Raw genomic sequence first — 57,671 nt, forward strand, 5'->3', positions numbered from 1 at the left:
TCCCATCTCGCAGACAAGTCCGTGCCTGCCGCCACACAAGAACCACTCCAGCAATATATTGTCAATAAAATTGTCAAAAAGTCCGCCTAGCCGTACTTGGTGGCGGGACTATTCAATAGATCAATATCTCATATAAGTATCAATATACTTCTATATAATCAGATCATCCGTAGAAAAATAGCCTTGTGGAGCGTGTTTACCATGTAAAATCCCTCAGGCCTATTCAAGTTTATGTGTTGTTGTGATTTACGTCATGGCGCTGTTGATCAAATACTAAGAGGATATTGTCGGGAGGAAACGCGTTTCGCTTACAGCGGATTATTTCAGGCTTATCACATTGATTGTGACGAAATTGACATTGTCAGCGCGCTGCTTGCTGTGCAGCTCCACTCTGTCAGCCGGTGGATATCGCCCGGCCATCTTCGCGGAGATGAAATGCCCAAACTGATCTTATCTCAGCCGAGCGCCGACATGGACATGATGGCCGCTTTCGTCAAGGCTGGGTGGAGCGACGTGATGCTCGATCTTGAGCATTCGCTGCACGGCGAAGCGGATGTCAAACGGGCGCTGGTCGCCGTTGAGCACGCTGGCGGTACTTTGCATGTCAAGATGGCGGACCGGGATCCTGACGCATGCGGCCGTCTATTCTTTCAGGGCGTGCGCAGTTTCATCATCCCGCAGGTCGAAGATGCGGCCACGATCAACGCTGTCCATGACGAGTTGACCCGGTACGATTTCCTCGACACCGCTGAGATCCAGCTCAGCGCGCTCGTCGAAAGCGGCGCGGCGGTAGAACGAATCCCGGACATATGTGCGGTCCAGGGTCTGACCGCGGTGCATGTGGGCTTGATCGACCTCGCGCTCGACCTTGGATTCGAATATCGCGGCCGGGCGCATTTCGAAACGCTAGGACCACGGCTTGCCCCGCACTTGCTGGATGCGCTCGACACGATCCGCGCTTGCGGGAAGGCGGCGGGTTGCGCGCTGTTGCCCGGCTGGTTTGCCACTTTCCCTCTCGAACGGCTCGATCAGGTCACCGTCCCGCTCGGCGACCTTCTCGGGTTTGCCCATGCAGCAGCAGTCAAAGGACGATTCACCCAATGATCCACCTAGCAGCATTCCTCTTCACTCCGAGTGGCATGTACGATGGCTGGCGGCATTCGGCGGCCCAAGCGTCAGCCGACATGGATTTCGATCTGATAGTCGACGTCACCCGCGCGGCTGAGCGCGGCAAGTTCGATGCGATTTTCTTCGCCGACACCGTAGCGATGGTCGGGAACGCCAATCCCGAAACAATGGCGACCGGCCAGTCGCGCCAGGCGCGGCTTTGCTACCTGGAACCTGCGTCGCTGATCACCGCGCTGGCACCGATGACCAGCAACATCGGCCTGATCGCCACGATGACGACAACCTACAATGAGCCATATCATGTGGCGCGCCGAATGGCGTCGATCGACCACATCAGCAAAGGACGGGCCGGGTGGAACCTTGTCACCTCGCAGATCGAAGAAGAAGCGTGGAACTTCGGCCTCGAACAGCATGTCGCGCATGCGGACCGCTATGAACGCGCGGCCGAATTCAGCGAGGTCGTGAAGGGGCTTTGGGACAGCTGGGAAGAAGACGCCCACGTCCGTGACAAAGCCACCGGACAGGTGTTCGACCCCCAAAAGGTGCATATCCTGGGTCATAAGGGGCCGCACTTCTCGGTTCGCGGTCCGCTGAATGTCGCGCGCCCGCCACAAGGCCATCCGATCATTGCGCAGGCAGGCTCGTCCGAGCCGGGCAAGGAACTGGCCGCACGCACCGCGGATCTCGTCTTCACTGCCCAGCGCACGGTCGAAGAAAGTCGCACTTTCTATCAGGATCTGAAAGGAAGAATGGCGATGTACGGGCGTGATGAATCGTCGCTCCACATCATGCCCGGCGTCGTGCCGATCGCAGCCGAGACCGACGAAGAAGCCCAAGCGATACTGGACGAGATCGAAAGCTTCATGACCGTCGAACAGGCGATCAAGGCGATCCAACGCCATGCGGGCGACCTCGACCTAACCAAATTCGATCCGGAAGGCCCGCTGCCGCCGTTGCCCCCGGTCAATACCGCGCGTGGCCGCCAGCAAGTTCTGATCGACATGGCAGAACGCGACAACCTCAATCTCGGGCAAGTCGCGCGCCGCTTTGCGGCGTCGGCCGGGCACCGCATTCTGGTCGGCTCACCCAAGACTATCGCCGATAGTTTCGAGGCCTGGCACATGGCCGGCGCCGCCGACGGGTTCGTGCTGATCTTTCCGTTCTTTCCGACGCCGGTTTACAACTTCGTCGATCTGGTTGTTCCGGAATTGCAGAGGCGCGGGCTGTTTCGGAAGGAATACGAAAGCGCGATCCTTCGCGAAAACCTGGGTTTCGAGCGGCCCGCCAACAGATTTCACCGCCAGTCCGAGCCGGCCCCGGTAGCCCTCTGATCACGGCACCAGCCGGCCGATCGCACAGCAAAGATTTGCAGGGAATATAAATGGCCACGTCCCAGCGTCAAATGAAGATCGGCATTTCGATGCGCAACTACGGCTACAACGGTGGCGCGTGGCGGCATCCCGATATTCCGGCCGGGTCGGGCATGGATTACGGATATTACAAGTCCATAGCCCGAACGGCCGAGCGCGGCATGCTGGACATGCTGTTTCTCGCCGATTCAGTGTCGATGCCGCTGGGCAGCCAGGGACGCGATCCCTCCACGCTGCGGTTCGAACCCCTGACATTGCTCTCCGCACTGTCGAGCGACACGCGACATATCGGACTGGTCGCAACGGTTTCGACGACATTCCAGGCGCCGTTCCACATTGCCCGCATGTTCGCCTCCCTCGACCACCTCAGTGGCGGACGGGCAGGGTGGAACGTGGTTACTTCGCACCGCGAGGACGAACAACAGAACTTCGGCGGCGATCCGATCCTGCCCAAGGATCAGCGCTATGACCGCGCAGAAGAAGCCGTTTCCGTGGTCAGGAAGCTGTGGAGCAGTTGGGACGCGGATGCGCTTGTGCGCGACAAGGCCAGCGGCCTTTACTACGATCCTGCAAAAGTCGGCCGGATCAACCACGCCGGTCCGTATTTCAGCTCTGCCGGCCCGCTGAATGTTCCGCGGCCGCCGCAGGGTCACCCGTTGATCATCCAGGCCGGAGCGTCCGAGCGCGGACAGGACCTCGCCGCGCAGACCGCCGATGTGGTCTATGCCGCGGCGACCGAACTGGCCTGCGGCAAGGCGTTCTATCATTCGCTCAAAAGCAGGATGCCGCGCTTCGGTCGCCACGCTGACGATCTGAAGATCATGCCCGGCATCCTTCCGGTTGTCGGCAGTACAATGGCCGAAGCCGAAGCCAAGTACCGGCAGATGCAGGATCTGATCGACCCGGCGATGGGTGTCGCGCGGCTGACCAATACCTTCGGCGACGTGTCCGCCTTCGATCTAGACGCACCCTTCCCGGCTGAACTCGAACGTCGCGGGGACAACTCCAGCCGGATCGCATTGATGGTCAACCTGGCAAGGGAGCGTGGGTTTACCCTGCGTCAGCTTTATCAGCATGCTCTGATCGCCAGCAACCATCACGTTGTCGTCGGAACGCCTGCCATGATCGTTGACGTCATGGAGCATTGGTTTGCCGAAGATGCAGCCGACGGATTCAACATCGTGCCCGCCTTCACACCGCTGACGCTGGGGGATTTCGTCGATCTGGTCCGGCCAGAACTGCTTCGCCGCGGCCTGGTGCGCGACCGTTACCGCGGCGCGACCTTGCGCGAAAACATGGACCTGTCCCCGATCCAGGAGTTTGCTGAATGACGACCGCTACCCTGCCGACCACCGCTGTCGACGGAGCGACCGTCGAGACCTCTCCTCCCAAGCCGCTCAAGGTTGTCGTAGCCTCCTGCATCGGCAGTGCGTTTGAAATCTACGACTTCACGCTTTTCGCATTTTTCGCAGTCGTCCTGGCACCTGCGTTCTTCCCGGCTATGGCCGCGGAATCGAGCCTGCTGCTAACCGCCGCCACCTTTGGCATCGCTGCCTTCGTTCGGCCGCTCGGGGCTTTGTTCTTCGGCCTTTACGGCGACCGTATCGGGCGCAAGCCGGTGCTCATCATCACGCTGTCCATGATGGCGATCGGCAGCGTCATGATCGGACTGACCCCGAAATATGAAACGATCGGCATATGGGCACCGATCATCGTGGCGTTCGCCCGTATCATGCAGGGTTTCTCGGCGGGCGGAGAGCAGACCGGAGCGGCGACTTTCATCGCCGAGCATGTTCCGCCCGAAAAGCGTGGTTTCTATCTCGGTTTCCTTGGTTCGGCGGGTCTGGGAGCCTCGATGTTCAGCGCCGGGATCGGACTGCTGCTCAGCACTTTTCTTGGTGAGGCCGTCGTCTCTGACTGGGGTTGGCGCATACCATTCCTTCTTGGCGGCCTGGTGGCGCCGGTCGGGTTCTACATTCGCCGCAAGCTGCCCGAGAGCGAAGCCTTTGTCCGCGCGGCCGAGGAGATCAAGGATCACAAGGCTGCGCGCCCACCATTGCCGTACCGCCGGATGCTAATGCTGGCCAGCATCTTCATTCCCGCGACAGTCACCAACTATCTCGGCATGGTGTTCATGCCGACTTACCTCAAGAGCCAGGTTGGTGTCAGTCTCGACAATGCCTTCAAGGGGGTCATGGTCGGTTCCGCGCTGGTGATCGTCCTGATGCCGACCGTTGGCGCCCTTTCCGACAGGTTCGGACGGCGGACGCCCCTGCGCCTCGGCAACCTGCTGCTGCTGCTCGGCGCCTATCCGCTATACCTTGCGGTGCAGGGCGCACCGTCGGCCGGGCGGATCATCATGATCCAATGCCTTTTCGGCATATTGATGTCGCTGGTGAGCGCGCCCTTGCCGACCTATTCGTCGGAACAGTTCCCTACCTCGCGTCGCGCACTCGGCATGGCCCTGTCGATGATCATTCCGATCTCGCTGTTCGGGGTCTGTTCACCGATCATAGTGACCTGGCTGATCATCGTCACCGGAACGCCCTTGGCGCCGGCGTTCTATCTGATGGCGGCCGCCCTGCTAGGCTTGGTGATCCTGCAGTTCCTGCCGGAAACCAGCCCTGCCTACCTCCGCCGTCGCGGTGCCGCGCGGGCGGGACTCCAATAATCAAAGCAAGCGTTTCGCGTGATGCCGCGTCATCGCGCTGGGAGAGAACACAACGTCATCTGTAACTCATCGACCATAAGTTAAACCAACTATTGGGGGTGTATCGTGAGCAAGAATCGTTTTCTTTCGACCGCCGGACTGATCGGCGGCCTGTTGAGTGCTGCTCCGGCTCTCGCGCAAGCCGACACTGCGAGGACCGATAGTGCGCCGGACGACGCGGGGCTGGGCGAGATCACCGTTACCGCGCAGAAGCGTGCCCAGAATATCCAGCAGGTTCCGATCGCGATCCTGGCCGCCACCGGCGAACAGCTCAAGGCATCGGGCATAACCGATTCAAGCAACCTCAACACCCTGGCGCCGGGTCTGAACATCCGCACGACCGTGGGTTCGTTCCAACCGTACATTCGCGGCGTCGGCACCGCTTCGAGCGTTGTCGAAAACCCAGTCGCGTTGTTCATCGACGGGGTTTACTACCCGCAACAGAAAGAAGGCGTTCGGGAGTTCAACGATATTGAGCAGATCGCGGTGCTCAAGGGGCCGCAGGGCACATTGTTCGGCCGCAATTCCACGGCGGGAGTGATCCAGATCACCACCCGCGCGCCCGGGCGGACCTGGGGCGGTGACGTCAACCTGAGCTATGCCAATTACGAGACAGTACACGGCGATGTCTACCTGACAGGACCGCTCAGCAACACGGTGGCATTCAGCCTGTCGGGCGCCTACACCCATCAGGGCAAGGGTTGGGGCCGTAACATCGTCACCGGAAACGACACGGGCAAGCTCGACCATCAGGTGGGCGGCCGCGCCAAGCTGCTGTGGCAACCCGATGGCGACACCGACATAACGCTGATCGGCGATTACACCGATCGTTTCCAGCATGCGAACGCCTATCAGGCCTATCCGGGGACGACGTTCAACTACGTCGGTAAGCGTTATCCCGACGGATCGCTGGTGACGCTGCCGGTCCACACATCGGTTTACGACACCGCGTCAAGCTTCGATTCCACACTGGGCTTTCACGGCGGAGGGATCAGCCTGACGGCCGAACGGAATTTCGGTGTCATCAAGCTGACGTCGATCTCATCTTGGCGTAAGGGCGTCGGCTCCTATTTCTTCGATCCATCGGGCGTCGCCCCTTCGCTGTCGCGCAATGACGGTCCCGATCAAAAGACGGAAGATTTTACGCAGGAACTGCAGTTCGTGACCCAGGGCAACGGCCCCGTCACGCTCGCTGGCGGCGTATACTATTTCTGGTATTCGTCCGCGACCAACAACGTCGACCGTGCGCGCTACTTCCCCTATCCGGCGACGAGTGCCGCCGTCTTGGTGAGCCAGTCGCTCACCTCAGGCCGCGAAGTCACGGAAAGCCTCGCTCCGTTCCTGCAGGGGGACTGGAAGATCACGCCCGGCACCACGCTGACGCTGGGCGCTCGCTACACGGTCGAAAAGCGCACCCTGACCGGTTCGGTGCGGACACTTCAGCCGGTCACGACTGCCCCGCCGACGATCGCGCGTCAGGCCCCGCTGGATGCATCAAAGGTGACGTACCGCGCCGCGCTAAATCAGGAAATCACCGACGATGTTTCCGCCTACGCCTCGTTCAACACGGGGTTCAAGAGCGGCGGTTTCAACATCGTCAGCCCCACCGCGAAAGGCTATCTGCCGGAAACGCTGACGGCCTACGAAGTAGGGCTGAAGACGCGCCTGTTCGATCGCCGCCTCCGCCTCAATATTGCCGCCTTCCACTACGACTATTCGAACATCCAGGTGACCCAGTTCTCGCCGCCCCCTGTCCTGTCGCAGCTGGTCAGCAACGCTGCGAAGGCCAAGATCAACGGTCTCGATGTCGACTTCGAGGCGCGCTTGACATCGGCCCTGCGGATCAGCGGCGGTTTCGAAATCCTCGACGCGAAGTTTTCCAACTATCCCGGCGCGCCGTTTAACAACAGCGGCGACTTCACCGGAAAGGTGACATCGGTCGGCCCCGTGATTCTGCCCGACGGAACGCTCAAGAACGCCAGGGGCAACCGGCTGCCACTGTCGCAGAAGCTGAGCGCCAATCTGGGCGCTGATTACCATGTCGGCACCAGTTCAGGCGACTACGACTTCAATGTCACCGCCAACTACAACGGCGATTATTATTTCGAAGCCGACAACTTCCTGCGGCAGAAGGCGTACACGATTGTCAATGCCCAAGCCAAATACACGACGCCGGACAAAAGGTTCGACGTATCGGTATGGGGCAAGAACCTCGCCGACGCGCACGTCATCACGCTGGTCAGCAGCTCAGGCGGGATCGGATACCCGGCCTCGTACGGAATGGCTCCGCGTACATACGGTGTGTCGGTCGGATATCACTATTGAGGCATCCTTTGCGCCGCGTCAGGCTATTAATTCCCGACGCGGCGCACTTCCATACGATCAAATAATGGTCAGGGAATTCCCGCTTTGATCTAGCACCCATTCCTTGAACCGCTTCACTTTCGGCAAATTGATCTTGGCCTCGGGAATGACGAGGTAATAAGCCAGTGAAGAACGGGCCCGAATGTCGACCGGCGTGATGACGCGGCCATGCGCCAGGTCGTCTTCGATATAGAGACTGGCGCCAATACCGATGCCTTTCCCCTGCAGAACGGCTTCGTAAACCAGATCAAATGTCGGAAAATAGTCCATGACCTGGTTGTCGATCACCAGCCCAGCGGCCTCGGCCCATTGGGCCCAAAGGTCGTGGCTGAAAGGTCGGCTCACCGGGTGCGCGGACAGGAAGTGCAGCAAGGCATAGTGACGGAATTCATCCACACTTCGCGGGGGCGGCATGCCGTTCACGGTTTCGGGCTGGCAGAATGGAACGATTTCGTAGTCGAGCAACTTGTAAGATCGTGTTCGGGGAGCGATGCTGGGACCGGCCTGAATGAAAAGGTCGACCTCGCCGACATCGGACATCACCGGTTCCACGATGGTGGCCATGCTGAATGCGATATCGAGATCGGGATAACTGTGGAGCCGCGGTAGAAGCCATCGCGACATCATCGCAGGCAGCGCATTGATCCGCAGCGGACCCTGCATGGTATTGGCCAGAAGATCGTTACTGGCACCCTTTATGATCTCGAAGCCACGCTGGATGGAAACAAGAAAGGTCGCCGCGCGCGCCGTCAGTTCGAGAGGCCGTCTGCCGCGCACAAACAGTTGCACGCCCAAGGTTGCCTCCAGGTTGGAGATCTGACGGCTGATTGCCCCGTGGGTCACGCCCAACTCGTTCGCCGCGAGGGTGAGGCTGCGGTGCCGTGCCGCGGCTTCGAAATTCCTGAGCGCATTGAGCGACGGCAAGCGAGATGCCATGACTAACGAACCTTCTCCTGCGCATCCTTCAGATGCAAGTCCCGTTCAATCTGTCGCCGAACGGCGCGCCATTCCCGCGCGAAGGGAGACTAAGACGAGGTTCAGCGAACTTAAATGTTCGAATTAATGCCGATCATAGCAAGCGGCTTCGGCTTGCAAGTCCTTTTGCTTCAGGGCCTGCTTTGCCGGCCAGTCCGGGCTACCAGGAAAAGCCGCGGTGCTCGGGCCGGGTCCAGACGCCTTCGCGTTCGAGGATGTCGAGCACCGGCCCGATTCGTTCGCCCTCGCTGGCGTGCCACAGCGGCATGCGGAACATTACACCGCTCAATCCGACTCGTTCCCGCAGGCGCAGGATCGTATCGGCGACCTCGCGCGTCGTGCCCACCAGTTCGAGCGGTTCGGCCTGCTTCTCGTTGCCGCGGTGGATCTTCGACTTCGCAGCAGACCAAATCTTCTGAGCGGCCTCATGGCGGGTCGACATGATAAGATCGTATTCCGCGCGTGCCTCGCCCGGCTTTTCACGGACCAGCAGATCGCCGATGACGATCACCTCCGGCGGCCGTTCGCGTCCCGCTTCATCGGCGTGGGCGGCGAGGTCGGCGCGCAGCTTGGGCCAGCTGTCCTCTCCGATAACCACCGTGAACAGGTAATCGCAGTGCGTTGCCGCGAAGCGCTGCCCGCGCGGGGAAACAGATGCGCTGACCAGCAGCGGACGCCCGCCCGGATGGGGGCCGGACAACACGCCCTCGACGTCGAACCATTGTCCGTGGTGCGCGAAGCGTTCGCCCTTCCACAGCTGTTCGACCACACCCAGATATTCATCGGCGAAATCGTAAAAGGTTTCGCCGACGATCTTCTGCTTGACGCCGAACAAGCCGGCTTCCTCGTCGCGGAAGCCGTTGACGATATTCCAGCCCCATCGGCCTCCGCTGAGATAATCGAGATAGCCGGAAAACCGCGCGGTCTGGGTCGGGTGAACGTAACTGGTGTGTATCGTCGAGATCACCCCGAGAGTCCGCGTGTTCATGAAAATGGGCAGCGGCCACAGCACTGCGTGCGTGCGCGGATCCTGAAACTCGACTTCTGACGCAGCGTCCGAACCCCTGGCATAGCCATCGGCGATCAGCGCGAAGTCGACTCCTGCGGCTTCGACCGATCTGGCGAGGGCGATGTGCGCATCGAGATCGAGCGCGGAAGGATTGCGCTGGAGCAGCAACTGCGAAGGAACCGGGCTGCGATGATAGGGCCAGAAGATGCCGAAGCGCATCGAACCATCGGCCACGCGCGGCTTGCGCACGGTGCGGGGCGGATTGCCGGGGGCTGAATTCATTGTCATCGTCCTCCCGTCACGTCGAGCATCGCCCCGGTTATGTAGCTGGCCTCGTCAGAGGCGAGGAACAGGATTGCGCTGGCAATCTCCTCAACCGTGCCTGCGCGCCCGAGCGGGACCAGCTTGAGCGGGCTGTGCACGAAATCGGGGTCGTGCCAGCGGGCATGCGCGGCAACGGTCGATTCGGTCTTGATCGGGCCGGGCGCGACCGCATTCACTGTGATGTCGAATTCGGATAGTTCGAGCGCCACGTTGCGGGTGAAGCCTTGGATGCCTGCCTTGGTCGTCGCATAGGCGGTGTGCCCGGTGTAGTGCGCCTGCCACGGCGCGCCGTGACGGGCGCCCGATGACAGGTTGACGATCCGGCCCGACCGGCGCGCGATCATCTGCGGCGCGACTGCGCGGGTACACAGGAACGCCGAACGCAAATTCGTGCGGATGATGTAATCCCAGTCGTCAACGGCCATTTCCCAGATGCGGCCTGCGCGGGTCGTGCCGATGTTGTTGACCAGGATGTCGACCGGCCCGAACCGTTCGTTGGCGAATTCCACCAGACGTGCCGCGTGGCTTTCCTCGGTTGCGTCGCCGCAGTACATCGCAGCCGCCAGCCCGGCCGCATCCAGGTCGGCCTGGGCGCGGTCGAGATCGTCCTGATTGATGTCAATCCCGACGACGTTGGCTCCCTCTGCCGCGAGCCGGTCGAGCGCGGCGCGGCCGATACCCCGACCCGCTCCGGTCACGATCGCCACCTTGTCGGCGACCCGCCCATGCATGTCCGATCCGGGCTTGGTCATGGCAATATCTCCCTCATCACGTCAGTCCCACAGATCATAGGTTGCTGCGGCAATCTCACTTCCGGTGGCGCACCACACCTCGTCATGGGCAAGAATATGACGCAGCGCCTTGTCCAGCGCGTCGATGCGGTAAGGCGCGCCGATCAGATACGGATGCAGCGCGATGCACATCACCCGCGCACGGTCCGCGCCTTCGCGCCACAGCACGTCGAACTGCGCGCGGATCGCGTCGCCGAACTGGTCGGCCGTGAAGTGATGCAGGTCGAACGCGACCTTGTCGTTGATGTTGCCTGCATAGGGGACTGAGATGATCTCGCGCCTATCGTCCAACCGGATCGGATAGGGCTGGTCGTCGTTGACCCAGTCGGCGACGTAACGCACGCCGTGATCGCACAGCTGATCGAGCGTGTGCCAGCTTTCGGTCAACCCCGCGCTGAGCCAGCCGTCCACCGGCTTGCCGGTATGCCGCACGATCGTATCGAGCGAACGCTTGATTATGGCAGCCTGTTCGCTCTCGGAGAATCGGTTGAGGCGGCGCGAATTGCTTTCGTTGTGTCCCATCAGTTCCCAGTCGCGTTCCAGGCAACTGTCAACGATACGAGGGTGCTCGTCGCAGATCTCGCTGTTGAGCGCGACTGTGCCGCGCACCTTATGGTCGTCGAGCACTTGCATCAGGCGGAATACACCGACGCGATTACCGTAATCGCGCATCGCCCATTGCATCACGTCGGGCGTGGGCCCGCCGCCGCCGGCTTCCTTGGGCACTTGCTCGTCGAGCGCGAAAAACTCGATATTCGGCACGACCCACAACGCCAGCCGCGCCCCGTTGCGCCAGCGACGCTTGGGCCGGTCGACGATCGGCGAATAGGGGAAGGGTCCGTAACGCGCCGGCCTCACAATCCGGCCTCCCGGCGCGACAGTTCGGCGACAACTTCATCGCTGTGCATCACATCGGCATATTTGTGATGGAGGTCGAACAGGTTGATCTTGTGCGAGATATCGCTGCGATCGAAGCAGCATTCTTCCGCCATCACCATGTGAAAGCCATGGGAAAACCCGTCGACAGTGGAGGCGCGCACGCAGCCCGACGTGCTTTCGCCCAGCACAATCACCGTATCGATGCCCAACTGGACGAGGTGGCTTGACAGCGGCGTTCCGAAGAACGCGCTGGCGCGTTGCTTTGCGATCACCACTTCGCCTTCGAGAGGCGCGAAATCGGGGTGAAATTCAAACAGGTCGACGTCACGGTCTGCGATCGGGCGGTTGGTTGCCCGGATGCGCGTCGGCTTGGCCTCGGGGCGGGCATCTGTTGTCGTATGAAACAGCGGAATGCCCGCCTTGCGCGCTGCGGCGAACACCGCCTTCGTCGGTTCGATGGCGTCCCAGGCATGGATGCCGCACGAATCGGGATAGGTCGCGGCCAGCTCCACCATCGGGCGCGGGCCGCCGCGATAGGCTATCGCGTACAGGTCAATCGCCAGCAGGGCAGGGCGAGGGCCGATATAAAGATCGCGGCGATACGGTCGATAAAGCTCTATTATTTCCGGCGGGATGATATCCTGCCAGCAATGGTTTTCGAACATATCAGTCATGCCGTCCCTCTTCCCAGGGACCCGCTTCGCCAAAGCCGGTCTCACTCGCGCGGCGACAAGCCACAGCTCATCCATAAAGTCAATTTAATTGACATATTTTCGTATTTTTGTCGATATATCGTCGATAGCGAAAACCGCGCATTCCCCGACCAGTGGTGAAGTCGCATAACGGGAAGTTGAGATGATAAGAACTGTCGCAGTGATCGGAGCTGGTACGATGGGTGGACCCATGGCCGAGCATATCCACCGGGCAGGTTTTGCCCTGACCGTGTCCGATCCCGATCCTGCGGTACGACAGCGGTTCGATGCGATGGGCATCGCGACATGCGTCGCACTGGCGGACATGCAATCAGTCGATGCCGCGCTGGTGATCGTGGGCACGGACGAGCAGATGCACGGTGTCGCCCGGGCGCTGCGCGCCGCTGCCGCGCCGCCGCGCTATCTCGTCATCATGAGCACGACCGCGCCCGCCGAAATCGCGGCGATCGAAAGGCAGTTCGCCGACTGCGGCACGCATGTCGTCGATGCGCCGATCAGTGGCGCCGTGATGGCGGCGCGGAGGGCCGAACTGACCGTCCTTGTCGGAGCGGCCAAGGATGATTTCGATGCCCTGCAACCGGTATTCGCTGCGGTGGGAAGCGCAATCGTCCATTGCGGCAAGACGGGCGCGGGGCAAATGACCAAAGTGGTCAATAACATCATCGCCATCAGCAATCAGTACGTCGCCGCCGAAGCCTATCGCCTTGCTATCGAGCATGGCCTTGAACTCGATCGCCTGCTTCCGGCGCTCGACCTCGGATCGGGCCGAAATTTCCTGTCGCGCCGGGGGGGCGACGGAATGCGAGAGGCGTACCGCGCCTGGTCGGAAACGCCCGAAGATTATCGCGCGATCAACGCTTGCAGCAAAAAGGATCTCGACCTGGCGATATCGCTTTTCCCCGACGGCGTGCGGCACGATGCCGTGCTGGCCATCCGGTCGGTGCTGGAAACCGCGCGAGAACCTGCCCGGGCGAACTGGCAACGTGTTTCGCGTTCTGGGCGAGATGATCGCACCTGAACATATATCAGCAAAGTTTATGTCAATAAACTTGACAAGATTCGGACATCAATTCACCTAGTCGTTCTTACCCGGAACCAGTCTGGTCCGGATTGAGCAGGGAGTGCGTTGATGTCCCAATCCGAGGTCGCTAAACCCGCGCGGCGCGCCATGCCGACATGGGCGATCCTGACCACCCTGCTGACTGCGGAATTCACCTCCGCTTTCGAGCTGACGATGATTTATTCCGGCATGAAGACGTTCATCACGATCTTCGGCGATCCAGTGGGCGTGGGCTGGTTGATCACGGTATACCTTCTCGTCGGATCGGGTTCGGCCGCGATCTGTGGGCGTCTCGGCGATATCTACGGGCGTAAGCGCGTGCTCATGATCGTGCTGGCACTGGCCTTCGTCGGTTCGGTCGTCAGTGCGCTGTCGCATACCTTGCTCGCGGTGCTGGCGGGCCGCACGCTGCAAGGTTTCGCCGGGGCTATCCTGCCGTTGTGTTACGGCCTGATGCGCGAAAGCTTGCCGGAAGATCGCGTGCCGTTCGGCGTCGGGATTCTCGCGGCGAGTGTCACGGTCGCTGCCGCGGCGGGCGTGATCGTGGGCGGGGTGTTGATCGACCACTTCCCCTGGAATGCCATCTTCATCACCAGCGCAACTATGGCGCTGGTCGGCCTTATCCTATGTGCAATCGTCTTGCCGCGTTCGCAGCCGCAGCCGCGCACCGGCCCGCTCGATCTGAAAGGCGGGGCGCTGTTCATTCCGCCGCTGTTCATGATCCTGATCGGGATCACCTTCCTCAATCGCTACGGGCTGGGTCTCTCTTCGCCCAGCCTCTGGCTGTTGGTCGGCGGGATCGGTCTGCTGATGGTATGGATCCGGCATGAATTGCGCACCGAAAATCCGCTGATCGACCTGCGCCTGCTGGGCAATCGTAACGTCGCGCTCGCGACGCTGGCGATGTGCGCCTACGCGATGGGGCCGCAACAGAGCCAGATGTCGTTCCTCCTGATGCAGCAATCGTCGCGGACTGGGGTGGGACTCGACCTCAGTGGTACGCTGACCGGCCTCGTGACGCTTCCGGGAATGCTCGCGGGAGTCTTCTTCGCGCCTTGGCTGGCCAAGGTCTGCGTTCGGGTCGGCAGCAAGAAGATCCTGATATGGGCCGGCATCATCCTGTTGGGCGCGGTTGGTATGATCTTCCCGTCCATCTTGGGACTGGGGCCGGCAGGCTTGTTCATCCAGTTCCTGCTGCAGGGCATGGGATCGGTCGCGCTGTTCGCATCGGCGCCCAATGTCGTGGTCGCCGAAGTGCCGGCTTCCAAGACGAGCGGGGCGACCGGACTTCTTCAGGTCAACAGGTCAGTGGCCCAGGCAGTTGGATCGCAGACCGTCATTTCGCTGCTCGCTACGTCCACGGTTCACGATCCGTTGACCGGCGCTGGTCCGTTTCCAAGCTTTACCGCCTATCTGCTGACGGCGTCGGTGCTGTTGATCGTGGCGTCGGGCACGCTAATCTGCGGGATGTTGCTGCGATCGCGCGAACAGCGCGTGTCGGTGGGAGCGGTCGCATGAATGGCGCCGATCTCGCCTGCGACGCGCTCCTTGGGAACGGCGTGGACACCTGGTTCGCCAATCCCGGCACGTCCGAAATGCATCTCGTGGCTGCGCTGGATCGGAGACCGCAAGTCCGCTGCGTCCTCGGCCTGTTCGAAGGGGTAGTGACGGGGGCCGCCGATGGATACGGGCGGATGGCCGACCGGCCTGCCGCGACCCTTTTACACTGCGGGCCGGGGCTGGCGAACGGATTGGCCAACCTTCACAACGCGCGCCGTGCGAGGACGCCCGTGGTCAACATCGTCGGCGACCATGCAAGTTATCACCTGCCTTATGATGCCCCGTTGACAAGCGATATCGAAAGTCTGGCACGCCCGATGTCGCATTGGGTGGGCCGTGCCGGTAGCGCGGAGACGGTGCGGATGATGGTCGATCAGGCTTGCCGTGCTGCTGCTGCCCCAGGGGTCGCGACCTTGATCATGCCCGCCGACGCGGCGTGGGGCGAAGTGCCCCCAACGTCGACCGTACCTCCTTCCTTGGCACCAGCGCGGGCACGCGTTGCATCCGATGCGATCGACGAGGCGGCAAGGGCGATGCGTGCGAGCCGGAACCCGCTCGTCCTTCTCGGCGGAACGGCGTTGCGGACTGACGCGATGGCGGCGGCCGCGGCGTTGTCCCGAGCCTGTCCCGTGCGTCTCCTTGCCGAGTACGGCAGCGCCCGGATCGAGCGCGGAGGCGGGCGCCTGGCCATCGAAACGATGCCCTATCCGGTCGACGCTGCGGTAACCGCGCTGGCCCAGTTCGATCTGATCGTGTGCATCGGAGCGACCGATCCCGTCGCATTCTTTGCCTACCCGGGAAAGCCGGGGCGACTTGCGCCGCCCGGATGCCGAACCATCGAACTTACCGCGCGAGGCGAGGATCCCGGGCAGGCCATTCGGGCGCTCGCCGATTGTTTCGACGGGCGGAAATGCGACTTGCTGGCAGCGCCCGCATTGCCGCCTATGCCTGCTGCCGGTCAGTTGACCGGTTCGGCCGTCGCAGCGATCACCGCGCTGCTTCTGCCCGACAACGCCATCATTGCACGCGAATCGGTAACACAGGCGGCGGAGTTCGCGCAATTCGCGGCGGGCGGCGCGGCGCACGATCTGCTGTCATTGACGGGCGGGGCGATCGGGATGGGAATACCTTTGTCCATCGGCGCGGCGGTGGCGTGCCCGGATCGCAAGGTGATCTGTCTGCAGGCCGATGGCAGCGGCATGTACACCTGCCAGGGCTTGTGGACCCAGGCGCGCGAGCAACTGGATGTCGTGACGGTCATCCTGGCCAATCGGACCTACGCCGTGCTCCACAACGAGATGCGACAGGTCGGGGTCGGGGCGATCGGCCGCAATGCGCGGCGAATGCTGGATATCGATGATCCCGCGCTCAATTGGGTGTCCCTCGCGCAGGGGATGGGGGTTGAAGGCGTCCGGGTCGACACAACCGAGCGCTTTGCCGACATCCTGCGAACAGCGATCGCGCGCCCGGGACCGTTTCTGATCGAAGCCGATATATCGGTGTGACCTCAGGCGCGGAGGATCTTGTTCAGTTCGTGCCTCAGTCGGGGGGGCAGGCTCGTGCGCGTCAGAGCTACAAGTTCGAGTTCTGCGTCAAGGTCGGCGATCGGCCGGAATACCATATCCGGCAGAGACAGCGCCTGGAGCGAACGGGGCACGACCGCCACTCCCATTCCGGCCGCCACCAACCCTGCGGCGCTGATGAAATCCGGCGTTGCTATGATCGCCGGCACCGAACGCCCGGTCGATTGGGCGATCTGTCGCGGGATGCCTCCGTGGCCGGTCTCGTCGGCGAACTGCGGTACGATGAAGGTCGCGTCGACCAAGTCCGCGCATGTCAGCACCGAAGCGGCGGCCAATTGATGTCCGACCGGAAGCGCGACCAGTACGCCCTCGCGATGAACGATGCAGGCATCAGCTCCGTGCGGGTATGCGGCACGCGGCCTGACGATCGCCACATCGACGCTGCCGCGCGCGATCTCGGCCAGCTGTTCAGGCGTCTCCAACGGAACGGGGAGGAGGCGGATTCCGGGGCGAGCCGCAGCCAACGTTCGCAACAGGCGGGGGAGCACTCCGGTCATGATCGCGGAAAAGACATAGCTGATCCGCAATTCTCCGGCCTGTCCATTCCCGATGTTCCGCCCCTGTCGTTCAAAGGCGGAAAGTTGAACTAATGTCGCCCGAGCCGCCGGCAGCAGTTCTTCTCCTTCATGTGTGAGAACGACACGGCGGCGCCGATCACGATCGAACAGCCTGACGCCAAGCTGGTCCTCCAGCCGCAGCAGCCGCTTGCTGACCACCGACTGAGCAACGGCAAGCCGGTTCGCGGCGGCGAGGAATCCGCCTTCGTCGTGGATAGCGATAAAAGCGGCAAGCGAATCGGGATCCAGCATCGACAGTTACATTCCGAAGAGAGATCAAAAGGTCGCAGTTATACGTTTAACCGCATCAAAATGCTGCGCAAGGTAGAGGCACGTTTTACAAGGATCATGAGCATGGCACGCATAACGACATTCGATTGGGAGGATGCGCTGGGGTTGGGTTCGCAGCTTACCTCCGACGAACGGATGATCGCAGATGCGGCGCGCGCTTTCGCGCAAGATCGACTTAGCCCGAGGATTATCGCAGCTTTCGACAAGGAAGAAACCGATCCGGCGATATTCCGCGAGATGGGCGAGCAAGGACTGCTCGGCATCACGCTTCCGGAACGTTTCGGCTGCGCCAATGCGTCCTATGTCGCGTACGGGCTCGTCGCCCGGGAAATCGAGCGAGTCGATTCCGGCTATCGTTCGATGATGTCGGTCCAGTCGAGCCTAGTGATGTTTCCGATCCACGAATACGGGTCCGATGCGCAGCGCGAACGGTTCCTGCCCGGCCTTGCGCGGGGGGAATTGATCGGGTGCTTCGGCCTGACCGAACCTGACGCTGGGTCCGATCCTGGCGGGATGGGTACGCGTGCCGTCAAGGTCGAGGGCGGATATCGGATCAGCGGCACCAAGACCTGGATCAGCAACGCGCCCATCGCCGACGTTTTCGTGATTTGGGCCAAGTCTGATGCGCACGGTGGCGCGATTCGCGGTTTCATCCTGGAACGTGGCATGGAGGGTCTTTCGACGCCGAAGATCAACGGCAAGATCAGCCTGCGCGCCTCGATCACGGGAATGGTGGTGATGGACGATGTCGTCGTTCCCGACGACGCTCTGCTTCCCAACATCGAGGGGCTGAAGGGGCCGTTCGGCTGCCTCAACCGCGCACGCTACGGTATCAGTTGGGGCACGATGGGGGCGGCCGAGGCGTGTTACGCGGCGGCCCGGCAGTACGGACTGGACCGGCGCCAGTTTGGCCGACCGCTGGCAGCAACCCAGCTCTATCAGAAGAAGCTGGCCGACATGGTGACCGAAATCGGTCTGGGGCTGCAGGCGTCGCTGCGGGTGGGCCGCATGCTTGACGACGGCAGTTTCGCACCCGAACTCATCAGCCTGGTCAAGCGCAACAATTGCGGCAAGGCGCTCGATATCGCGCGCGCCGCGCGTGACATGCACGGCGGCAACGGCATTTCTGGAGAATTTCCGGTCATGCGCCACATGGTGAACCTGGAAACGGTGAACACCTACGAAGGGACTCATGACGTGCATGCCCTGATCCTGGGCCGCGCGATCACCGGCATTCCGGCTTTCTGATGGACCCGCAGCCGCCTCTCGCCGGATTGCGCGTGATCGAGCTGGCGCGCATCCTCGCCGGTCCGTGGGCGGGACAGGTTCTGGCCGACCTCGGGGCCGAGGTTGTGAAGATCGAAAGTCCCGCCGGAGACGACACCCGGCGCTGGGGGCCACCCTTCGTCGCGGACGGCGGCGACGCGGCCTATTTCCATTCCGCCAATCGCGGCAAATCTTCGCGCGTGATAGATTTCTCGACGCCGGCTGGCCGCGACGAGGTGCGCGATCTGGTACGCGATGCGGATGTGGTCATCGAGAATTTCAAGGTCGGCACTCTGGCGCGCTACGGGCTGGAACATGCCAGCCTCGCGGCCATCAATCCGCGTGTGATCACCTGTTCGATCACGGGTTTCGGGCAGGACGGCCCTTATGCGGAGCGGGCCGGTTACGATTTCGTGGTTCAGGGCCTCAGCGGCATCATGGACCTGACCGGAGAGCCCGGGGGACCGCCGCAGAAGATCGGCGTCGCCTATGCCGACATTCTGACCGGGCTTTATGCGGTGATCGCGATCCAGGCAGCGCTGGCCGAGCGGGAACGCAGCGGTCTGGGGCAGCACATCGACATGGCCTTGCTGGACGTAATGGTGGGGACGCTCGCCAATCAGGCCATGAACTTCCTCACCTCGGGCATCGCTCCCCGACGTCTGGGCAATGCGCATCCCAATATTGTCCCGTACGAAGCCTTTCCGACCAGCGACGGGTGGATGATCCTGGCCGTCGGCAACGACGAACAGTTCCGTCGGTTCTGCGGCATCGTGCAGCTGGACGTTGAGCCCGGCTGGGCGAGCAACGCCGGCCGTATCGCCGACCGCGAACGGGTAAGCGCGGTGGTGTCCGAACGGACAAAGCGGTGGGCGCGCGACGAACTGCTTGGCCGGCTTGACGCCGCTGGCGTTCCGGCTGGCCCGATCAACACCGTCGCACAGGCTTTCGCCGATCCGCAGGTGCGCTATCGCGGGATGGAATTGGCGCTTTCGGACAACGGCGGCGAGACGGTTGCGGGTGTGCGTTTGCCGATCCGGTTTTCGCGATCTCCGCTTGCCCGGCCAAGGCGCGCGCCCCGATTGGGCGAGCATGTGGTGTGAATGCCCTGAGGCCCACGGCAAAGCTTAACCCGGATTTTTGAAGGACAGGTGTAGATCATGACCACCCAAGCGACCGCTTATCGCGACACGCAGCTGCTGATCGGAGGCGAATGGCGCGCCGCGCGTTCGGGTGCGGATCTTCCGGTGCTGAACCCTGCAACCGATACGGAGATCGGGCGTCTTGCCCGTGCGGGCGAAGAAGACCTGGCCGAGGCGGTGAGCGCGGCTGCCGAAGGGTTCGCGGTCTGGCGCAAGACCAGCGCATACGATCGTGCACGCATCATGCGCGAGGCGGCGCGACTCCTGCGCGAACGCGCCCGCGATATCGCGGTGCTCATGACGCTCGAACAGGGCAAGCCCATTGCCCAAGCGGAAGTCGAGGTGATTGGCGCGGCCGACACGATCGAATGGTTCGCGGAGGAAGGTCGCCGCGCCGGCGGATGGGTCATCCCGGCCCGGTCCGACGATGTCCGCGTGCTGGCTATCAAGGAACCGATCGGCCCGGTCGCGGCATTCACGCCGTGGAATTTCCCGATCAACCAGATCGTCCGGAAGCTGTCGGCGGCGCTCGCGGCGGGCTGCTCCATCATCGTGAAGGCCCCCGAGGAGACCCCGGCTTCGCCAGCCGAGCTGATCAGAGCATTCGTTGATGCCGGCGTGCCGGCGGGCGTGATTGGCCTGGTTTACGGCGATCCAGCCGAAATCTCGCAATATTTGATCGCCCATCCGGTGATCCGCAAGGTCACCTTCACCGGTTCGACCGCTGTCGGCAAGCACCTGGCGGCACTGGCGGGTTCCCATATGAAGCCGGCGACGATGGAACTGGGTGGGCATGCCCCCGCACTGGTGTTTAATGACTATCCGGCAGACCAGGCAGCGGCGGCGCTTGCGGCATCGAAGTTCCGCAATGCCGGGCAGGTATGCATCTCTCCGACCCGATTTCTGGTCCAGGATATGGTCCATGACGCCTTTGTCGACAATTTCGTCCGGCATTCGATAAACCTCAAGGTCGGTGACGGTCTCGATCCGGCAACGACGATGGGGCCGCTCGCAAACAAGCGCCGGATCGGCGCGCTGGAGGAACTGATCGCGGATGCTCTCGACAAGGGCGCATCGCTGGCCACGGGCGGGCGACGGATCGGCAATCATGGCTATTTCTTCGAACCGACGGTGCTGACGGACGTGACCCCCGAAATGCGCATCTGCAATGAAGAACCCTTTGGGCCGGTTGCGCTCATGATGCGCTTTTCAACCGAAGCCGATGCGGTAAATGAAGCGAATCGGTTGCCGTTCGGTCTTGCGGCCTACGCCTTCACTACCTCGGCGGCACGGACCCAGCGGCTCCTCAATGGGATCGAGGCAGGGATGATCACCATGAACCACATCAATCTGGGGCTGCCCGAATACCCTTTCGGTGGGATCAAGGATTCGGGGTACGGTTCGGAAGGTGGGCAGGAAGCTATCCACGCATATCTCAACACTAAGATGACATCGGTCAAGTCGGACCTTTGAGCGTCGCCGGCTCTAGGGTTTCGTAAAGCCGGAAAAACACCTGTTCCGTCATCGGGCTGGTATCGGGCCGGCGCAGCGCCGAGGTCGCGGGCGTCGTAAGTTCAATGCAGCGTATCCGCGGCGATTTCATGCCAGCGCGCGGTAGGCTCCGCGAAAGAACACCAGCGGTTCCACATCGGTGCGCGCGACGCCCAGATCGAGAACGTCGGCCAGGACCATCACGTGGTCGCCTGCGTCGTGAACCGCATGGACGCGGCAATCCATCCACGCGATCGCGCCTGCTATCGTGGGTAGACCGTGCAGGCTCGCACCGCCCGGAATGCGCGCGTACACATCGGGATCGCGGCTCGAAAGCTGGCGGCAGACGTCTTCCTGGTCTGCCCCAAGGATATTCACACAGAACTCACGAGCCTGCTCGATCCGCGGCCAGCTTGTAGAGCTTTTGGCCGGCAGGAACCCGACAAGCGGCGGATCGAGCGAAACGGATGTGAAGGATCCGACAACCATTACGATGGGCGAGCCGGCATCGTCGATCGCCGTCAGCGCGCAGACGCCTGTTGGATAGTGACCCAGGACATCGCGAAAGGATCGTTGATCCAGCGGGGAGACCCTCTCGTTGGCAGTCGTCATTCTCGTGGCTTCTCTGATGCAACCCGCGATCCCTAACCTGTGCCTGCTCCCGGCGCCAAGACAAATGCCGACTGGCCGCTAAACGCGAATTGGTCTTCCGCGCACACTATCGGCTGAAAGTCTATCTCCAAGCGCCAAGCCGTAGCCCTCCGGCATTGCGCGACTCTCCGTCATGCAGCGGCGGGAGGGTTTTACCCGCGTCAAAGGGCGGCACTCTTTTTCTTGAACCCAAAACTCATCAGGGTTGACAGCGCGTTTTGTGAGCATACCCTCATAAATGTATCGAGCGCATTAGGACGGATCGATTCAAAAACGGTATTTGGGATGAGGAGTTTTCGATCATGACAGCTCGCGACGGCGTTACCAGCTCGACTGACGTGCAAGTTCGGCCGCTTTCGTCGGCCCTGGGTGCGGAGGTGATTGGCATCGACGCCAACACCGCCAGCGATGCGGAAGTCGATCGGGTGCGGGACATCTGGCACGAGTATCAGGTCGTGTTGCTGCGCAACCAGCAGCTCGGCGAGGACGAGCAGGCAAGCTTCGGTCGCCGCTTCGGCAGGGGATCGCTGTCCGGCGGTCACAACAAGGTATTTGAAGGCGACAACGAAGGCGTCGTCTACGTGACGAACGTCGTCGACAAGAGCGCGCCCGTCGGAATCCTGCCCGACGGGGAGATGCAGTTCCACTCGGATCAGTGCCACCAGGAAATGCCGTCGAAGGGTACGATGCTGTATGCGATCGAAGTGCCGACGATGGGCGGCGACACGCGTTTCGCCAACGCTTACCGCGCTTATGAAACGCTGTCCGACGAGATGAAGGCGCGCATCGCCGACCTCAAGGCGGTGAATATTTACGACTATGCCGCCAACCCCACGCAGCGCGGACAGCCGCGCGAGGGCGTGCCCAGTCATACTCATCCGGTGGTGCGCACTCACCCGGTCACCGGACGCAAGGCGCTGTTCGTCAATCGGCTGATGACCGCACGGATCGAAGGCATGGGCCCCGACGAAAGCGAAGCTCTGCTCACCACGCTGTTCGACCATCAGGAACAGCCCCAGTTCATCTACGATCACAAGTGGCAGCCGGGTGACATGCTGATCTGGGACAATCGCTGCGTGTTGCACGCGCGCACCGATTTCGATCCCGGTCAGCGCCGCCGCCTGCGCCGGGTTACGCTTCCGGGTGAAGCGGTTATCTGAACCGCCTGCCCGCGCAGGGCTTGGACATCACACTGCTGAAGACGAGCGGTTCCGGACAGCCAAAGGCCGGCGGAATATGCGGAAAACGTTCCGGAGAGGGAGGGTACATGAAAATTCGTCACGCGATACTTGCGTCGAGCGCGTTCGTCGCGCTTGTTGGCAGCCCGGCAAATGCGCAGACTGCTCAGCCCGAAGCACGAGACGGCGGGCTCGAGGACATCGTCGTGACAGCGCAAAAACGTTCGGAGAACTTGCAGAAAGTGCCGATCTCGATCTCCGCGATCTCGGAAGAACGGCTCCAGGCGACCGGGATTCGCACGACTCAGGATCTGCCAACCGCTCTACCTGGACTTCAGGTGCTCAACGTGGCTGGCGCGATAACCCCACGCGTGCACGGGATCGGCACGACCTTCACCTCGGCGGGATTTGAAAGCCCGGTCGCGACATATGTCGACGGGGTTTACCTGGCGTTTGGCGCCGATGTGTCGATGGATCTTTCCGATGCAACGCAGGTCGCAGTGCTTAAGGGGCCGCAAGGCACCCTGTTCGGCCGCAATGCCACAGGCGGTGTGCTGCAGGTCACTACGCGTGAGCCGGAACAGGGCTATCAAGGTCTGATCCAGACCAGCCTCGACAATTATCTGACGAGCCGGTCCAACCTGTTCGTTACCGGTGGCCTGGGCGAAAACGCTGCGGTCAGCCTTTCGGCCGCCTACGCTCAACAGGACGAGGGTTACGGGACGAATGTCGTGACCGGGAATGACACCTACCGGCTCGGTCATGCCTATACGGTGCGGGGCAAGCTGAAGATCGATCTCGGCCCGGACACGACCCTGTTGCTTAGCGGCGATTACAGCGGGCGGGGCGGCTCGGAAGCGACCGTCTTCCGGCCATTCCCGGGGACAAATACGACAAGTCCCGTTCTACAGCCGCGGAGGGCGTGGGACACCGCCAGCTCGGTCGACGCGGATAACCACTATCACGGCGGCGGCGCCTCGCTGCGGCTCGAACATCAGCTCGGCACGGCGAAACTGACCAGCCTCAGCGCGTATCGCGACGCCTATCACTCGTTCAACTTCACCCCCGTCCCCACGGCAGCGAAAGTACTGGACGTCTACGTTCCCGAAACCTCGCGCCAGTTCACCCAGGAACTGCAGTTGTCCTCGACCGGCGGCGGGCCGCTGGTTTGGACGATCGGTGGTTTCTACTACCATAACCGCGCTACGCAACATCAAGTCTCGACCTTCGGCGCAGCGTTCCCGCTGCCGTCCCTGGGCGGTCTCGTGCAGGAATTCCCCGGCCGCCAGACAACCGATTCCGAAGCGGTTTTCGCCCAGGCGACCTATTCGATTGCGCCGCACACGCGCCTGACCGGCGGTGTCCGCTACACTTGGGAGAAAAAGAGTTACGCGGGCGACCTCATCGTGCGCTTCCCCGGCGCGCCAGCGACGACCATTCCTGGTAGCGGCGATCTCAAGTTCGGAAAGCCGACCTGGCGGCTGTCGATCGACCAGGATCTGGCCGAGCGGGTCACCGGCTACGCGTCCTACAATCGCGGCGTGAAAAGCGGCGGCTTCAACCTCCACAACCCGGTCGGCGCGGGCTTCGATCCGGAGCGGCTCGATGCCTTTGAGGTAGGGATCAAGAGCGAGTTGGCCGATCGACGCGTACGGCTCAACATCTCGGCCTTCTATTACGACTATTCGAACATCCAGGTCGTGTTGTTTCCTGGCGGCTCGACGGAAGTCGTCAACGGGCCGAAGGCCGAACTTTATGGCATCGACGCCGATTTCGAGGCGCGCGTCAGCGATCGCCTGCGTCTGAATGCCAGCGCCAACTGGCTGCACGCCAAGTTTCTGTCATTCCCGAATGCCGAATTCGCTTATCCTCAGCCCGGCGGAGAGCCCGGACCGACGATCAATGCGTCGGCTGCGGGCAACGATATCCCCTATGCGCCTCACTTCACATATGTGGTGGGGGTGACCTACACGATCCCGCTGGGGGACCACGAATTGGCCTTCAACGCGAACGACAGCTTCAACAGCGGCTTTTACGGCGAGGCGAACAATTTTCTGCGTCAGCCCAGCTACCACTTCATCAATGCCTCGATGGCGTGGCAGACCCGGGACAAGGGCGTGACGCTGCGCTTGTTTGCGAACAACATCCTGAACGAAGCGGTCGCCAGCCAGATCGCAACGCTGAGCGGGCTGTCCTACATCGCCGACTACACCAACCCGCCGCGCACGATCGGCGGATCGGTTCGCGTCGCATTTTGACCTCCCGGCCTTGAAATCACGCAGGAGTTTCTGCCAAGATGACCGATCAACAAACGCGCAACGAACGGCTCGCGCTGACCAATCCTTTGCTTGGCAAGCCGCGGCTAAAATTGGGCACGTTCTGCAGCAACGTGAGCTCCGGGGCCAGTCTGGCCGACGTCGAAGGTGGACTGGACCTGACGTGGGAGAATACCGCCAAGATTTCGCGCATGGCTGACGAAATGAAGTTCGAGGCGGTCGTTCCGATCGGCCGCTGGCGAGGCTTGGGCGGCCGCACCGATCCCAACCGCGATTCATTTGAGTCGATGACTTTCGCAGCGGGCGTCGGTGCGACGACTTCGTTCCCGGCGGCCTTCGCGACTGTTCACGTTCCGTCGATCCATCCGGTCATGGCGGCCAAACAGGCGACCACGATAGATCACATCACCGGCGGCCGCTTCGGGCTCAACATCGTTACCGGCTGGAACGAGCAGGAGATGGCGTTGTTCGGCTCCTCGCTCCTCCCGCACGATCAGCGCTACGAGGTCGCTGCCGAGTGGATCACGCTGATGAAGCTGCTGTGGACGGCGGACGAGCCGGTCAACTTCGCAGGCAAATATTATACGGTAGAGGGCGCCTTCCTGCGGCCCAAGCCGATCCAGCCATATCCGTTGCTGATGTCGGCCGGGGCATCTCCTGCGGGGCGCGCGTTCGCGGCCGAACATTGCGACGTGGCTTTTACGAATTTCGGCGAACGCACGTTGCCGGCTATGCGGGCGCAAGTGGATAAGTTCCGGTCTCTGGCGCAGGAGAAATTCGGGCGCACGCTTCAGGTCTGGACCAATACATATGTGATCATGGGCGACAGCGAAGCCTCCGCGCAGGCCTATTTCGACCACATCGTGAACGACTGCGGCGATTTCGAAGCAGTGGACAATTTGTTCGGCCTGATGGGGCTGAACAATAACAATCAGTCATATTCGCCTGAAATCCTTACCCAGGTGCGCAACGACTTCGTGGCGGGATGGGGCGGCTACAAGATTCAGGGCACCAATGAGCGCGTGGTCGAAGAACTAGAGATGCTTATCGAAGCCGGAGTGGACGGCGTGCTGCTGGCGTGGCCTGCCTTCATCGACGGTATGGCGCAATTCCAGCGCGAAGTCCTGCCGATGCTGGTGGCTCGCGGGCTGCGCTGAGGCGCGGCACCGCTTCGATACGTAATTGCAAGGAGACAGAACACGTGAAACAATGGCCAATGCTGATCGACGGGGAACTGGTCGCAAGCGAATCCGGACGCTGGATGACGTCGGTCAGCCCCGTCGACGAAGAACCGCTCGGCCAGGTGCCCGAAGGGACGGCGGCCGATGTCGACCGGGCGGCCGCTGCAGCGATGCGCGCGTTCGCATCATGGCGGAAGACCTCGATGGAGGAACGCGGTGCAACGCTACGCGATCTCGCGCGCACGATCGAGGCGCGCTACGATGAAATTCTCGCGCTGGAAGCTGCGGATACCGGGAACGGAGTCGAATCGCTGCGCTTCGACCTCGACTTTGCGATCTGGACGCTGAATCACTACGCGGGCCTTGGTTACCAGTTGACCGGCGAAACCGTTCCCGCGACCGCGGAGGGCTTGCACCTGACCTTGCGGGAACCGTACGGCGTTGTCGGCCGGATCGTGCCGTTCAACCATCCGTTCCTATTCTCTGTGGCGCGCACCGCTGCGGCGCTGATGGCGGGCAATGCCGTGGTGCTGAAAACCCCGGAAACCAGTCCGCTGGGGCCGATGATCTACGCAGAGATCTGTCAGCAGTTGCTGCCGCCTGGTCTGATGAACATAATTAGCGGCCGCGGTATGCCGGTAGGCGACGCAATCGCGCGGGACAAACGCATACGCCGGGTCGCCTTCATCGGTTCGCCCGACACCGGACGGCTGGTGCAGAAGGCAGCGGCCGAATCGTGTGTGAAGCACGTCACGCTCGAACTCGGCGGCAAGAACCCGATGATCGTCTATCCTGACGCCGACTACGATGCCGCCGCGTTGGCCGCGGTGCGGGGCATGAACTTCCTTTGGGCCGGGCAGTCGTGCGGATCGACGAGCCGGCTGCTGGTGCACGAAAGCCTCTATGACCGCATGGTCGATGACGTGGGCCGCGCGGTCGCCGCTATCAAGGTCGGCCGGCCGGAGGATCCTGAGACCGGGATCGGTCCGATGAACAGCCGCGCCCAGGTCGACAAAGCGCTGCGCTACATGGATCTGGCACGCAGCGAAGGGGCGCGGCTGGTCACTGGCGGCGGCAGGGTCGAAGGGCCGGGGTTCGAAAAGGGATTCTGGGCCCAGCCGACGGTGTTCGCGGACGTCACAGGCGACATGCGCATTGCACGCGAGGAAGTTTTCGGACCGATTTTGTCGATCATGAAATGGCGTGACGAGGACGAAGCCTTCGCATTGGCCAACGACGTCGAATACGGGCTGACGGGGTCCATATGGACCCGGGACGTAACGCGTGCACTCACAGCGGCGCGCGCCGTCGAGGCCGGGTATATCTGGGTCAACACGGTCGGATCACATTTCCGCGCCTTCCCTTACGGCGGCTACAAGAATTCGGGCGTCGGGCGAGAGGAGAGTATCGAGGAGCTGTTCAGCTACACGCAGTGCAAGGCGGTGACTTTTATGCCTTGATCGTGGATCGGTACGGACCGATACGGGGGCAATGGACCAGACAGCAGACGTGACGGCGGCACCAAAAACGCCGCGCCGCAAGCGGGGCATCCTGCGCGTCGAGGCGCTGCTGGCAGCGGCGACCGAGGTGTTCTTCGAGAAGGGCTTCGAAGCGGCCACGATGACGGAGATAGCCGAAAGGGCGGGGTCATCTATCGGCTCGCTCTATCAGTTCTTCCCGGCCAAGGAGAGCATCGCCGACGTGCTTCGCGCGCGCTGCGGCGATGCGATCGTGGACCGGTGGGATGCGCTGCGCCAGACTGGCGAGGCACATACCCCGGCCGAACTGGCGGAGGCGCTGTTCCGCACGCTGGCGGAAGCGCGCGCGGCGGTTCCGGCCTTCGCGTTGCTCGACGCGGTTCGCAATACCCCTGGCGTGAATGTCGCAGCGGTCCGCACAAGGATCATGGCGTCATTGAATCAACTGCTGCGGTCGCGGATTCCGGCGCTTTCGGAAACCGAGCTGCGATCGACCGCCATGGTGGTGCTGATGATGCTGCGCGGCGGCAATGGCGTTCAGGCGTCGAACTATGCGTTCGACCGCTCGGGCGCCATGGCCGACCTGCGCGACTTGCTCACCCATTATCTTGCGGGCAAGATGGCAAGGTGAGAGGCGGGTCCGGGTAGACGCTTCAGGCGCGAAACCCACCAGACACCTCGATTCGTTGGGCGTTGACGAAGCCGAAGTCCGCCGACAGTATTCCCGCGATCACGGCGCCGACATCCTCTGGCAGTCCGACCCGGCCGAGCGGGGTCTGGTCGGCAAGGGCTTTGTTGACGGCAGCGTTGTCGCGCGTGGCTCCGCCGTTGAAATCGGTCGCGATCGCACCGGGGGCGACGACGTTGACGGTGATACGGCGCGGCGCCAGGTCGATCGCCATGTAGCGGGTCAGCGCCTCGACCGCTGCCTTCATCGGTCCGTAGATCGTGCGCCCCGGGAATGAGAACCGCGCGAGACCTGACGAGATGTTGACGATCCGACCGCCATCGCGGATCACCGGCAGAAGCGCCTGTGTCAGCAGGAACGGGGCTTTGAAATGGATCGCGAACTGCTCGTCCATTTCCGCTTCGGTCCCGTTCATCAGCGTCGCCGTCGAACCCGAACCGGCATTATTGACGAGATAGTCGAGCCGGTCACTGCCAAGGGTTTTCAAGGCTTTTTCGACTTCAGCAACGAAGGCGTCGAGCTGATCGCTTCGGGCGGCGTCGAATGGCAGGGCGACCGCACGCGCGCCGGCCTGTTCGACTTCCTTGACCACGGCAAGGGCGCTGTCCTCGTTCTCGCGATAGGTAAGTATCGACGACACTCCGCGGCGAGCGAGGCTGAGGACGGTGTCGCGGCCGATCCCGCGGCTGCCGCCGGTGACAAGGGCGATAGTGGTAATTTCGGGCATGAGCGGCAATCCTTTCATTTTGCGATGGTGACGATTTAAGCGAGGAACGCAGCGCAGATAATTGCTACAAATGCCGCATCACTGTTTTGGAATATGAGACAATCGAATGGATCGGTTCGATGCAATGGCCATGTTCGTCCGCGTGGTGGAACGCCGAAGTTTCAGTGCGGCGGCTGCCGATCGCTCCGTCTCCCGCTCGGCAGCGACAGCCGCGGTAAAGCAGCTGGAAGCCGGGTTGGGCGTTCCCCTGTTGCGGCGCACGACCCGCCAGGTGGTTCCAACGCAGGAAGGGTTGCGGTTCTACGAGCGGTGCGTGCCGATCCTCGCAGAGATCGAGGCGGCTGAGCATGCCGCCACCGGACGTCTGGCCGGAACGCTTCGCGTCGACGTCGCGGGATCGCTGGCGCGCACGATCCTGCTCCCCGCGCTTCCGCGTTTCCTGGCTGACAATCCGGGGCTTGCCGTGCAGCTAGGCGAGGGCGAGCGTTTCGTCGACATGGTGCGTGAGGGGATCGACTGTGTCGTGCGCGCCGGGGAGCTGGCCGACAGTGGGCTGATCGCGCGCAAGGTCGGCGAGATCGCGGAAGTGACCTGCGCCAGCCCGGCTTATCTGGCGCGGCATGGCACGCCCCGCATATTGGATGATCTTTGTGGGCATGAGATGATCGCATTTGTGTCGTCGCGCACGGGATTGGCCATGCCTTTGGAGTTTGCCGACAAGGGCCGGACCGTAAAGGTGGCCTTGGCCGCGCGCTTGCTGGTCAGCGGCGCCGACACCGCCGCGGTCGCGGCTCTGCGCGGCTTCGGCCTAGTGCAGGCGCCCCGGTTGCGCTTCGCCGAGGATTTGCGCAGTGGGGCGCTGGTAGAAGTCCTGCCGTCGTTCGCGCCGCCGCCGACGCCGATCTCGGTCGTCTATCCAGCGACGCGGCAACTGCCGCCCCGTGTGCGCGCATTCATTGATTGGCTGGTCGCCACGCTGGTGCCTGCACTAGCTTCATAGAGCGAGATTATTTTCGCCTTCTACGATTCGTAACCGGACAGCCAGCGGGGGCACCGGGTGCCCGCTATGCCGCCGATCCCGAATTGGCGAGGGCTGCCATGTTCGATTGGCAATGGACGACCGAACCACCGCCGCACATCGTGTTGCGCCAAAACACAAATGGAGTTGCTGTATTGCCTGCCACCTTGTCCGGCCTGAGGGTATTGGAAATCGGCCATTTCGTTGCAGCCCCGTTCTGCACGCGTCTGCTGGCTGACCTGGGCGCCGACGTCATCAAGATCGAACCGCCCGGCGGCGATCCCGTACGGCAATGGGGCGAAATGGTCGACGGCCGGTCGTTGTGGTGGTCGATGCACGGGCGCAACAAGCGGACCATAACGCTCAACCTCAAATCGGACGAAGGGCGTGCGATAGTGCACAAGCTGGCGGAGGAATGCGACGTCGTCGTGGAAAATTTCCGCCCCGGCCAGCTTGCCAAGATGGGGCTTGGTCCGGATGAACTGCGCCGGTCCAACCCGCGCCTGATCTTCGCGCATATCTCGGGATATGGCCAGACCGGTCCCGGTCGGGATCGCGCTGCCTTCGGTGTGATCGGCGAAGCCGTAGGGGGCTTGCGTTACCTCACCAATCACCCGCCGGGTACGACCGACCTGCCGCCCGTGCGCGTGGGCATCAGCATCGGCGATTCTATCGCGGGGCTATATGCCGCATTCGGCGTCATGGCCGCGCTGTGGCAGCGCGATCGCACGGGCGGCGATGGCGAGGCGCGCACGCTGGACATCGCGCTGACTGAAAGCGTCTTCAGCATGATGGAAGGAATGCTCCCCGAATACGGAAAGCTGGGCAAGATCAAGCAGCCGACCGGCGGCGGTATCGCCACCGCCGCGCCATCGAACGCCTATGCCGCGAAGGATGGGACATGGGTGCTCATCGCGGCGAATTCCGAACCTCTTTTCGCGAAACTGGCCACGCTGATTGGGCGCAGCGAGTGGATCGGCAAGCCCGGTTTCGAAGGCAATGCCGCGCGCGTGAAGAATGTGGCTGAGATCGACGCTGCCATCTCCGCCTGGACCCGCCAACACGACGGCGCGGAATTGCTCACCATTCTGTCGGAAGCCGACATTCCCAACTGCAAGGCATATGATTCGGCCGATTGCGCGACTGATGAGCAATATCTGGCACGCGGTATGGTGCGCGAAGTGCAGGACCCGCATCTGGGTACAATGCTACACGCCGGGATTGTGCCGCACGTTGTTGAAAGCCCGGGCGAGGTGCGCTGGGCGGGCCCGGACGTGGGCGCTTATAATGACGAGGTGCTTGGTGATCTGCTGGGCTTCACCCCGGCCGAGGTCGAAGGCCTGCGCGAACGAGGAGTTTTGTGATGACGGAGGTTGCAATCGTCGAAGTGGGGCCCCGAGACGGTTTCCAGTCGATCGCCGAGGTCATTCCCGCCGAGCGCAAGAAGGCGCTGATCGACAAGCTTTATCATGCGGGTGTTCGTCGCATGGAAGTGACGTCGTTCGTCAGCGAGGCGGCGCTGCCGCAGTTCCGCGATGCTGCAGAAATCCTTGCCTTCGCGCAAGGTCTGTCGGGGATGGACCCGCAGGTGCTCGTCCCCACCGCGCGCCATGCCGAGCGGGCGCTGCGGGCCGGTGCGGATCATCTCGCGTTCGTGCTTTCGGTCAGCGAACGGCACAATCGCGGCAACGTGCGCCGATCGCCGCTCGAATCGGCGGCAGAATATGATTCTATCGCGGCGATGATGCCGGGAAAGGCACGGCTGCGGCTGAACGTGGCGACCGCGTTCGACTGCCCGCACGACGGACCGGTCGACGAGGGAGAAACCATGCGCCTGCTCGAGCGGCTGGTGCCAGTAGCCCCGGCGGCGGAGATCGCCCTGTGCGATACCACCGGGCGGGTCGCGCCGGCGCATGTCCAGTCGCTGTTCAGCAAGGTCCGGCAGGCGTTCGGCGACGAACTGAAGCTCGCCTTCCATGCGCACGATACCTATGGGCTAGGTGCGGCGAACACCTTTGCCGCCTATCAGACCGGGGTAAGGGTCTTCGATGCCGCTGCGGCGGGGCTGGGGGGCTGCCCCTTCGCTCCCGGTGCGACCGGGAACGTCGCGACCGAAGATCTCATCTATATGTTCGATGGCATGCGCGTGAATAGCGGTATCGATCTGGCCCGTCTGCTCGATGCCGCCGCCGACATCGCCGACGTGCCGGGCGCGCAGACCGGCGGACGGGTCCGCACGGCCGCCTTTGCGCGGGCCTGTCGCGCCTCGGAAGGATGATGTCCGCAAGCCAGGGTTTGCCATAGAATAATGGCCCGGCGCGCCGCTTTGGTAGACCAAGCAAGGGAGGAGAGCGCATCGCCATAGCCAAAGATGGTCGGCGATCCTGATATGGGAGATCTACCAATGTCCGGCAATCGCATGAAAGGTGCCAACAAGCTGAAGCTCGGATTGTTCGGCCTGAACTGCTCTGGCGGCCTGACGATGACCAAGGCGGCGGAGCGGTGGGACCCCAGTTGGCGGAACAACGAGACTGCGGCGAAGCTTGCCGATGATGCTGGGCTCGAATTCGTTCTGCCGATCGCGCGCTGGCTGGGGTACAAGGGCGAAACGGATACCGAAGGCACCACGTTCGAAACCCTTACCTGGGCTTCGGGTCTGCTTGCCGCCACCAAGGAAATCTCCGCCTTCGGCACGCTCCACGTCGGGCTGATCCACCCGGTTTTCGCGGCCAAACAGATCGTCACGGCACACCATATCGGTGCAGGTCGATTTGGCCTCAATGCCGTGTCGGGTTGGAACGAGGGCGAGTACGGGATGTTCAACGTCCAGCTGCTCGAACACGATGATCGTTATGTCTACAGCGACGAATGGCTCTCGGTCGCCAAGAAGATCTGGACATCGGAAGAACCGTTCGATCACAAGGGGCGGTTCTTCGACCTGAAGGGCGTGCTCAGCAAGCCAAAGCCCTATGGCGGCGAGATGCCGATGATCATGAGCGCGGGCTCTTCGGGTGCCGGACGTCAATTCGCGATGACCCACGCCGACTGCCTGTTCATGAGCGTTATCGACATCGCCAAACTCCCCGGAGAGGTCGCCCAGCTGCGTAGCGAGGCGGGAAGCCGCAACGTCGGCTTCTACACCAGCGGCCACATGCTGACCCGCGCGACCGAGAAGGAAGCGCAGGAATACTACCGCTACATCGTTCATGAAAACGGCGACTGGGAAGGAGCCGAATACATCGTCAACGTGCGCCTGGCAGGCGGTACGCGCTCAATTCCGCCCGAAGTCATCCGCGAGATGAAGGAACGGCATATGGCCGGGATCGGCAGCTACCCGCTGGTCGGCAGCTACGATCAAGTCGTCGACACGCTCAAGCGACTGAGCGACGCGGGTCTTAGCGGGGTCGCCTTTGGGCTCGTCAATTACATCGACGAATTCCCGATCGTGCGTGACGAGATTTTGCCGCGGCTTGAGCGGCTAGGCCTGCGCCTGCCGCATCGTCCCGCGTGACCGTGGTAGCGGAAAAAAGAAGGGTAGCGCCATGACAATTCGCAATGTGGGTATCATAGGCCTGGGCGCGATCGGTCGGCCTATGGGTCGGCACCTCGCCGCAGGTGGTTTCGGTGCGTTCGGGTTCGATCCCAGCGAAGACGCCTGTCGTCAGGCACGGGAGGTGGGCATCACGACATGCGCCTCGCCGCGCGAGGTGGCTGAGCGTAGCGAATTCGTTATCGTGGTCGTCGGCTTCGAACATCAGGTCGACGCGGTGCTTTTCGCGGATGACGGGGTTCTGGCCGGCGCGCAGCCCGGCGCTGTGATCGGCATCAGCTCCACCGTCTCGCCGACCTATGCCCGCGAACTGTCCAAACGCCTTGCGCAGTACGATGTTCGCCTGCTCGACATGCCGACGACCCGCAGCAATCGTGCTGCTGAAAGCGGCAATCTGCTCGTCATGGCCGGCGCCAACCCCGAAGTGATCGAAGTCTGTCGCCCGGCGCTGGATACCTTTTCGGGTGATATATTTCGGCTTGGCGATTTCGGCCATGGCCAGGTTGGCAAGATGATCAACAACATCATCCTGTGGGCTTGCATGGCTGCCAACGACGAAGGGTTCCGGCTGGGCGAAAGCCTGGGCGTGGACCAAGAAACGATGCGTGCCGCGCTCAAGACGAGCAGCGCGGCCAATTTCCCGCTGATCGAGGAATCGGACACGCGCCCGATCCCGTGGGCGGAAAAGGATATGATAATCGCGCAGCGCGAAGCCGATCAGCTGGCGCTGAGCATCCCGTTGACGGGCCATGTCAAGGAACTGATCAAGGCCTTCAAGGTCCGGATGAATTACGCGACGCCCAAAGGCTGATCGCGGCGCGTTCGCACGAAAAATAATTCGCCACACGCGGCGTTCGCTTTCGGGAGCCTTGGAATGACCCCTACGACTGCCGACACCGCGACGGCGACGGACCCGCGCGACATCGTCGCCCACGCGCCTATGTCGGGTGCCCAGAAACGTATCATAGCGCTGACATCGCTTATTTCGGCGCTTGATGGGTTCGACATCCTGTCGATTACGTTTGCCGCCCCGGCGCTTGGCCGGGAATTCGGGCTGGACAGCGCAACTTTGGGACTGCTGCTATCGAGCGGCTTGCTGGGCATGCTGATCGGATCGCTGACGCTGGCCAGTCTGGCCGACATCTTCGGGCGGCGGCCGCTCGTCATCGCCAGCCTGACATTGATGGGATGCGGAATGCTGGCATCGGCGTTTAGCACCAATTTCGAATCTCTCGCCATCGTTCGAATCGTTACCGGGATCGGCATCGGGTCGATGGCGGTCATCAATAATCCGTTGGCCATCGAATTCGCCAACTTGCGTTCGCGCGGTCTGGCGCTGTCCCTGATGACGATCGGCTACCCTTTGGGCGGTATGATCGGCGGATTGGTATCGGCCTATCTGATCAAGGTCTTCGCTTGGGAGGCGGTGTTCCTCTTTGGCGCGAGCCTGACTTTCGCCGTTCTTCCGCTGGTGATTTGGATTTTGCCGGAATCGCTGGAATTCCTGATCGAGAAACGTTCGGACGATGCGCTCGCTCGGGTGAACCGGTTGCTCGGTCGGTTTGGCCACGCTCCGATCCATGCACTGCCGCCGCCCTTGATCGGTCGCGTGACTGCGTATCGCGAAATTTTCTCCGCAGAACAGCGGTCGACGACGATCATGCTGACAAGCGTGGCTGTCCTGTCGTTCATCACGATCTATTTCTTCCTGAGCTGGCAACCCAAGCTGCTCGTCGAAATGGGATTCAGTCCGTCGACGGCCGTCACGATCGCGAGCATGAGCAGCCTTGCAGGCGCGCTGGGCGCTATCGCATTCGGATTAATCTCCCGCCGCATCGAAGGGTTCAAGCTTGCAGTGGGGGCCGTCGTCATGCTGGGCCTGTCCAACATCCTGTTCGGGCTCGTCCCGCCGATCCTTCCCTTCGTTGTCTGCGCATCGTTCATCGCGGGCTGGTCGGGTTCGATCGCCACATTGGGTATGTCGGTCACTGTCGCGGAAGCTTTTCCCGGACGCATGCGCGCGACCGGCGCGGGGTTCATGTTTGGCACCGGGCGCGTAGGCAGTGCGCTTGGTCCAGCGATAGCCGGCATATTGCTGTCATGGGGGCTCGACCGCGCCCAGGTCTGTGTGATTATCGCATGTTCCGCGTTGACGGCCAGCCTCCTGTTGGCGAAATCGCCGCATCGCCGCCGCCCGCGCTACTGATGCTGTATCGGATCGGGCGCGGGGCATCTGCGGGGCTGCCGCCCCTATCGTCTCAATCTACCGAAGATGCGGCTCGATATGCCGGTCGACGACAAACGCGGCGACGATAACCGACCCTGCGAAACCGGTCAGGACGATGAACAGGGGGGCTAAGCTCGACTGGAACTGGCTTAGGATGATGCCGCCGACCATGGTCGCGCTCACGCCACCCAGCCGCCCGGCCGCAACGCCGATGCCCGATCCAGTCGCCCGGCAATCCGCATCGTAGCCTGCTGCAATCATCGCCGCGATTGTGGCCATGAGAATTCCGGTGATACCACCCGACAGCGATACCGCTGCCAAGATTTCCAGCCGGTAGAGTGGAATGTCGTTCGTGTGCATAATCGCCACGATACCAAGCAGAATTGCGATCACCGCCACAGACGAGCCGATGACGACGGTTTTCGAGCCTAACCGTTCGACTACAAAACCGGACAGGAGCGCTCCGATCAGACACAGGCTGCTGTAGCCCATCCCGGCCGAAATCGCGTCTCTGAGCGGCAGGCCGCCCGAAGTTAGCACAACCGGCAGCCAGCTTTCGAAGCCGTAGTTGACGAACTGGGCGCAGAAGAACGCGAACCATGCTCCAATATTGAAGCGCACCAAATCAGCACGGAAGACCGATGCGCGCCGCTTCGTTTGCGGGCTCGCCGCGATCGCGGACAGCGTCTCGTCGGTCATCGCCGTCCCGGCGACGGCTTGCCAGCGGGCCCGGAGAGCCTCTGCTCCACGCTGTTTCAGCATATGCGTAGGTGTTTCCGGCAGCCACAGCATGCGCACGCCGATCGCCAGCGTGGCTATACCCACCACTATGAAACAGCCCCGCCATCCCAACAGAGGCAAGCCGTACAGCGCGACCGCGGCTGCGGCCACACCGCCCAGCGGCGAACAGGATGTCAGGAACCCCATAACTCGAGCCAAATGCCGCCGCGGCAGCCATTCGATCACGATGGTATAGGCATTGGGGATCAACGCGCCGAAACCAACACCGCTGCCGAACCGCGCCAGCATCAGCGCGATAGGTACGTTTGTGAAAGCGCATGCCAAGGTGAGAGAGCCGAAGACCATCACCGCGACCAGCGCCGTACGCCACGGCCCGAAGCGGTCTCCCAGAAAGCCGCCGAAGAACGACCCGAAGGTCATGCCGAACAGCGAGGCGGCCAGCGCAGGAGCAAACACCGCCTTGTTAACCTGCCATTCCGCCAGGATCGACGGCGTCAGGAAGGGCAGCAGCTTGCCGTCGGTCCCATCAAGGAGCAGCGCGCTCGCAACCGTGGTGACGATGGCGAGCTGCGCAAAGGTGAGCTTGACCGCGAAATTGACTTCCTTCGCGGTCGAAACGTCGCCTGTAGGCGGCGTACGCATCAGCGCGGTCCGTCGCCGCAGCCCAGGGCACCGGGGCGGGGTAGCCGCTTCAACGGCACGCCGCCGTCATCCCTGCCATTTGGCAAGGAATTTGGTGACGCCGGCGTGGAAGGGAACGTCGACCGGAGTGTGCATGGTGTTTTGGAACACCTTTTCGATCCCCTGATAGTCCCCGGCTGCCCAAGGAATCTGGTTCTGGCGCGCCACCACGGCTTCGCAGATGTCGATCACCACGTCATCGGGCAGCGATGCGTCGCAGTACAGCGGCCAGCCGCTGAAATCGATGCAGTCATAGCTGCGGTCGAGACCTGGATAGTCGCCAGCCTTGATCGTGCTCTTGCGCCACCCCAGGTCGGCCAAAGCTTCGCGCTGCCCCTCTGCGAATTCGAGGAATTCGTAACCGCACTTCAGGGCGTGCGACAGCCAGGTCACGAGCGCCTCGTCGAAGATCGCGTCGACTTCCCCTTCCTGAATCGGCCGCATCCGTTTGGGCCCGGCGGGGGCGCCGGTGCCAACAATCTCACCGCCCCAGGACAGTACGTCCTTCAGGCCGAAACCTTCGAGGTTGAAGATCTGTTCGATCAGAGAGAATGTCGAATGCGTTGGATCCTCGCGCACCGACATCTTCAGCGGATACTTTTGGCGCGCAATGTCGGCGACGGAGCGCAGTTTGGTGCGCGGATGAACCATCATCGCGAAGCTGTCCCACGACGGGTGCGACATGATGACCCGCACCGGCAGCGCTTCGGTGAACAATCCCTTGCCGAAATAAGCCTGGGTCAGCAGCGCCGAAGGGTTGACGAAAGCCGCATCCATGCCGCCGTTGCAGACGTCATGCGCCAGGATCGCCGACCCGGTGCCGAGATTGAGCGAGGGCTTCCACTGAGCTCCGCCCCCCGAACCCACGCTGATGCGCAAGTCGCGGTTGCCGCCATAGATGATCGATGGATCGCCCGCCACGTCCAGGCCGATTTCCCACAGGGTCTTTGCCCGAATGAAGTTTGCGCCGCCCGGCAAGGGTTCGAGCCCCTCGTTTACAAGCGGAACTTTGTATGGACCTTCGACTGACATTTACCCTCCGCGCCGGATCGGCGTGTTCGTTATCCGCGGCGGATAAAGCAGGGACTGCGAAGCGGTTGAAGAACAAAATCACGATGCATGCCAGACCATTTAGCGTTGGCAGCGAGAACGTCGCGATCTGAGATTATGATGTCGCGGCGCCAGATTCGTCCGCTAGGCGGCTTCTCGCAAAGCGGTTCACGGCCGGCTGGACCGGCGGCTGCGCAAGCAGGAAATCGACAAATAGCCGCGCCGCCATGCTCAAGTTTTCGCGATTTTGGTAACAGATGGCGAGTGGCCATGACGACCAGCTTTCGTCGAGCGTGATGGCCGCGATCCTGAGCGATGGATCCTGCGCGTTGACCGATGACGACGGCAGGATCGCGACACCCAGACCAGCCGAAACCATTTTACAGATACTGGCGCTGCTGGCGGCATGAATGCGGTCGCGAAACGTGATCCCCAGGATCCGCAACTGTTCGCGGTAAAGATTGATCAGCGCGCTGTCCCGCTGGATGACGATGAAGGGCTCGCGAGCCATGTCGGCAAGCGTGACCGAATCGCGCTGCGCCAGCGGATGATCGCACGGCACCACCCCAATCAGCTCGTCCTCGTGCCACGGCAACACTTCGAGATCTTTGGTCGGCACGCGCCCCGAGATCAGGCCTATGTCGGCGGTTCCGATCCGCACCGCGTGAACGATGTCTAGGCTTACATGCTCTTCGAGTTCGAGCTCGATCGCGGGATGTCGATTCAGAAAATCGGCGAGCGTGGTCGGGAAAGTGCTCGATGCAGCCGACATGTGGGTATGGACGCGGACCCGCCCGCGCGCACCCTTGCGGAACCCTTCCATGTCGAGAACCATGCGTTCGAACCGCACGAAAACATCGCGCAAATGTTCGATCAAGGCCTCGCCCGCAGCGGTCAGGGTCACGCCGCGATCATGGCGGTTGAACAGTGCGATCCCGAGCCGCGCCTCGAGATCGGTGATTCGGCGGCTGACCGCGGAAAGCGAAATGTTCTCGCGCGCAGCCGCACCGGCGAAGCTGCTTTCCTCCGCCGCCGCGGTCAGCAGCCGAAGTGTGACCAGGTCAAAGCCTATCGACGGCCAGACCGAGCGCAAGACGACGGGATTTTCGCCGCTCATGACGGGCTCGGGCAGCAGCAGAGAGCGCGAGGATATCTGTTCATCGCAACACCATACTTCGGAAACGAGTGTCCGGACAATCGTTTTGCACACGCGCGTCCCGCGGGTTCCGCGCGACGCCTTGCGCCGCGCGGGATCGTGCGCTCAATCCGCGCCCCGTGCGCGGGCGACGATCGCTTCCGCTTCCGGCGCTGCGAGGGTGCTTCCGCGCCAAGCCACATGCTGGTCCGGACGGATCAGCACGAGATCAGCCTGGTAAAGGTCGCGTGCGCGTGCGTTGTCGATGGAAAGGACGGTCAGCGGGGTATCCTGCGCTGCCGCGGCGGCTACGAAAGCGGACGTGTCCGCGGTGTCGGACAGCTGGAGCAGCGTGAACTCCTTGCCGAACAGATCGTAGACTGCCTTGCCGTCTTCCATCCACACATGCGGGGCGCGCGCGCCGGGGCGGGCGCTCGGTTCGTGGAAGTTGGGTTCGTCACGCGGCGGCGGACCGTCTTCCAGCGTGTTGATCGGCGAGGTGCCGTAGAACACGCCGAGGATGATGCCCGGTGCGGCGAATTCGCGTTCGGCGAAATCATAGAGCTCGGCACCGTAATCGGCACGCGCCTTGGCACCTTCGGGCGTATCGGTTTCGATTTCCGGCGGCAGTTTGATCGTGCGGAAATATTCGGCAAGCGAGCGGGCGAAACGGGTATTGCGCTCGGCGATCGGCTTACGTTCGAGAGTATAGCTTTCGAGCAGCTTGTCACCGCCCCAGCCGTTGATCGTCGCCGCCAGCTTCCATCCCAGGTTGGCGACATCGTCGACCGAGGTGTTGTAGCCGAGGCCCGCGGTGGGGGTGAACAGGTGCGCGGCATCGCCGGCCAGCAACATGCGGCCGGACTGCATCGTCTGCGCGACGAGCGTGAAGCCCGCGGTCCATTCGGCGACGCCGAGAACCTCATAGTCGAGTTCCTTCCCGACCAGGTTGTCGAACCATTCGCGGGCGAGGGCGGGGCTGGCCTCCTGCCCTTCGGCAAGCTGCGTATGGAAGGCGAACAGCCCCTTGCCGTCGATAGCCATCATGATGCCGCGGCGTTCGGGGTTCATGCACCAGTACTGCCAGGACGGCGCACGCGGCCCTTCGGTGTAGAAAGTCGGCGCATTGAGGAAGGTGGCCATCATACGGCCGCCCAGGAAATCGCGCTTCTCGCCGGCCCAGCCTTCGTACTTGACGCCCATGGCCGACCGCACGAGGCTGCGCGGACCGTCGCAACCGACGACATAGGCGCCTTCGAAAACGACCTCCTGTCCGCTCGGTGTGTGGGTAGCGCGCACGGTGGCGCCGTTGTCGTCCGCTTCGACCGCAGTCGCCACCGTATTGTAGTGCAGTTCGATCGACGGAAAGGTCGAGGCGTAGTCCATCAGGATCGGTTCGATGAACATCTGCTGCCCACGATGCATCGGTTCGGGCGTGGGCCACTTGTCGGATTCGTCGAGGCGCTTGGCAAGGGCTTCCTCCCGGCTCGGCCAGTGCAGCCGCGCCAGTTCGTGCTCGGCATAGCGGGTGTGGTACGAGATGTCGGGCGGATAGTTGTCGGGCAGGCCGATCTGGCGAATGCGATCAACGATGCCGATGCGGCGATAATGTTCCATCGTTCGCGACGTGGTCGAGTTCGCCTTCGGGAACGATGGGCTGCCGGTCCCCTGGTCGATCACAACGCACGGAACGTTCCGCCGGCCCAATTCGATCGCCAGCACGAGACCCGCGGGGCCGCCGCCAACGATGATCACTCGCGTCTTGATAGTCATTCCCGTCACCCAGCTCCTGGTCGTTGAGGATCACCGGCGGGGCGCGGAGGTTGCGACCCTTGACCGGTACAGTAATGCGGCTCGGCGAAGCGGGCGGCCAAGTCCATTGTTCAATCAATAACGCTCGGTTGCGGAACGTCCCGACGGCGCAGATGACCTTTAGCGGGGCCAGGGCGTAAGGCTGCGTTGCGGATTCGATAATAGCGGCGGCCGCCGCGCTGCTGGAAGATTTCGCCCGACAGTGCCGAAATGGGCACGTGGCTGAAATGGGAACGGGATCTTGAGCCAGGAAACGACGCAGGTAGGCGACAATGTCGCCTCGGCTTACGAAGAACTTAAGGAGATCGGCGCCGCGCCGCTGTGGCGTTTTTACGGCAACCTGTTCCGCAAGGAGCCGCTGAGCCAGGCGGTGCCATATCACTGGAGCTACGAGCGTTTCCGCCGCAGCATCGAGTTCTTCACTGGAGTGATGTCGCTCGAAGAGGCAGAACGCCGGGTGCTGATGATGGTCAATCCCGGCCTGCAGGATCCCCCGGCCACGCTGACGACCCTGTTCGCCGGCTTGCAGACGATCATGCCGGGCGAGACTGCGCGGCCGCACCGGCACACCTCCAACGCGTTTCGCTTCATCATCGACGGGACGGGCGCGACGACGACGGTCAATGGCGAGGTGGTGGAGATGCGCCCGGGCGACCTGCTGCTGACGCCCGGCTGGCACTGGCACGATCATGTCCACGCCGGTGACGGGCCGATGTACTGGCTGGACGGTCTGGATTATCCGCTCGTGAATCTGCTGGAAGGCAGCTTCGCGGAAAATCTCGACGCCCCTCGACAGGAGCAGACCGTGCCCACCGGGTTGTCATCGCGCATGTTCACGCATGGCCGCCTCAATCCTGCGTTCCTGACCCCCGCGGGACAGAGTTCTCCGATCGGGAATTATTCATGGGAGCAGACTCAGGCGACCTTCGACGCGATCGGCGACGACTTGGAAGGATCGCGGTCCGACGGAATCATCCTGGATTATGTCAACCCGTGGACAGGCGGACCGGTAATGCCCACTATCGGCTGCCGGATAGCGCGGCTGCGCGATGGCTTTGTCGGACAGGCCCGGCGCACCAGCAGCAACATGATTTTCCACGTTGTCGAGGGCAGCGGCACCACGCAGGTCGGCGATCACAGTTTCACCTGGCAGCGCGGCGATACGATCGCTGTGCCGCTGTGGACCTGGTATCGCCATATGGTCGCCGCAGGCAGCCATGCGACCCTGTTTTCTTATACTGACGAGCCGGTGCGCCGTTCGCTGGGCTTCTTCCGCGAAGAGACGCGGGAGGACTGAGCCGTCATTCCAATTCGAGGAGTCCGCGCGACTGGAGGCGGCTGAGTTCGGCGTTCAGTGCTTCGCGAAAATAGGCGCGAAATTCCTCGTTTTCCGCATGGGGCTGAGCAAAACGCGGCGTGACGAGGCTGAGACGGCGCACGATATTGGGGGCTACGATCGGACGTATCAGCGCGGGACCGTTATAGTGAACGAGCGACAGGTACGGCTGAACCGTAGCCCCGGCCCCGGCCTCGACGAGTTTGAGCGATAGGTCGACCGAGTTGATTTCGTGCACCACCGACAGGTCGATCGAGTTGTAGCGCGCGGCGCTTTCGACCAGCCGTCGCCCGACATAGGGAAGCGTGTAAAGGATCAGCCCTAGTTCGGCCAGCTCGGCAAGCCGAATCGGTTCGAACGATGGCCCCAGTTCGGCCGGAACGACCGCGCAAAGATGTTCCTGCAACAGCCCTTCCGACACCATCGTCGACGCTTCCACCGGCGACGCTGTCACGGCCATGTCGAGCAGGCTGTCGGCGAGCTGGCGGACGGCCACGCTGCTGGCCTGTTCCGAAACCTGAAGATGGATCTTGGGGTGGCGCGCACTCCAGTCCGACACGAAGCGATCGTGAAGCAGGGCACACAGACTGCGGGGCAGACCAAGGCGGATCGTGCGCACAGGTTCTTCGTGAAACCCGCGAACGTCGCTGCGCGCGGTGTCCACCGCAGCAAGAATTCCGCGTGCATGGTCGAGCAATCGAAGCCCGGCGTCGGTCGGTTTGATGCCGCGCGAATGGCGCACCACCAGAGCCTTGCCGAATTCATACTCCAGGCTTTGCAAATTATGGCTGAGTGCCGACTGCGCGACGTTCAGAGCGCGTGAAGCGGCCGTGAAACCACCATTGTCGATCACGCCGACAAAATAGACGAGCTGGCGAATGTCGACCATCTTGATGCGATCCCTGAAGCAGCGAAAGGGCGATCGGGACGCTCAATCTATACTGCGCGCCATCCAATCTTCAATCAAGATTGCAATTTATCGCATTTGCGAAGGTATTGCAATTTTCGCATAGTTGTCTCTCCATAAAACGGCAGATTTCCCTTAATTTATCACCAACCCTTGCAGTTGCGAGATTATGCTTGGGCGGGAGCTGCCATCTGAAAATCAGCTGGCTGGCATCTTGAAGCTGCGTTGGACACCAATGGTGATCGACGCCTAACGAGACACCGCACACATTTTCCGGTCGCTTGACCCCCCATTCTACCGGCTCACCGTTCCTACAGGAGGACGCCCTGATGTCTTTTAGCCTTGAGCAGAAGCTCGCCCAGTTCGATAGCCCGATCCAGATGCTCCGCGATTCCGAGCACAAGCTGTTCCGGCACGCGTACACGCGCGAATATTCCAATTGGCGCGATGAACAGGCCGCCTCACGCAAGACGGCGCTGATTCTCGATCAGTCGAACCACATGAACGAAACCTATTTTCGCGGCGGCGCAGACCTGGTTCGCCTGCTGTCGGACACTTGCATCAACAGCTTCAAGGGCTGGGGCCGTAACAAGGCGAAGCAGAATATGGTCTGCGCGCCCGACGGCAATCTGGTTGCCACCGCGGTGCTGTTCGGCCTCGAAGAGGACGAAGTCAGCGTTGTGGGCCCGATCGCCTGCGCCAACTGGATGAAGTACCAGGCCGAGATCGGCAACTACGATGTCGAGGTCACGACCGACGTCCGCACCGCCGAACGCGGCTATGCGACCGGCGGCCGCAACACCTACCGCTACGAGATCGAAGGCCCGGCAGCCTGGGCCATCCTGGAAAAGGCGATTGGCGGGCCGTTGCCAGAAGTCCGCTTCTTCGGCATGACCGAATTCACCATCGACGGCTGCCTGGTCCGCGCATTGAAGCACACGATGGCCGGCAAGGTCGGTTCCGACGTTCACGGCCTGGAAATGTGGGGCCCGGCTTCGGAAGGCAAGAAGGTCATGGATGCGCTGGTCAAGGCCGGCGAAGAGTTCGGGATGATCAAGGGCGGTGCACTGACTTATTACAGCACCGCGATTGAATCGGGTTACCTGTCGCAGCCAGTTCCCGCGATCTACACCGGCGACGACATGAAACCGTATCGTGAATGGCTCTCGGGCGACGATTACGAAGCCAAGTTCTCGGTCGGCGGCAGCTTCGCTTCCGACGACGTAAAGGATTATTACCGCAATCCGTTCGACATGGGTTACGGCCACATCTTGAAGTTCGATCATGATTTCATCGGCCGCGAAGCGCTGGAGAAGATCAAGGACCAGCCGCACAAGAAGAAGGTGTGGCTAAAGTGGAACGACGACGATGTCATGAACATCATTCGCAGCAGCCTGTTCGATGAGGCGGGCACCGGCGCCAAGTTCCTCGATTATCCGCTGTCGCGCTATGCTCGCGTTCAGATGGATTCGGTCCACGACGGCAAGAACTTCGTCGGCACGTCGGCGACGGCGGGCTACACCCGCAACGTGGGTGCCTTCTCGTCGCTGGCAATGATCGATCCCGAAAGCGCAGTCGACGGCAAGGAAGTCGTGATCACCTGGGGTGAAGAGAACGGCGGCACCCGCAAGCTGGGCGTCGAACGGCACGTCCAGACCGAGATCCGCGCCACCGTTAGCACCACGATGCTGGTCTGATCCGCTCACCACCGATCCAAGGGAGAAGACGCATGGCGCTGAACGCCATTGATCTCACCGTGGATCGCAGTCCCATTGATCTGCTGAGCGGCTATTCGCTCGAGATTACGGCCAAGGATGGCGAGGCGCTGCGATCAGCGGCGCCCCGCATCCCGCCCGGGACCTCGATCTCGGTCACCGCGCTGCCCGACGAAGATGTAGCCGACCGGCTCGCCGCGATTCGGCTCGTGCGTGAACTCGGGTTCGAGCCGATCCCGCACATTTCGGCGACGGCGGTCACATCGGCCGAAGCACTGGACGATTATCTGGCCGCAGTGACGGGTCAGGCCGGGGTGAGGCGCTGCTTCGTCATCGCGGGCGACCTGGCGACGCCCCGTGGGCCTTATTGCGACAGCAGCGCGCTGATCGCCAGTGGCGCGCTAGAGCGGCATGGCATTCGCGCTGTGGGAGTCGGCGGCCATCCCGATGGCCATCCGCACATGACGCCTGAAGAGTGCTGGAGCGTGCTCGCCGCCAAGTGCGCGGCGATCTCCGAACGCGGAATGACACCCTTTGTGGTCACTCAGTTCGCATTCGACGGGGTGCATATTGCGGAATGGTTGGGTGACTTGCGGCGGCGCGGCATCACGGCCGAAGTGCGGCTGGGCATCCCTGGACCCGCCGGGATCAAGACGCTGCTGCGCTTTGCCGCCCGGTGCGGGGTGGGCGCTTCGGCTTCGGTTCTCGCCCGCTACGGCATCTCACTCGGCAAGCTGCTCGGCTCGGCTGGCCCCGACAAACTGGTCGACCTACTGCGGTCGCGGCTTGATGCCTCGCATCAGCCGGTAGGGCTTCATTTCTATCCGTTCGGCGGCATGGAAAAAACCATTGCCTGGATTACGGACTACAAGGACCGGACATGACCGTTACAGCGCCCGATATCATCTACGTTCTTCGCGTGCGTTGCCCCGACCGGATCGGGCTGGTCTCTACCGTCGCTGGCTTTCTCGCCGATCGCGGCTGCAACATCGTCGATGCCCAGCAGTTCGACGATCACCTGAGCGACACATTCTTCATGCGCGTGGCATTCCGCCCGCCCGGCGGCGATACGCTGGCAGCGATTCGTTCGGATTTCGCCCCGCTGGCCGACGCAGCGGCCATGGACTGGTCTATCGGCGACCCGGCGACCCTTCCTAAGGTCGTATTGATGGTCTCGAAATGGGATCACTGCCTCGGCGATCTGCTTTACCGCCAGCGTATCGGCGAATTGCCGATGGATGTTGTCGCGATTATCTCGAACCACCCGCGCGAGGCGCTGCACACTGGTTTGATCGGCGACATCCCCTTCCATCACCTGCCGATCACCAAAGATACCAAGCCGCAGCAGGAAGCGCAGATCAAGGTGCTGATCGATCAGGCCGGGGCCGAGTTGGTCGTGCTGGCGCGCTACATGCAAATCCTATCGGACGATCTCGCAGGGTTCCTTTCAGGCCGGTGTATCAACATCCACCACTCGTTCCTGCCTGGCTTCAAGGGCGCCAAGCCCTATCACCAAGCGCATGAGCGCGGGGTGAAGATGATCGGCGCGACCGCGCACTACGTCACTGCAGATCTCGACGAAGGTCCAATCATTCACCAGGACGTCGAGGCAGTCACGCACTCCGACACGCCCGAGGAACTCGTCCGCAAGGGCCGAGACATCGAGCGGCGCGTGCTGGCCGAGGCGGTTCGCTTGCACCTCGAAGACCGTGTCTTCCTGAATGGCGCGCGGACCGTCGTGTTCCGGAGTTGAAATCGCCGTGCACATCATAAACGGCCGCGCGAAAGCGGCGCAGATCGAAGAGGTGACACATACGCGCGTGGAGGCTCTGAAACTGCGCGGTGTGGAACCGGCACTGGCGGTCATTCTGGCCGGGGACGATCCGGCCAGCCAGGTGTACGTGCGCCGCAAGATCGCAAGCTGCGCCCGCACTGGCATTCGATCGATTGAATACCGCCTGGCCGCCAGTGCCGGCGAGGAAGAGGTGCTCGACCTGGTCGACCGGCTCAATCGCGATGGCGCGATTCACGGCATCCTGGTGCAGCTACCGCTGCCACCCGTGATCAGTGCCAACCGGGTCATGGATGCGATCCGGCCGGACAAGGACGTCGACGGATTTCACCCCGTCAACGTCGGCAGGCTTTCGACGGGCGGGCGGGGGCTGGTGCCCTGCACGCCGCTTGGCATCATGAAGCTACTCGATGGCCTGATCACCGACTATCGCGGGCTCGACGCCGTGGTCATCGGCAAATCGAATATCGTGGGTAAACCAGTGGCGATGCTGTTGCTGGAGCGGGAAGCGACCGTCACGATCACCCATATCGAAACGCGCGACCTGCCGGCTATCGTGCGTCGCGCGGACATCGTGGTGGCTGCCGCGGGTGCGCCCGGGCTGGTTAGGGGCGACTGGGTCAAACCCGGCGCGGTCGTGATCGACGTCGGCATCACGCGGGTTGATGCCTCGGATGGGCGGACGCGCCTGATCGGCGACTGCCGGATCGACGAGATGGATCATGCGCGTGCCGTCACGCCCGTTCCCGGCGGGGTCGGTCCGATGACCATAGCCTGCCTGCTTGCCAATACGCTGACCGCGGCGGAGCGCGCCGCCGATGGTTGAAGTGATCAGTGTTCTGTCCACCGTCGTGAGGGTTCGCAACCTGTCGATCCTGGCGGACGTCGGTATCAATATCGACGAGATCGGTCGCAGGCAGCCGCTGGTCCTGGATATCGAGGCGACCCTGCGCGACGTCGCTCCATCGAAGCTCGACGAGACGATCGATTATCGCCGCATCGTTGCCGCGGCGCAGGGGCTGTGCGACGAGCATATCCCGCTAATCGAAGACTTTGCCATTCGGCTCGGCCATATCTGTCTCGGATGGCCGCAGGTTCGGTCGCTTGTCATAGCGATCGACAAGCCTTTCGCGGTTGATCGGGCGCTGGCCGGGGTGAGGATTGCGATGGCCCGCGACAGGGCCACGGCGCACCAGGGAGAGACAATATGAGTGGAAGCTGGCGGATTGACGACGTGACGATCCACAAGATCGTCGAAATCGAAAGTGCCTATACCACGATCGACCGGTTTTTCCCCGAGATCAATCCCGATTTGCTTGCCGAACACCTCGATTGGTTCAGGAACGACGGCTATGTCGAGGGTACAGGCCAGCTGTTCCTTAGCTACCATAGCTTCATCGTCGAAACGCCGCACCACACGATCTTGATCGACAGCTGCATCGGAAATGGCAAGTCATGTCCGGTTCGCGATACGTGGCATAACAAGTCCGATACCCGCTGGCTCGACGAATTCGCGGCGACCGGCCTGAAGTTTGAGGACATCGACTATGTCCTGTGCAGCCACCTCCATGTCGATCACGTGGGGTGGAACACCCGTATGCAGGATGGCAATTGGGTACCGACATTTCCCAATGCACGATACCTGATGGTGGATCAGGAATATGACTACGCCAGCCGCTGGGCGCGCGAACACCCCGAAGACACGGCGATGGCCGCACTGTTCCAGGCGGTGTTCGACGAGAGCATCCAGCCCGTCGTCGACGCGGGTCGCGCTGATTTCGTTTCCGCCACCCACGTGCTCGACCCATATGTGCGATTCCTGCCCACGCCGGGCCACACCCCGGCGCATGTGGCGATCTGCGTGGGACGCGATGCCGATAGCGCGGTGTTCACCGGTGATCTGATCCATTCCCCGATCCAGACTCGCCTGCCGGACCTCAAGGTGCGGCTAGACGACGATCCCGAACAGGCGTTGCAATCGCGCCGCGCTTTTTTCGAACGCTTCGCCGACACCGGGACGCTGGTGTTCACCATGCATTTCCCGGCCCCGTCGGTGGGCTATCTGCGACGCGATGGGGGCGCCTACGTGCTCGACTACCGGGATCCTGACGGCGCATGATTTGCCCAGTCTCGAGCCGGGGATTTGCCGGGCCAAGCATTTGTCGTCTGCCAAACATTCTGTCTTTGTATTGGTTCGGCCTGCCACCCGAGAATAGACGACAATCAACACGGTTCGCGGCGGTTGCGCACTTTCCTGCTGCTGGATGGTAAAGAAAATAGAAAAGTTAGGGAGGGAATTATGAAGGCGTTTCTTAAGGTAAGCGTTGCTGTTTCCGGTCTGTTGACTGCCACGACAGCGTACGCGCAGGATGTCCCCGCGACGACCACTGCGACCGATTCGGCCACCAACACCGACGACGTCGGCCTCGGCGCGATCGTCGTGACCGCCCAGAAGCGTGCGGAAAATCTTCAGGACGTTCCTATCGCGGTGATCGCAGAGACGGGCGAGCAGCTCGTCAATATCGGCGTTACCAACACGATGCAGCTGAACACGCTTGCCCCGGGCCTCAACATCCGTTCCACGGTCGGCGCGTTCCAGCCCTATATTCGCGGCATCGGTACGTCGTCGAGTATTGTCGAAAACCCCGTCGCGCTCTACGTCGACGGCGTTTATTATCCGCAACAGCGCGAGGGTCTGGTCGAATTTAACGATGTGGACCAGATTTCCATCCTCAAGGGCCCGCAAGGCACCTTGTTCGGCCGAAACGCCACGGCGGGCGTGATTCAAATCAATACCAAGGGCCCGCGGTTCGACTTCGGCGGCAGCGCCAACGTTTCCTACGCGAATTACGATACGCTTCACGAAGACGCCTTCGTCACCGGGCCGATTTCCGACAAGGTGGCATTCAGCCTTGCTGGCTCAAATACCAACCAGGGCCGTGGCTGGGGCAAAAATGGTCTCGGTCAGGACACCAACAAGCTCGACCACCAGTGGAGCGTGCGGGCCAAGCTGCTGATCGAACCGACGTCCACCAGCAGCATCCTATTCAGCGCCGACTATATGAGCCGTTTCGCCCATTCGTTCAGTTATCAGCCTTTCCCCGGCACGGAATTCTTCTACACGGGCAAGGTTGCGACCAACGGCCAGATCATCACGCGCCCACCGACCTCGAACCCCTATGATACGGCTGCGCCGTATGACAGCACCATGGGCACCAAAGGTGGTGGCCTGTCGATGACGTTCACCACCGAACTGCCGTTCGCCAAGCTTGTATCGATCACCGCCTATCGTGAAAGCAAGGGTTCGTACGACTTTGACGGCGCGGGCGTTGCACCGGTTCTGCAGTTGACGATCGCCCCCGATCAGCCTTCGAAGATGATCAGCGAGGAGATACAGCTCCTCTCGACGAGCGATGGTCCGCTGACCTGGGCTGCCGGTCTCTACTACATGTATTACGACGATGCCGTTGATGGGACGCTTCGCTATCGCTTGGGCGTTCCCAATCCGGCCGGTGGTTTTTATATCACGCCGACCTCCAACTATTCGGTCGGCCGGCAGGTGGTGAATTCGGTGGCGCCGTTTGCGCAAGCCGATTTCGAAATCACGCCCGGCACCACGCTGACGCTCGGCGCGCGATACAATTATGAAACTCGCCGGTTCACCGGCAGCTTCAATCCTGCCGCCGATTTCGACAACCCGGTTGCCGGACCGAACATCGTTCCTCAGGAACTGACCGCGAAGAAGCCGACGTTCCGGGTTGCCCTGAATCAGGAAATAAGTCCTGGCGTGTCGGTCTATGCCTCGTTCAACACCGGGTTCAAGAGCGGTGGTTTCAACATCATCGCGCCCAGCGGCGTGGCCAGTGCGATCGCTAACAATCAGCCGACCTTCTTCCAGCCGGAAAATCTCAAGGCATATGAACTCGGCTTCAAGTCGGAACTGTTCAACCACCGAGTACGCCTGAACGCCGCCGGGTTCTATTACGATTATAAGAATATCCAGGTCATCCAGCTAACGCCGGCGGGCCAGATCATTCTCAATGGTGCCGGGGCACGGATCTACGGTCTCGATGCCGACATGGAGGCCAGCGTTGCGGAAGGGCTGCGCATCAAGGCCGGCATCGCCTTGCTCGACGCCAAGTTCACCGACTTCCCGAACGCGCCGACCAACCTGAATTTCAGCCAGAACAACGCGCAGTTGGCCTCTCTCGCATATTGCAATGCCAACCCGGCGGTCTGCAATGCCAAGGGCAACCGCCTGCCCCTGTCGCAGAAGATTTCGGGCAACCTGTCCGTCGATTACGACACGCCGGTCAGTTTCGGTGACCTGCACTTCAACATCACCGCCAACTACAATGGGGATTACTTCTTCGAGCCGGACAACAAGCTGCGTCAGCCTGCTTACACGCTGCTGAATTCGTCGATCAAATGGACGTCCTCGAACGAGACCTACAGCCTGCAGCTTTGGGGTCGCAACCTGCTCGACAAGAAGGTCGTGACTTACACCACCAGCCAGACCAACTACGGCTATACTACCGTGTCGAGCCAGGCTCCCATGACTTACGGTGTGACCGCCGGCGTGAAGTTCTAATTAGTATGCCGACGCCCTTCTTCCCTGCGGGCGTCGGTACTTTTTCTGATGCCGGCCCAACAAGGATGTCGAGATGAACGAACTTGAAGGCCGTACTGCGGTTTTGACCGGAGCGGGCAAAACCACCGGGATCGCCTTCGCCGCAGCTCAGGCTTTCGGACGGGCCGGTGCGAAGATCGTGCTGGCCGATGTGATCGACGCTGGCGAATCGATAGCCGCATTAACCGACCAAGGGATCGAGGCCATATCGGTTGAATGCGATGTGTCGACGGCGGACGGCGCCGCGCATCTCAAGCAGAGGGTAGAGGCCCGGTTCGGCGGCTGCGACATTCTGGTCCATGCGGCCACGCTTTTCCTTATCGCGCCGATCGAGGAAATTACCCCGCAGGACTGGCACCGGGTGGTGGGAGTCAATCTCGACGCCATGTATTACCTGACACATGCCTTCGTCGGCGGCATGAAGGAACGGGGCTGGGGGCGGATCATTCCGATCTCGTCGAACAGCTACTATGTCGGTTCAGGCAACCGGGTTCACTACGTGTCGTCCAAAGCGGCGCTGATCGGCTTTACGCGCGGCCTTGCCCGTGAGGTCGGACGCTCCGGCATCACGGTCAACGCGATCGTTCCCGGCGTGGTCGACACCGTCCGTGACCAGGATCCCAACGCACCGCGCGACATTCGCTTCGTCGGTCGCGACGTTTACGAAATCGTGCGCGAACAGCAGTGCATCGACATGACCCTGCGGCCCGATCACTTCATCGGTCCGTTCATGTTCCTGGCGACCGACGCCTCGGCGGCGATGACCGGCCAGGCCATGCTGATCGATGGAGGCTGGTCGCACATCGGTTAGCGATAGCCAAAAATTGCGCTCATCGCCGCCGATCATGGCTTTGTCTGGCGGCCAAGCGTACTTTGTTCTGGTTGTGTGGCATCGTCGTCCGCTACGCACGGTGACGAGCGGGTCCATTGCTCCGGTGCCGCGGCAGAGCGGCCAGCGGGCATGAGATCGGCAGCAATCAGGCTCATAGCAGCTTTGGGAGAGAATGCATGTCCGGCCGCTTCGGCAAACTCAAGACATTGATCGACGGAGAGCTCGTCGAAAGCGCTTCGGGTCAGTGGCTGGAATCGGTCGACCCGGCGACCGAACAGGTGATCGGCTATGTCCCGCTGTGCGACCGCGCCGATGCTGAGCGCGCGATCGCGGCCGCGCAAGCCGCCGCGCCGGCCTGGCGAGACCTCGGGGTCGCGGGGCGAGCGGCCAAGCTGCGCGAACTAGCGGCGCGCCTGCTGGAGCGTTCGCAGGAACTGCTGGATATCGAAGTGGCTGACACCGGCAGTACGGTCGGCAAGATGCGCGGCGATGTCGGACATACGATCGGCTCGCTCGAACAATATGCCGGTCTGGGGTTGGAGATGAAGGGGGAAACGATCCCCGCCAGCGTGAACCACCTTCATATGACCGTGCGCCAGCCCTTCGGCGTGGTGGGACGGATCGTGCCGTTCAACCATCCCCTCTACTTCTCGCTCGGCGGCAGCGCCGCGCCTCTGATGGCGGGCAATACTCTGGTGGTGAAGCCGCCAGAACAGAGCCCGCTGTCTTCAGCGATCATGTCCGAAATCTGCCGTGACGTGCTACCGAAAGGCGTGATGAACGTCCTCAATGGCGTCGGCGCGGGAATCGGCGATGCGATCGTGCGCCATCCAGGGGTGCGCCGTATCGCCTTTATCGGATCAGTCCCGACAGGTCTCGCCATTCAGCGCGCTGCGGCGGAGAGTGCCGTCAAGCATCTGACGCTGGAACTCGGCGGCAAAAACCCGATGATCGTCTTCCCCGATGTGGACGTCGATCAGGCCGTTACGGCTGCGTTCCAGGGCATGAACTTCGCCTGGTCGGGCCAGTCTTGCGGGTCGACCAGCCGCCTGCTGGTGCATGATTCGATTTACGACGACGTGGTCCAGCGGCTTGCTGCGCGTATCGACGCGGTGAAGCTTGGCATGCCGGCCGATCCTTCCTCGGAAATGGGGCCTATTAATTCCAAGGCTCACTACGAACGCGTGCTGCGCTACATCGAATACGGCAAGGAAGACGGCGCCACCCTGATGGCTGGGGGGGTGCGCCCCGATGGAGATGACTTCGCGCGCGGTTATTGGGTGCGTCCCACCCTTTTCGGCAATGTGACGCCGGACATGCGGATCGCTAAGGAAGAAATTTTCGGACCTGTCCTGTCTGCTCTGCGCTGGAGCAACATCGACGAGGCCCTGCGCATCGCCAACGGCACCGAATATGGTTTGACCGCGTCGATCTGGACCAACGATCTGAAGACCGCATTGCGTACCGCTCAGAAGGTCGAGTCCGGCTATATCTGGGTCAATGGCGCATCTTCGCATCATCGCGGCACCCCCTTCGGCGGGCTGAAAAACAGCGGGATCGGGCGCGATGAAGGTCTGGAGGAGCTGCTCAGCTATACTGAGCAAAAGGCGATCCACATCGCGTTGTAGAAACGGCGGCAAGCGACCCATCGAGGCCGTGTCGCCGCTTAGGGAATGAGGATGAAAATGGCTTCGTGGATGGTCGGTGTCGACACCGGCGGGACTTTTACCGATCTGGTCGCATTTGAACGCGAGAGCGGGGAGACGCGCTTGGTCAAGGTGCCGTCCTACCCGCCCGATCCGTCGCAGGCGGTCATGAACGCGCTGGGACAGTTGGCGGAAGGCGGGGTAAATCCTACTCAGATCGACTTCTTCGCGCATGGTACCACCGTGGGCACCAACGCCGTGCTCGAACACGACGGTGCGGTTACGGGTCTGCTGATCACGCGCGGTTTTCGCGCCACGTATGAGGCGCAAGGGTGGATCCAGCCGTCGGGCGACGATCTTGTCAATCCGCTCTATCGCAAACCGCCCATGCTGGTGCCGCAATACCTGACCGAGGAAGTGTCCGGCCGGCTCGATTATCGCGGTGAGGAGATAGAGCCGCTCGACGAGGCCGTTGTTCGCACGGCGGTCCACCGTCTCGTGCAGCGCGGGGTGGAATCGATTGCGATCTGCTTGCTGTTCTCGTACCTCAACGACGCGCACGAACGGCGCGTCGCCGCGATTGTCGCCGAAGAAGCGCCGCAAGTGCGGATTTCGCTGTCGGTCGATATCCTGCCGGTGATTCGGGAATATCCGCGCCTGTCGACGACCGCGATCGACGCCTATGTCGGGCCCAAGGTAGAAGGTTATCTTCACCGTCTGGACAAGGCGCTCGACGATTTCGGCGTCGTGACCCCTCAGAAGTTCCTGATGCAGTCGAACGGCGGTTTGATGCGGATCACGATCGCCGCGCGTCATCCCAATCAGACGCTGCTGTCCGGGCCGTCGGCGGGGGTGATCGCTGCGACCGAAACCGCGCGCAGTTCGGCCTGCAGCCATGTGCTGACATTCGACATGGGCGGCACCAGCGCGGACATCGGCGTGATCGTCGATGGCCGCATCCTGGAAAGCAGCGAGAACCGCATCGCCGAACATGATATTGCGACCCCGATGCTGGAGATTCGAACGCTGGGCGCCGGCGGCGGCACGATCGCGTTCATCGGCAAGGATGGCCTGCTCAAGGTTGGGCCGGAAAGTTCCGGTTCGTTGCCCGGACCGGTCTGCTACGGTCGCGGCGGCGAACAGCCGACAGTGACCGATGCGAACCTTCTGCTTGGGTCGCTCAGCACCGGTTCGAAGCTGGCCGGGAAGATGACGCTCGACCGTGCCGCCGCCGAAGCCGCGATGACAGGGCGAATCGGCGACAAACTCCACCTCACGGCGCTCGAAACCGCGATCGGGATCATCCGCATCGTCAACAACCAGATGGCAGTCGATCTGCGGATCGCGCTGCGCGAACAGGGCCAGGATGCGCGCCGCTTCACGCTGATGCCGTTCGGGGGCGCGGGTCCGCTGCACGCCTGTTATCTGGCGCGTGCGGTCGGCATTTCGCGCGTGCTGGTGCCGCTCCACCCCGGCATCAATTGCGCGACCGGCTTGCTGCAGACGGTTGTGCGCCATTCGTACATGCGTTCCGCACTCGGCACGTTGGGACAATATCCGGCAGAACAGATGAACGCGCTTTTCGCCGACCTGGAAGAACAGGCCTATCGCGAGGCGGCCGACGAAGGCTTCGCGCGTGATACGGTCGAAGTGCGGCGGCAGATCGACCTACGCTACCCGCACCAGGGTTATGCGCTGGGGGTCGACTGCCCCGCGGGCGATATCGTTGATGGGGATCGGCACACGATCCGCGGCGATTTCGACGAACTGCACCGCCGCATCTACGGCCAGTCGGCCGACGAGGACCCGGAGATCGTGGCTTTCCGCGTCACCTCGGCGATAGCGGTGCCGACGCTCGTTTCCCCGCCGGTCGAACGGACCGATGGCAACGTCGCTCGGGCGCTGACGGGCGAGCGGCCGCTCTACGACGTCGACTTGGATCGCGAATTCACCGCCCGGATTTATGATCGGGCCAAGCTGCGCGCGGGCGACGTCATCGAAGGCCCGGCTATCATCGATCAGTACGATTCCACCACTGTCCTCCTCGCCGATTTCGTGGCTATGGTCGCCGACGATGGGGTTCTAGCGATCGAACGGAGGCAAGCGGCATGAGCATTGATCCCATCACCACCGAAGTGATCGCCAGCCGCCTCACCGAGATTGCCGGATCTATGGATTACGCCCTTTATCACAGCGGCTATTCCCCGATTCTGCGTGAATCGAAGGACGGCACCGCCGGACTGACGGATGCCTCCGGCCGCATCGTAATGCTCAGCGGCGGGCTGCTCTATCATGCCCTTGCCTATGAACAGGCGGTGCGGGAGGTGCTGCGTCGTTATCCCGGTCCGGCGATGAAGCCGGGCGACAGCTTCATTGCCAACGACCCCTATCTGGCCGGCAACGCCCACGCGCCTGACATGGTCGCGGTTTCGCCCGCCTTTAGCGATGCGGGCGAACTGCTCGGCTTCGGGGTCAGCATCGCGCACAAGGCGGATATCGGCGGCATCGTGCCGGGTTCGTCCGGAGCTGCGGCGCGCGAAATCTATCACGACGGGCTGCTGCTGCCTGCGGTCCGGTTCCAGAGCACCGAGGGAGTCGATGGCGCGATCGAGGCGATCGTGCGTAACAACTCGCGCGCACCCGACATGGTGCTGGGCGATATCCGCGCACAGGTCGGCTGCACCCGCCTGGGGGCCGAGCGGCTGACCGAACTGGCCGCCGAATATGGGACCGCGACATTGGCCAGCGCGATCGATGGGCTGATCGCGGTGACAGCGCAGCGCCTTCGCAACGAACTGGCGCAATGGCCCGACGCATCAGGCGAGGCGGAAGGCTTCCTGGATCACGACGGGGCCGACCCCGATCGCCGCCTGCGCATCCATGTGCGCGCTGAAAAGCGCGGCGATGTCATGCACTTCGATTTCTCGCAGACCGATCCGCAGGCCGCTGGCCCGGTCAATCTGGTCGAGACAATCACCCGTGCCGCATCGCTGCTCGCGCTTGTCGCCACCGCGGATCCGGCCATCCGCGTGAACGCGGGGGTCGCCGAGGCGGTGCGCTTCACATTGCCGGAAGGTCTGGTAGTGAGCCCGCAGCGGCCCGCCACGGTCAATCATTATTATCCCACCGCGCATCTGGTCTACTGCTGCGTCCTTGCCGCGCTCGGCCGTCTCAATCCGGACCGTGCGATCGCTCCCTCGGGGCTGG

The 57,671-nt window shown here is 62.2% G+C and carries 47 protein-coding genes (1 of these 47 only partly in view); 34 read left to right on the forward strand and 13 right to left on the reverse strand.

From position 1 onward, the window contains the following. The first annotated feature begins 435 nt into the window (after positions 1-435). From H5V43_RS17365 to H5V43_RS17385, 5 genes are all read left to right on the forward strand, one after another. Positions 436-1,104: an aldolase/citrate lyase family protein gene (locus H5V43_RS17365; protein ID WP_193666860.1), complete on the forward strand. Its 669-nt coding sequence runs from the start codon at positions 436-438 to the stop codon at positions 1,102-1,104. A gap of 35 nt (positions 1,105-1,139) precedes the next feature. Further along, positions 1,140-2,459, forward strand: a complete 1,320-nt coding sequence (locus H5V43_RS17370) for an LLM class flavin-dependent oxidoreductase (protein WP_025546742.1) — start codon at positions 1,140-1,142, stop codon at positions 2,457-2,459. Positions 2,460-2,509: 50 nt separating this feature from the next. Next, entirely contained in the window at positions 2,510-3,829 is a 1,320-nt protein-coding gene (locus H5V43_RS17375) for an LLM class flavin-dependent oxidoreductase (protein WP_025546743.1), read from the forward strand. Beyond that, positions 3,826-5,169, forward strand: a complete 1,344-nt coding sequence (locus H5V43_RS17380) for an MFS transporter (protein WP_193666861.1) — start codon at positions 3,826-3,828, stop codon at positions 5,167-5,169. The genes H5V43_RS17375 and H5V43_RS17380 overlap by 4 nt, the downstream gene beginning before the upstream one ends. 105 nt (positions 5,170-5,274) lie before the next feature. Beyond that, complete coding sequence (locus tag H5V43_RS17385; protein WP_193666862.1) at positions 5,275-7,533, forward strand: TonB-dependent receptor; 2,259 nt, start codon at positions 5,275-5,277, stop codon at positions 7,531-7,533. Positions 7,534-7,590: 57 nt separating this feature from the next. Here H5V43_RS17385 and H5V43_RS17390 read toward each other — a convergent pair whose 3' ends face one another. The 5 genes from H5V43_RS17390 to H5V43_RS17410 all read right to left on the reverse strand — a co-directional run bounded on the left by H5V43_RS17390 (position 7,591) and on the right by H5V43_RS17410 (position 12,224). Beyond that, on the reverse strand, positions 7,591-8,508 hold the full coding sequence (locus H5V43_RS17390) for a LysR substrate-binding domain-containing protein (protein ID WP_025546747.1): 918 nt from the start codon (positions 8,506-8,508) through the stop codon (positions 7,591-7,593). A gap of 199 nt (positions 8,509-8,707) precedes the next feature. Continuing rightward, positions 8,708-9,838, reverse strand: a complete 1,131-nt coding sequence (locus H5V43_RS17395; RefSeq protein ID WP_193666863.1) for an LLM class flavin-dependent oxidoreductase — start codon at positions 9,836-9,838, stop codon at positions 8,708-8,710. 2 nt (positions 9,839-9,840) lie between these two features. Further along, the gene (locus H5V43_RS17400) at positions 9,841-10,632 is read right to left on the reverse strand and encodes an SDR family NAD(P)-dependent oxidoreductase (RefSeq protein ID WP_140043213.1); all 792 of its coding nucleotides are present in this window, start codon (positions 10,630-10,632) and stop codon (positions 9,841-9,843) included. A 21-nt stretch (positions 10,633-10,653) separates the two neighbouring features. Further along, a complete protein-coding gene (locus H5V43_RS17405) occupies positions 10,654-11,529 on the reverse strand; it encodes a polysaccharide deacetylase family protein (RefSeq protein WP_025546751.1) in 876 nt (291 codons plus the stop codon). Then, on the reverse strand, positions 11,526-12,224 hold the full coding sequence (locus H5V43_RS17410; protein WP_157846828.1) for an isochorismatase family protein: 699 nt from the start codon (positions 12,222-12,224) through the stop codon (positions 11,526-11,528). The genes H5V43_RS17405 and H5V43_RS17410 overlap by 4 nt, the downstream gene beginning before the upstream one ends. 229 nt (positions 12,225-12,453) lie before the next feature. Between H5V43_RS17410 and H5V43_RS17415 the strand changes: the two genes are divergently transcribed. From H5V43_RS17415 to H5V43_RS17425, 3 genes are all read left to right on the forward strand, one after another. Continuing rightward, a complete protein-coding gene (locus H5V43_RS17415) occupies positions 12,454-13,281 on the forward strand; it encodes an NAD(P)-dependent oxidoreductase (protein ID WP_025546753.1) in 828 nt (275 codons plus the stop codon). 111 nt (positions 13,282-13,392) lie between these two features. Continuing rightward, entirely contained in the window at positions 13,393-14,841 is a 1,449-nt protein-coding gene (locus H5V43_RS17420; protein ID WP_025546755.1) for an MFS transporter, read from the forward strand. Then, positions 14,838-16,388, forward strand: a complete 1,551-nt coding sequence (locus H5V43_RS17425; protein ID WP_025546757.1) for an acetolactate synthase large subunit — start codon at positions 14,838-14,840, stop codon at positions 16,386-16,388. The genes H5V43_RS17420 and H5V43_RS17425 overlap by 4 nt, the downstream gene beginning before the upstream one ends. 2 nt (positions 16,389-16,390) lie before the next feature. Here the strand turns inward: H5V43_RS17425 and H5V43_RS17430 are convergent, their stop codons facing one another. Beyond that, positions 16,391-17,275, reverse strand: a complete 885-nt coding sequence (locus tag H5V43_RS17430; RefSeq protein ID WP_025546759.1) for a LysR substrate-binding domain-containing protein — start codon at positions 17,273-17,275, stop codon at positions 16,391-16,393. A gap of 102 nt (positions 17,276-17,377) precedes the next feature. Between H5V43_RS17430 and H5V43_RS17435 the strand changes: the two genes are divergently transcribed. From H5V43_RS17435 to H5V43_RS17445, 3 genes are read left to right on the forward strand one after another with little or no spacing between them, the layout of a single operon-like run. Then, positions 17,378-18,562, forward strand: coding sequence for an acyl-CoA dehydrogenase (locus tag H5V43_RS17435; protein WP_025546761.1), 1,185 nt, complete (start codon positions 17,378-17,380; stop codon positions 18,560-18,562). Further along, a complete protein-coding gene (locus tag H5V43_RS17440; RefSeq protein ID WP_193666864.1) occupies positions 18,562-19,683 on the forward strand; it encodes a CaiB/BaiF CoA transferase family protein in 1,122 nt (373 codons plus the stop codon). The genes H5V43_RS17435 and H5V43_RS17440 overlap by 1 nt, the downstream gene beginning before the upstream one ends. 57 nt (positions 19,684-19,740) lie before the next feature. After that, positions 19,741-21,195, forward strand: a complete 1,455-nt coding sequence (locus H5V43_RS17445) for an NAD-dependent succinate-semialdehyde dehydrogenase (protein WP_025546765.1) — start codon at positions 19,741-19,743, stop codon at positions 21,193-21,195. A gap of 126 nt (positions 21,196-21,321) precedes the next feature. Here H5V43_RS17445 and H5V43_RS17450 read toward each other — a convergent pair whose 3' ends face one another. Then, positions 21,322-21,825, reverse strand: coding sequence for a flavin reductase family protein (locus H5V43_RS17450; RefSeq protein ID WP_025546766.1), 504 nt, complete (start codon positions 21,823-21,825; stop codon positions 21,322-21,324). A 341-nt stretch (positions 21,826-22,166) separates the two neighbouring features. Between H5V43_RS17450 and H5V43_RS17455 the strand changes: the two genes are divergently transcribed. The 5 genes from H5V43_RS17455 (at position 22,167) to H5V43_RS17475 (ending at position 28,608) form a co-directional block, all read left to right on the forward strand. After that, a complete protein-coding gene (locus H5V43_RS17455) occupies positions 22,167-23,024 on the forward strand; it encodes a TauD/TfdA dioxygenase family protein (RefSeq protein WP_063872374.1) in 858 nt (285 codons plus the stop codon). Between the two features lie 107 nt (positions 23,025-23,131). Continuing rightward, on the forward strand, positions 23,132-25,300 hold the full coding sequence (locus H5V43_RS17460; protein WP_193666865.1) for a TonB-dependent receptor: 2,169 nt from the start codon (positions 23,132-23,134) through the stop codon (positions 25,298-25,300). Positions 25,301-25,338: 38 nt separating this feature from the next. Next, positions 25,339-26,475: an LLM class flavin-dependent oxidoreductase gene (locus H5V43_RS17465; RefSeq protein ID WP_025546771.1), complete on the forward strand. Its 1,137-nt coding sequence runs from the start codon at positions 25,339-25,341 to the stop codon at positions 26,473-26,475. A gap of 44 nt (positions 26,476-26,519) precedes the next feature. Then, positions 26,520-27,959, forward strand: coding sequence for an aldehyde dehydrogenase family protein (locus H5V43_RS17470; RefSeq protein ID WP_244968703.1), 1,440 nt, complete (start codon positions 26,520-26,522; stop codon positions 27,957-27,959). A 31-nt stretch (positions 27,960-27,990) separates the two neighbouring features. Next, complete coding sequence (locus tag H5V43_RS17475) at positions 27,991-28,608, forward strand: TetR/AcrR family transcriptional regulator (protein ID WP_025546773.1); 618 nt, start codon at positions 27,991-27,993, stop codon at positions 28,606-28,608. Positions 28,609-28,630: 22 nt separating this feature from the next. Here H5V43_RS17475 and H5V43_RS17480 read toward each other — a convergent pair whose 3' ends face one another. Next, positions 28,631-29,392 (reverse strand): SDR family NAD(P)-dependent oxidoreductase, encoded by a 762-nt coding sequence (locus tag H5V43_RS17480; RefSeq protein WP_037481315.1) that lies wholly within the window; start codon positions 29,390-29,392, stop codon positions 28,631-28,633. A 106-nt stretch (positions 29,393-29,498) separates the two neighbouring features. Here H5V43_RS17480 and H5V43_RS17485 point away from each other — a divergent pair, with 106 nt between their 5' ends. The 6 genes from H5V43_RS17485 to H5V43_RS17510 all read left to right on the forward strand — a co-directional run bounded on the left by H5V43_RS17485 (position 29,499) and on the right by H5V43_RS17510 (position 36,166). Next, entirely contained in the window at positions 29,499-30,392 is an 894-nt protein-coding gene (locus H5V43_RS17485; protein ID WP_025546777.1) for a LysR family transcriptional regulator, read from the forward strand. Positions 30,393-30,490: 98 nt separating this feature from the next. Next, positions 30,491-31,774: a CaiB/BaiF CoA transferase family protein gene (locus H5V43_RS17490; RefSeq protein ID WP_025546779.1), complete on the forward strand. Its 1,284-nt coding sequence runs from the start codon at positions 30,491-30,493 to the stop codon at positions 31,772-31,774. After that, a complete protein-coding gene (locus H5V43_RS17495) occupies positions 31,774-32,688 on the forward strand; it encodes a hydroxymethylglutaryl-CoA lyase (RefSeq protein WP_025546780.1) in 915 nt (304 codons plus the stop codon). The genes H5V43_RS17490 and H5V43_RS17495 overlap by 1 nt, the downstream gene beginning before the upstream one ends. Before the next feature lie 126 nt (positions 32,689-32,814). After that, positions 32,815-33,921 (forward strand): LLM class flavin-dependent oxidoreductase, encoded by a 1,107-nt coding sequence (locus tag H5V43_RS17500; protein ID WP_193666866.1) that lies wholly within the window; start codon positions 32,815-32,817, stop codon positions 33,919-33,921. 31 nt (positions 33,922-33,952) lie between these two features. After that, positions 33,953-34,771, forward strand: coding sequence for an NAD(P)-dependent oxidoreductase (locus H5V43_RS17505; protein WP_025546781.1), 819 nt, complete (start codon positions 33,953-33,955; stop codon positions 34,769-34,771). 63 nt (positions 34,772-34,834) lie between these two features. After that, positions 34,835-36,166, forward strand: a complete 1,332-nt coding sequence (locus H5V43_RS17510) for an MFS transporter (protein ID WP_025546783.1) — start codon at positions 34,835-34,837, stop codon at positions 36,164-36,166. A 57-nt stretch (positions 36,167-36,223) separates the two neighbouring features. On the opposite strand, the gene H5V43_RS17515 is transcribed toward H5V43_RS17510, so the two are convergent. From H5V43_RS17515 to H5V43_RS17530, 4 genes are all read right to left on the reverse strand, one after another. Beyond that, entirely contained in the window at positions 36,224-37,570 is a 1,347-nt protein-coding gene (locus H5V43_RS17515; RefSeq protein WP_025546785.1) for an MFS transporter, read from the reverse strand. Between the two features lie 66 nt (positions 37,571-37,636). Beyond that, positions 37,637-38,587, reverse strand: coding sequence for a TAXI family TRAP transporter solute-binding subunit (locus H5V43_RS17520; RefSeq protein WP_040261019.1), 951 nt, complete (start codon positions 38,585-38,587; stop codon positions 37,637-37,639). A gap of 187 nt (positions 38,588-38,774) precedes the next feature. After that, positions 38,775-39,776 (reverse strand): LysR family transcriptional regulator, encoded by a 1,002-nt coding sequence (locus H5V43_RS17525; protein ID WP_128830652.1) that lies wholly within the window; start codon positions 39,774-39,776, stop codon positions 38,775-38,777. Between the two features lie 144 nt (positions 39,777-39,920). Next, complete coding sequence (locus tag H5V43_RS17530; protein ID WP_140043235.1) at positions 39,921-41,567, reverse strand: FAD-dependent monooxygenase; 1,647 nt, start codon at positions 41,565-41,567, stop codon at positions 39,921-39,923. 280 nt (positions 41,568-41,847) lie between these two features. Between H5V43_RS17530 and H5V43_RS17535 the strand changes: the two genes are divergently transcribed. Further along, entirely contained in the window at positions 41,848-42,903 is a 1,056-nt protein-coding gene (locus H5V43_RS17535; RefSeq protein ID WP_025546791.1) for a cupin domain-containing protein, read from the forward strand. A 4-nt stretch (positions 42,904-42,907) separates the two neighbouring features. Here H5V43_RS17535 and H5V43_RS17540 read toward each other — a convergent pair whose 3' ends face one another. Next, a complete protein-coding gene (locus H5V43_RS17540; RefSeq protein WP_025546793.1) occupies positions 42,908-43,831 on the reverse strand; it encodes a LysR family transcriptional regulator in 924 nt (307 codons plus the stop codon). A gap of 347 nt (positions 43,832-44,178) precedes the next feature. Between H5V43_RS17540 and H5V43_RS17545 the strand changes: the two genes are divergently transcribed. From H5V43_RS17545 to H5V43_RS17595, 11 genes are all read left to right on the forward strand, one after another. Beyond that, positions 44,179-45,546, forward strand: a complete 1,368-nt coding sequence (locus tag H5V43_RS17545) for an aminomethyltransferase family protein (protein ID WP_037481318.1) — start codon at positions 44,179-44,181, stop codon at positions 45,544-45,546. Between the two features lie 32 nt (positions 45,547-45,578). Beyond that, positions 45,579-46,448, forward strand: a complete 870-nt coding sequence (locus H5V43_RS17550; protein ID WP_025546796.1) for a methylenetetrahydrofolate reductase — start codon at positions 45,579-45,581, stop codon at positions 46,446-46,448. Then, complete coding sequence (gene purU, locus H5V43_RS17555) at positions 46,445-47,317, forward strand: formyltetrahydrofolate deformylase (protein WP_025546798.1); 873 nt, start codon at positions 46,445-46,447, stop codon at positions 47,315-47,317. The genes H5V43_RS17550 and purU overlap by 4 nt, the downstream gene beginning before the upstream one ends. Beyond that, positions 47,286-48,182, forward strand: coding sequence for a bifunctional 5,10-methylenetetrahydrofolate dehydrogenase/5,10-methenyltetrahydrofolate cyclohydrolase (locus tag H5V43_RS17560; protein WP_052816628.1), 897 nt, complete (start codon positions 47,286-47,288; stop codon positions 48,180-48,182). The genes purU and H5V43_RS17560 overlap by 32 nt, the downstream gene beginning before the upstream one ends. Further along, positions 48,175-48,567 (forward strand): dihydroneopterin aldolase, encoded by a 393-nt coding sequence (locus tag H5V43_RS17565; RefSeq protein ID WP_025546801.1) that lies wholly within the window; start codon positions 48,175-48,177, stop codon positions 48,565-48,567. Before H5V43_RS17560 ends, H5V43_RS17565 begins: the two co-directional genes overlap by 8 nt. After that, positions 48,564-49,475: an MBL fold metallo-hydrolase gene (locus H5V43_RS17570; protein ID WP_025546803.1), complete on the forward strand. Its 912-nt coding sequence runs from the start codon at positions 48,564-48,566 to the stop codon at positions 49,473-49,475. Before H5V43_RS17565 ends, H5V43_RS17570 begins: the two co-directional genes overlap by 4 nt. Before the next feature lie 180 nt (positions 49,476-49,655). Then, entirely contained in the window at positions 49,656-51,947 is a 2,292-nt protein-coding gene (locus tag H5V43_RS17575) for a TonB-dependent receptor (RefSeq protein WP_025546805.1), read from the forward strand. Positions 51,948-52,020: 73 nt separating this feature from the next. Further along, on the forward strand, positions 52,021-52,797 hold the full coding sequence (locus H5V43_RS17580; RefSeq protein ID WP_025546807.1) for an SDR family NAD(P)-dependent oxidoreductase: 777 nt from the start codon (positions 52,021-52,023) through the stop codon (positions 52,795-52,797). Between the two features lie 197 nt (positions 52,798-52,994). Then, positions 52,995-54,446 carry an aldehyde dehydrogenase family protein gene (locus H5V43_RS17585; protein WP_025546809.1) on the forward strand — a complete coding sequence of 484 codons (1,452 nt, stop codon included), beginning with the start codon at positions 52,995-52,997 and terminating at the stop codon, positions 54,444-54,446. Between the two features lie 51 nt (positions 54,447-54,497). Next, entirely contained in the window at positions 54,498-56,576 is a 2,079-nt protein-coding gene (locus H5V43_RS17590; protein WP_162195968.1) for a hydantoinase/oxoprolinase family protein, read from the forward strand. Continuing rightward, a protein-coding gene (locus tag H5V43_RS17595; RefSeq protein WP_025546813.1) for a hydantoinase B/oxoprolinase family protein crosses the window boundary here: on the forward strand, positions 56,573-57,671 show its 5' portion. The gene runs 581 nt beyond the window's last position; only the first 1,099 of its 1,680 coding nucleotides appear in the window; its start codon is at positions 56,573-56,575; its stop codon lies beyond the right edge, outside the window. The genes H5V43_RS17590 and H5V43_RS17595 overlap by 4 nt, the downstream gene beginning before the upstream one ends.

It is taken from the genome of Sphingobium fuliginis (assembly GCF_015074805.1).
Taxonomy (GTDB): Bacteria; Pseudomonadota; Alphaproteobacteria; order Sphingomonadales; family Sphingomonadaceae; genus Sphingobium; species Sphingobium fuliginis.

Coding starts and splice junctions, on each gene's coding strand:
- H5V43_RS17490 (WP_025546779.1), top strand. CDS start 30,491: ATGTTCGATTGGCAATGGACGACCGAACCACCGCCGCACATCGTGTTG.
- H5V43_RS17460 (WP_193666865.1), top strand. CDS start 23,132: ATGAAAATTCGTCACGCGATACTTGCGTCGAGCGCGTTCGTCGCGCTT.
- H5V43_RS17525 (WP_128830652.1), bottom strand. CDS start 39,776: ATGAGCGGCGAAAATCCCGTCGTCTTGCGCTCGGTCTGGCCGTCGATA.
- H5V43_RS17415 (WP_025546753.1), top strand. CDS start 12,454: ATGGCCGAGCATATCCACCGGGCAGGTTTTGCCCTGACCGTGTCCGAT.
- H5V43_RS17395 (WP_193666863.1), bottom strand. CDS start 9,838: ATGAATTCAGCCCCCGGCAATCCGCCCCGCACCGTGCGCAAGCCGCGC.
- H5V43_RS17410 (WP_157846828.1), bottom strand. CDS start 12,224: ATGACTGATATGTTCGAAAACCATTGCTGGCAGGATATCATCCCGCCG.
- H5V43_RS17440 (WP_193666864.1), top strand. CDS start 18,562: ATGGACCCGCAGCCGCCTCTCGCCGGATTGCGCGTGATCGAGCTGGCG.
- H5V43_RS17435 (WP_025546761.1), top strand. CDS start 17,378: ATGGCACGCATAACGACATTCGATTGGGAGGATGCGCTGGGGTTGGGT.
- H5V43_RS17480 (WP_037481315.1), bottom strand. CDS start 29,392: ATGCCCGAAATTACCACTATCGCCCTTGTCACCGGCGGCAGCCGCGGG.
- H5V43_RS17365 (WP_193666860.1), top strand. CDS start 436: ATGCCCAAACTGATCTTATCTCAGCCGAGCGCCGACATGGACATGATG.
- purU (WP_025546798.1), top strand. CDS start 46,445: ATGACCGTTACAGCGCCCGATATCATCTACGTTCTTCGCGTGCGTTGC.
- H5V43_RS17565 (WP_025546801.1), top strand. CDS start 48,175: ATGGTTGAAGTGATCAGTGTTCTGTCCACCGTCGTGAGGGTTCGCAAC.
- H5V43_RS17510 (WP_025546783.1), top strand. CDS start 34,835: ATGACCCCTACGACTGCCGACACCGCGACGGCGACGGACCCGCGCGAC.
- H5V43_RS17375 (WP_025546743.1), top strand. CDS start 2,510: ATGGCCACGTCCCAGCGTCAAATGAAGATCGGCATTTCGATGCGCAAC.
- H5V43_RS17420 (WP_025546755.1), top strand. CDS start 13,393: ATGTCCCAATCCGAGGTCGCTAAACCCGCGCGGCGCGCCATGCCGACA.
- H5V43_RS17505 (WP_025546781.1), top strand. CDS start 33,953: ATGACAATTCGCAATGTGGGTATCATAGGCCTGGGCGCGATCGGTCGG.
- H5V43_RS17425 (WP_025546757.1), top strand. CDS start 14,838: ATGAATGGCGCCGATCTCGCCTGCGACGCGCTCCTTGGGAACGGCGTG.
- H5V43_RS17370 (WP_025546742.1), top strand. CDS start 1,140: ATGTACGATGGCTGGCGGCATTCGGCGGCCCAAGCGTCAGCCGACATG.
- H5V43_RS17545 (WP_037481318.1), top strand. CDS start 44,179: ATGTCTTTTAGCCTTGAGCAGAAGCTCGCCCAGTTCGATAGCCCGATC.
- H5V43_RS17575 (WP_025546805.1), top strand. CDS start 49,656: ATGAAGGCGTTTCTTAAGGTAAGCGTTGCTGTTTCCGGTCTGTTGACT.
- H5V43_RS17400 (WP_140043213.1), bottom strand. CDS start 10,632: ATGACCAAGCCCGGATCGGACATGCATGGGCGGGTCGCCGACAAGGTG.
- H5V43_RS17390 (WP_025546747.1), bottom strand. CDS start 8,508: ATGGCATCTCGCTTGCCGTCGCTCAATGCGCTCAGGAATTTCGAAGCC.
- H5V43_RS17550 (WP_025546796.1), top strand. CDS start 45,579: ATGGCGCTGAACGCCATTGATCTCACCGTGGATCGCAGTCCCATTGAT.
- H5V43_RS17430 (WP_025546759.1), bottom strand. CDS start 17,275: ATGCTGGATCCCGATTCGCTTGCCGCTTTTATCGCTATCCACGACGAA.
- H5V43_RS17560 (WP_052816628.1), top strand. CDS start 47,286: ATGGCGCGCGGACCGTCGTGTTCCGGAGTTGAAATCGCCGTGCACATC.
- H5V43_RS17380 (WP_193666861.1), top strand. CDS start 3,826: ATGACGACCGCTACCCTGCCGACCACCGCTGTCGACGGAGCGACCGTC.
- H5V43_RS17500 (WP_193666866.1), top strand. CDS start 32,815: ATGTCCGGCAATCGCATGAAAGGTGCCAACAAGCTGAAGCTCGGATTG.
- H5V43_RS17590 (WP_162195968.1), top strand. CDS start 54,498: ATGAAAATGGCTTCGTGGATGGTCGGTGTCGACACCGGCGGGACTTTT.
- H5V43_RS17475 (WP_025546773.1), top strand. CDS start 27,991: ATGGACCAGACAGCAGACGTGACGGCGGCACCAAAAACGCCGCGCCGC.
- H5V43_RS17515 (WP_025546785.1), bottom strand. CDS start 37,570: ATGCGTACGCCGCCTACAGGCGACGTTTCGACCGCGAAGGAAGTCAAT.
- H5V43_RS17495 (WP_025546780.1), top strand. CDS start 31,774: ATGACGGAGGTTGCAATCGTCGAAGTGGGGCCCCGAGACGGTTTCCAG.
- H5V43_RS17580 (WP_025546807.1), top strand. CDS start 52,021: ATGAACGAACTTGAAGGCCGTACTGCGGTTTTGACCGGAGCGGGCAAA.
- H5V43_RS17465 (WP_025546771.1), top strand. CDS start 25,339: ATGACCGATCAACAAACGCGCAACGAACGGCTCGCGCTGACCAATCCT.
- H5V43_RS17540 (WP_025546793.1), bottom strand. CDS start 43,831: ATGGTCGACATTCGCCAGCTCGTCTATTTTGTCGGCGTGATCGACAAT.
- H5V43_RS17455 (WP_063872374.1), top strand. CDS start 22,167: ATGACAGCTCGCGACGGCGTTACCAGCTCGACTGACGTGCAAGTTCGG.
- H5V43_RS17450 (WP_025546766.1), bottom strand. CDS start 21,825: ATGACGACTGCCAACGAGAGGGTCTCCCCGCTGGATCAACGATCCTTT.
- H5V43_RS17530 (WP_140043235.1), bottom strand. CDS start 41,567: ATGACTATCAAGACGCGAGTGATCATCGTTGGCGGCGGCCCCGCGGGT.
- H5V43_RS17445 (WP_025546765.1), top strand. CDS start 19,741: ATGACCACCCAAGCGACCGCTTATCGCGACACGCAGCTGCTGATCGGA.
- H5V43_RS17570 (WP_025546803.1), top strand. CDS start 48,564: ATGAGTGGAAGCTGGCGGATTGACGACGTGACGATCCACAAGATCGTC.
- H5V43_RS17485 (WP_025546777.1), top strand. CDS start 29,499: ATGGATCGGTTCGATGCAATGGCCATGTTCGTCCGCGTGGTGGAACGC.
- H5V43_RS17585 (WP_025546809.1), top strand. CDS start 52,995: ATGTCCGGCCGCTTCGGCAAACTCAAGACATTGATCGACGGAGAGCTC.